The 51,849-nt window shown below is 63.6% G+C and carries 52 protein-coding genes, 1 tRNA gene and 2 riboswitches (1 of these 55 only partly in view); of the genes, 41 read left to right on the forward strand and 12 right to left on the reverse strand.

Features of this window, described 5'->3' with window-relative positions; all coding sequences use genetic code 11:
* From cobN to FJ964_RS27705, 4 genes are all read right to left on the reverse strand, one after another.
* Positions 1–1,952: the 5' portion of a cobaltochelatase subunit CobN gene (gene cobN, locus FJ964_RS27690; protein ID WP_140553616.1), read on the reverse strand. Its footprint begins 1,471 nt before the window's first position; 1,952 of the gene's 3,423 nt are visible here — the first part of the coding sequence; it begins with the start codon at positions 1,950–1,952; the stop codon falls past the left edge of the window.
* Between the two features lie 16 nt (positions 1,953–1,968).
* Positions 1,969–3,024: a cobalamin biosynthesis protein CobW gene (gene cobW / locus FJ964_RS27695; protein ID WP_140553618.1), complete on the reverse strand. Its 1,056-nt coding sequence runs from the start codon at positions 3,022–3,024 to the stop codon at positions 1,969–1,971.
* Between the two features lie 2 nt (positions 3,025–3,026).
* Positions 3,027–3,455, reverse strand: a complete 429-nt coding sequence (locus FJ964_RS27700) for a DUF1636 family protein (protein WP_140553619.1) — start codon at positions 3,453–3,455, stop codon at positions 3,027–3,029.
* 37 nt (positions 3,456–3,492) lie between these two features.
* Positions 3,493–3,697, reverse strand: a riboswitch (cobalamin riboswitch).
* Between the two features lie 29 nt (positions 3,698–3,726).
* Positions 3,727–4,926, reverse strand: coding sequence for a winged helix-turn-helix domain-containing protein (locus tag FJ964_RS27705; protein WP_140553621.1), 1,200 nt, complete (start codon positions 4,924–4,926; stop codon positions 3,727–3,729).
* 331 nt (positions 4,927–5,257) lie between these two features.
* Here FJ964_RS27705 and FJ964_RS27710 point away from each other — a divergent pair, with 331 nt between their 5' ends.
* The 23 genes from FJ964_RS27710 to FJ964_RS27820 all read left to right on the forward strand — a co-directional run bounded on the left by FJ964_RS27710 (position 5,258) and on the right by FJ964_RS27820 (position 28,930).
* The gene (locus FJ964_RS27710) at positions 5,258–5,623 is read left to right on the forward strand and encodes an NADH-quinone oxidoreductase subunit A (protein ID WP_140495575.1); all 366 of its coding nucleotides are present in this window, start codon (positions 5,258–5,260) and stop codon (positions 5,621–5,623) included.
* The gene (locus FJ964_RS27715) at positions 5,614–6,195 is read left to right on the forward strand and encodes an NADH-quinone oxidoreductase subunit B (RefSeq protein ID WP_140553622.1); all 582 of its coding nucleotides are present in this window, start codon (positions 5,614–5,616) and stop codon (positions 6,193–6,195) included. Before FJ964_RS27710 ends, FJ964_RS27715 begins: the two co-directional genes overlap by 10 nt.
* Before the next feature lie 4 nt (positions 6,196–6,199).
* Entirely contained in the window at positions 6,200–6,802 is a 603-nt protein-coding gene (locus FJ964_RS27720; protein ID WP_140495577.1) for an NADH-quinone oxidoreductase subunit C, read from the forward strand.
* Between the two features lie 33 nt (positions 6,803–6,835).
* Entirely contained in the window at positions 6,836–7,213 is a 378-nt protein-coding gene (locus FJ964_RS27725; protein ID WP_140553624.1) for a four helix bundle protein, read from the forward strand.
* A gap of 66 nt (positions 7,214–7,279) precedes the next feature.
* Positions 7,280–8,470, forward strand: a complete 1,191-nt coding sequence (locus FJ964_RS27730; RefSeq protein WP_140553626.1) for an NADH-quinone oxidoreductase subunit D — start codon at positions 7,280–7,282, stop codon at positions 8,468–8,470.
* A complete protein-coding gene (locus tag FJ964_RS27735) occupies positions 8,471–9,748 on the forward strand; it encodes an NADH-quinone oxidoreductase subunit E (RefSeq protein ID WP_140553627.1) in 1,278 nt (425 codons plus the stop codon).
* Positions 9,749–9,758: 10 nt separating this feature from the next.
* Positions 9,759–11,063 carry an NADH-quinone oxidoreductase subunit NuoF gene (nuoF, locus tag FJ964_RS27740; RefSeq protein ID WP_140521143.1) on the forward strand — a complete coding sequence of 435 codons (1,305 nt, stop codon included), beginning with the start codon at positions 9,759–9,761 and terminating at the stop codon, positions 11,061–11,063.
* Positions 11,064–11,139: 76 nt separating this feature from the next.
* Complete coding sequence (locus tag FJ964_RS27745; protein ID WP_140553629.1) at positions 11,140–11,835, forward strand: NADH-ubiquinone dehydrogenase; 696 nt, start codon at positions 11,140–11,142, stop codon at positions 11,833–11,835.
* 73 nt (positions 11,836–11,908) lie between these two features.
* On the forward strand, positions 11,909–13,990 hold the full coding sequence (gene nuoG, locus FJ964_RS27750; protein WP_140553631.1) for an NADH-quinone oxidoreductase subunit NuoG: 2,082 nt from the start codon (positions 11,909–11,911) through the stop codon (positions 13,988–13,990).
* Positions 13,991–13,992: 2 nt separating this feature from the next.
* On the forward strand, positions 13,993–15,036 hold the full coding sequence (gene nuoH, locus FJ964_RS27755; protein ID WP_140553632.1) for an NADH-quinone oxidoreductase subunit NuoH: 1,044 nt from the start codon (positions 13,993–13,995) through the stop codon (positions 15,034–15,036).
* Positions 15,036–15,527, forward strand: coding sequence for an NADH-quinone oxidoreductase subunit NuoI (gene nuoI, locus FJ964_RS27760; RefSeq protein WP_140553634.1), 492 nt, complete (start codon positions 15,036–15,038; stop codon positions 15,525–15,527). Before nuoH ends, nuoI begins: the two co-directional genes overlap by 1 nt.
* A 226-nt stretch (positions 15,528–15,753) precedes the next feature.
* The gene (locus tag FJ964_RS27765) at positions 15,754–16,374 is read left to right on the forward strand and encodes an NADH-quinone oxidoreductase subunit J (RefSeq protein ID WP_140495585.1); all 621 of its coding nucleotides are present in this window, start codon (positions 15,754–15,756) and stop codon (positions 16,372–16,374) included.
* A gap of 1 nt (position 16,375) precedes the next feature.
* The gene (gene nuoK / locus FJ964_RS27770; protein WP_019858930.1) at positions 16,376–16,684 is read left to right on the forward strand and encodes an NADH-quinone oxidoreductase subunit NuoK; all 309 of its coding nucleotides are present in this window, start codon (positions 16,376–16,378) and stop codon (positions 16,682–16,684) included.
* A 10-nt stretch (positions 16,685–16,694) separates the two neighbouring features.
* The gene (nuoL, locus tag FJ964_RS27775; RefSeq protein ID WP_140553635.1) at positions 16,695–18,668 is read left to right on the forward strand and encodes an NADH-quinone oxidoreductase subunit L; all 1,974 of its coding nucleotides are present in this window, start codon (positions 16,695–16,697) and stop codon (positions 18,666–18,668) included.
* Entirely contained in the window at positions 18,668–20,173 is a 1,506-nt protein-coding gene (locus tag FJ964_RS27780) for an NADH-quinone oxidoreductase subunit M (protein WP_140553637.1), read from the forward strand. Before nuoL ends, FJ964_RS27780 begins: the two co-directional genes overlap by 1 nt.
* An 18-nt stretch (positions 20,174–20,191) precedes the next feature.
* The gene (gene nuoN / locus FJ964_RS27785) at positions 20,192–21,628 is read left to right on the forward strand and encodes an NADH-quinone oxidoreductase subunit NuoN (RefSeq protein ID WP_140553638.1); all 1,437 of its coding nucleotides are present in this window, start codon (positions 20,192–20,194) and stop codon (positions 21,626–21,628) included.
* 4 nt (positions 21,629–21,632) lie between these two features.
* Positions 21,633–22,454 carry a biotin--[acetyl-CoA-carboxylase] ligase gene (locus FJ964_RS27790; protein ID WP_140553640.1) on the forward strand — a complete coding sequence of 274 codons (822 nt, stop codon included), beginning with the start codon at positions 21,633–21,635 and terminating at the stop codon, positions 22,452–22,454.
* Between the two features lie 94 nt (positions 22,455–22,548).
* Complete coding sequence (locus FJ964_RS27795; protein ID WP_140553642.1) at positions 22,549–24,219, forward strand: ribonuclease J; 1,671 nt, start codon at positions 22,549–22,551, stop codon at positions 24,217–24,219.
* A gap of 100 nt (positions 24,220–24,319) precedes the next feature.
* Entirely contained in the window at positions 24,320–24,724 is a 405-nt protein-coding gene (mce, locus tag FJ964_RS27800; protein WP_140553643.1) for a methylmalonyl-CoA epimerase, read from the forward strand.
* The gene (locus tag FJ964_RS27805; RefSeq protein WP_140495592.1) at positions 24,721–25,005 is read left to right on the forward strand and encodes a DUF1467 family protein; all 285 of its coding nucleotides are present in this window, start codon (positions 24,721–24,723) and stop codon (positions 25,003–25,005) included. Before mce ends, FJ964_RS27805 begins: the two co-directional genes overlap by 4 nt.
* Before the next feature lie 633 nt (positions 25,006–25,638).
* A complete protein-coding gene (gene proS, locus FJ964_RS27810) occupies positions 25,639–26,967 on the forward strand; it encodes a proline--tRNA ligase (protein WP_140553645.1) in 1,329 nt (442 codons plus the stop codon).
* Positions 26,964–28,250 carry a lipoprotein-releasing ABC transporter permease subunit gene (locus FJ964_RS27815; RefSeq protein WP_140553647.1) on the forward strand — a complete coding sequence of 429 codons (1,287 nt, stop codon included), beginning with the start codon at positions 26,964–26,966 and terminating at the stop codon, positions 28,248–28,250. Before proS ends, FJ964_RS27815 begins: the two co-directional genes overlap by 4 nt.
* The gene (locus tag FJ964_RS27820) at positions 28,247–28,930 is read left to right on the forward strand and encodes an ABC transporter ATP-binding protein (RefSeq protein WP_181172638.1); all 684 of its coding nucleotides are present in this window, start codon (positions 28,247–28,249) and stop codon (positions 28,928–28,930) included. The genes FJ964_RS27815 and FJ964_RS27820 overlap by 4 nt, the downstream gene beginning before the upstream one ends.
* Before the next feature lie 113 nt (positions 28,931–29,043).
* Here FJ964_RS27820 and FJ964_RS27825 read toward each other — a convergent pair whose 3' ends face one another.
* A complete protein-coding gene (locus FJ964_RS27825; protein ID WP_140553650.1) occupies positions 29,044–29,241 on the reverse strand; it encodes a hypothetical protein in 198 nt (65 codons plus the stop codon).
* A 420-nt stretch (positions 29,242–29,661) separates the two neighbouring features.
* Here FJ964_RS27825 and FJ964_RS27830 point away from each other — a divergent pair, with 420 nt between their 5' ends.
* A complete protein-coding gene (locus tag FJ964_RS27830; protein ID WP_140553652.1) occupies positions 29,662–30,909 on the forward strand; it encodes a site-2 protease family protein in 1,248 nt (415 codons plus the stop codon).
* Positions 30,910–30,925: 16 nt separating this feature from the next.
* Here the strand turns inward: FJ964_RS27830 and lipB are convergent, their stop codons facing one another.
* The gene (lipB, locus tag FJ964_RS27835) at positions 30,926–31,669 is read right to left on the reverse strand and encodes a lipoyl(octanoyl) transferase LipB (protein WP_140553653.1); all 744 of its coding nucleotides are present in this window, start codon (positions 31,667–31,669) and stop codon (positions 30,926–30,928) included.
* Between the two features lie 180 nt (positions 31,670–31,849).
* On the opposite strand from lipB, the gene FJ964_RS27840 reads away from it, so the two are divergent.
* The 3 genes from FJ964_RS27840 (at position 31,850) to FJ964_RS27850 (ending at position 34,060) form a co-directional block, all read left to right on the forward strand.
* A tRNA-Leu gene (locus FJ964_RS27840) sits at positions 31,850–31,934 on the forward strand.
* Positions 31,935–32,129: 195 nt separating this feature from the next.
* The gene (gene mgtE, locus FJ964_RS27845) at positions 32,130–33,548 is read left to right on the forward strand and encodes a magnesium transporter (protein ID WP_140553655.1); all 1,419 of its coding nucleotides are present in this window, start codon (positions 32,130–32,132) and stop codon (positions 33,546–33,548) included.
* Positions 33,549–33,673: 125 nt separating this feature from the next.
* Positions 33,674–34,060: a MerR family DNA-binding transcriptional regulator gene (locus FJ964_RS27850; RefSeq protein WP_006203215.1), complete on the forward strand. Its 387-nt coding sequence runs from the start codon at positions 33,674–33,676 to the stop codon at positions 34,058–34,060.
* 251 nt (positions 34,061–34,311) lie between these two features.
* Here the strand turns inward: FJ964_RS27850 and FJ964_RS27855 are convergent, their stop codons facing one another.
* Positions 34,312–34,788 (reverse strand): isoprenylcysteine carboxylmethyltransferase family protein, encoded by a 477-nt coding sequence (locus FJ964_RS27855; RefSeq protein WP_140553656.1) that lies wholly within the window; start codon positions 34,786–34,788, stop codon positions 34,312–34,314.
* A complete protein-coding gene (locus FJ964_RS27860; protein WP_140553658.1) occupies positions 34,785–35,789 on the reverse strand; it encodes a DUF1624 domain-containing protein in 1,005 nt (334 codons plus the stop codon). The genes FJ964_RS27855 and FJ964_RS27860 overlap by 4 nt, the downstream gene beginning before the upstream one ends.
* Positions 35,790–36,020: 231 nt before the next feature.
* On the opposite strand from FJ964_RS27860, the gene FJ964_RS27865 reads away from it, so the two are divergent.
* Positions 36,021–37,220: an MFS transporter gene (locus FJ964_RS27865; RefSeq protein WP_140553660.1), complete on the forward strand. Its 1,200-nt coding sequence runs from the start codon at positions 36,021–36,023 to the stop codon at positions 37,218–37,220.
* A gap of 3 nt (positions 37,221–37,223) precedes the next feature.
* Here FJ964_RS27865 and FJ964_RS27870 read toward each other — a convergent pair whose 3' ends face one another.
* Complete coding sequence (locus FJ964_RS27870; RefSeq protein ID WP_140553661.1) at positions 37,224–38,393, reverse strand: aromatic ring-hydroxylating dioxygenase subunit alpha; 1,170 nt, start codon at positions 38,391–38,393, stop codon at positions 37,224–37,226.
* 134 nt (positions 38,394–38,527) lie between these two features.
* Positions 38,528–38,726, forward strand: a riboswitch (cobalamin riboswitch).
* 35 nt (positions 38,727–38,761) lie between these two features.
* Between FJ964_RS27870 and FJ964_RS27875 the strand changes: the two genes are divergently transcribed.
* From FJ964_RS27875 to cobO, 4 genes are read left to right on the forward strand one after another with little or no spacing between them, the layout of a single operon-like run.
* Positions 38,762–38,941 (forward strand): CbtB domain-containing protein, encoded by a 180-nt coding sequence (locus FJ964_RS27875; RefSeq protein WP_027026005.1) that lies wholly within the window; start codon positions 38,762–38,764, stop codon positions 38,939–38,941.
* A gap of 15 nt (positions 38,942–38,956) precedes the next feature.
* Positions 38,957–39,760 (forward strand): CbtA family protein, encoded by an 804-nt coding sequence (locus FJ964_RS27880; protein WP_140553663.1) that lies wholly within the window; start codon positions 38,957–38,959, stop codon positions 39,758–39,760.
* Positions 39,753–40,268 carry a bifunctional adenosylcobinamide kinase/adenosylcobinamide-phosphate guanylyltransferase gene (gene cobU / locus FJ964_RS27885; RefSeq protein ID WP_140553665.1) on the forward strand — a complete coding sequence of 172 codons (516 nt, stop codon included), beginning with the start codon at positions 39,753–39,755 and terminating at the stop codon, positions 40,266–40,268. The genes FJ964_RS27880 and cobU overlap by 8 nt, the downstream gene beginning before the upstream one ends.
* A gap of 1 nt (position 40,269) precedes the next feature.
* Complete coding sequence (gene cobO, locus FJ964_RS27890; RefSeq protein WP_140553667.1) at positions 40,270–40,884, forward strand: cob(I)yrinic acid a,c-diamide adenosyltransferase; 615 nt, start codon at positions 40,270–40,272, stop codon at positions 40,882–40,884.
* On the opposite strand, the gene cbiB is transcribed toward cobO, so the two are convergent.
* Positions 40,881–41,852 carry an adenosylcobinamide-phosphate synthase CbiB gene (gene cbiB, locus FJ964_RS27895; protein ID WP_140553668.1) on the reverse strand — a complete coding sequence of 324 codons (972 nt, stop codon included), beginning with the start codon at positions 41,850–41,852 and terminating at the stop codon, positions 40,881–40,883. The two genes, cobO and cbiB, sit on opposite strands and share 4 nt — an antisense overlap.
* Between cbiB and cobD the strand changes: the two genes are divergently transcribed.
* Together cobD and FJ964_RS27905 are read left to right on the forward strand one after the other, a co-directional pair.
* Complete coding sequence (cobD, locus tag FJ964_RS27900) at positions 41,851–42,897, forward strand: threonine-phosphate decarboxylase CobD (protein WP_140553670.1); 1,047 nt, start codon at positions 41,851–41,853, stop codon at positions 42,895–42,897. The two genes, cbiB and cobD, sit on opposite strands and share 2 nt — an antisense overlap.
* Complete coding sequence (locus FJ964_RS27905; RefSeq protein ID WP_140553671.1) at positions 42,894–43,403, forward strand: tyrosine phosphatase family protein; 510 nt, start codon at positions 42,894–42,896, stop codon at positions 43,401–43,403. Before cobD ends, FJ964_RS27905 begins: the two co-directional genes overlap by 4 nt.
* Positions 43,404–43,407: 4 nt before the next feature.
* Here FJ964_RS27905 and FJ964_RS27910 read toward each other — a convergent pair whose 3' ends face one another.
* Both FJ964_RS27910 and FJ964_RS27915 read right to left on the reverse strand, forming a co-directional pair.
* On the reverse strand, positions 43,408–44,208 hold the full coding sequence (locus tag FJ964_RS27910) for a creatininase family protein (RefSeq protein ID WP_140553673.1): 801 nt from the start codon (positions 44,206–44,208) through the stop codon (positions 43,408–43,410).
* Between the two features lie 55 nt (positions 44,209–44,263).
* A complete protein-coding gene (locus tag FJ964_RS27915; RefSeq protein WP_140553675.1) occupies positions 44,264–44,647 on the reverse strand; it encodes a RidA family protein in 384 nt (127 codons plus the stop codon).
* A 269-nt stretch (positions 44,648–44,916) separates the two neighbouring features.
* Here FJ964_RS27915 and FJ964_RS27920 point away from each other — a divergent pair, with 269 nt between their 5' ends.
* The 7 genes from FJ964_RS27920 (at position 44,917) to FJ964_RS27955 (ending at position 51,759) form a co-directional block, all read left to right on the forward strand.
* Positions 44,917–45,921, forward strand: a complete 1,005-nt coding sequence (locus tag FJ964_RS27920) for an ABC transporter substrate-binding protein (RefSeq protein WP_140495611.1) — start codon at positions 44,917–44,919, stop codon at positions 45,919–45,921.
* Positions 45,922–45,932: 11 nt separating this feature from the next.
* Positions 45,933–46,754 carry an ABC transporter ATP-binding protein gene (locus tag FJ964_RS27925; protein ID WP_140553676.1) on the forward strand — a complete coding sequence of 274 codons (822 nt, stop codon included), beginning with the start codon at positions 45,933–45,935 and terminating at the stop codon, positions 46,752–46,754.
* A complete protein-coding gene (locus FJ964_RS27930; RefSeq protein ID WP_140516383.1) occupies positions 46,741–47,589 on the forward strand; it encodes an ABC transporter permease in 849 nt (282 codons plus the stop codon). Before FJ964_RS27925 ends, FJ964_RS27930 begins: the two co-directional genes overlap by 14 nt.
* A 91-nt stretch (positions 47,590–47,680) precedes the next feature.
* The gene (locus FJ964_RS27935) at positions 47,681–48,982 is read left to right on the forward strand and encodes a cytosine deaminase (protein WP_140553678.1); all 1,302 of its coding nucleotides are present in this window, start codon (positions 47,681–47,683) and stop codon (positions 48,980–48,982) included.
* Positions 48,982–50,385: an FAD-binding oxidoreductase gene (locus FJ964_RS27940; protein WP_140553690.1), complete on the forward strand. Its 1,404-nt coding sequence runs from the start codon at positions 48,982–48,984 to the stop codon at positions 50,383–50,385. Before FJ964_RS27935 ends, FJ964_RS27940 begins: the two co-directional genes overlap by 1 nt.
* A 205-nt stretch (positions 50,386–50,590) precedes the next feature.
* Positions 50,591–51,172, forward strand: coding sequence for an NAD(P)H-dependent oxidoreductase (locus FJ964_RS27950; RefSeq protein ID WP_140553682.1), 582 nt, complete (start codon positions 50,591–50,593; stop codon positions 51,170–51,172).
* Positions 51,172–51,759, forward strand: a complete 588-nt coding sequence (locus FJ964_RS27955) for an NAD(P)H-dependent oxidoreductase (protein WP_140553684.1) — start codon at positions 51,172–51,174, stop codon at positions 51,757–51,759. Before FJ964_RS27950 ends, FJ964_RS27955 begins: the two co-directional genes overlap by 1 nt.
* Positions 51,760–51,849 lie beyond the last annotated feature (90 nt).

Consider the following 51,849-nt stretch of genomic DNA (forward strand, 5'->3'; position numbering starts at 1 on the left):
CGGCGGCGGTCGAGCCCGTCGGCCTGGGCGTATTCATCGACCAGCCGTTCGAGCCTGTGCTGGTTCTCGTCCAATCCGGCACCGGTCAGCGGCGGCGGCAGATGGCCGAGCGTGACGGCGGCGATCCGCCGCTTCGCCTGCGCCGCCTCGCCGGGGTTGGAGACGATAAAGGGATAGATGACGGGCAGGGGACCGGTGACGATCTCGGGGAAGCAGCTTTGCGAAAGCGCAACCGTCTTGCCCGGCAGCCATTCCAGCGTGCCATGCGCGCCAACATGGATGAGCGCATGGACGCCGAGCGATTTGCGCAACCACAGGCCGAAGGCGAGCAACGCATGGCGCGGCGGCAGCGTCGGGTCGTGATAGTCGGCGCGGCGGTCGGCCGAGCGGCCGCGATCCGGGGCGAGGGCCACGGTGATGTTGCCGAAGGTTGCGGTGCGGAAGGGGAAGCGCTTTTTGCTTGATAGCGAAGGTTGGCGCGAGGGGGGCGCCTCGCGCAAACCTGTCTCGCCTTTCGGCTTGCCCCACGCCGCTTCAACTGCGGCAAGTACCGCAGCCGGTAGGTGTTTCGACAAGTCGAGATAGTCGTCCAGGCCTAGCCCGGCCTTGCTGCGCTCCAGCGCATCCAGCAACGCACGCGGCGATTGCGGAATCCCTTCAACCGCATAGCCCTGTCCCTTGAGGTCGTGCAGCATCGCCAGCACGCTGGACGGCACATCCAGTCCGACGGCATAGCCGGTGCGACCGGGAGCGCTTGGATAATCCGGAATCAGGATCGCCAATTTGCGCTCGGCGCGCGGCGTTTCCCGAAGCCTGATGAAGGCCGCGACCCGGTCCGCCACCTGTTCGACGCGATCGGCCTCCGGCCGGTTGGCAAAGGCGCGGTGGCCGAGCGCCAGGTCGGTCTCGCTTTCGCCCTTGAACGAAATGGCGCCGGCGAGGATGCGGCCGTCGAGTTCGGGCAGCACGACATGCATGGCAAGGTCGGCTGGCGCCAGCCCGCGCTGGTTCGTTTCCCAGACGTCGCGGCGGGTGGTGGCGACGATCACCTGGAAGACCGGCACGCCGGCGCGGTCGAACAGGGTTTCGACGCCGGGTTCGGCGCCGGAAGCGAAGGCGGTCGCCGTGACGATGGCGGCGGGCTTGAGCTGGGCAATCGCGGTCTCGACAAACGCCAGGGATTCCGGGTCCTTCAGGCTGGAGACGAAGATCGGCACCGGGAGCATGCCGCCCTGCCGCAAGGCTTCGAAAAGTGCGTCGATGGGCGCGACATCGGCGGCGAGCAGCATTGAGCGGTAGAAGAGGACGGGCACGACCTTTCCCTCCCCCTCGAGGGGAGGGTGATCCGCAGGGCCGGGTGGCGCCCGAACCCCTCCCTCGAGCGGGAGGGGGACGACGCCGCGACCCGGCTCGTAGTAACCCGCCTTCGGCACGTTGACGGGCTCGGCCACCGCCGCATCCGATCCCGCCAACCGCGCCAGCCTGCGCACCAGCGCGCTCATATTGGCCGGGCCGCCCTCGCGGAAATAATTGAGCAGCCCGTCCAGTTCCTCGCGCGGCAGCGTCGAGGCTTCGATCAGCCTGATATCCTCGTCATGGCTCTCGCCGGGCAGCAGCGCCAGCTTTATGCCGCGCTCGCGGGCAACCACGGCCAACTGGTCGCAGCCGTAGCGCCACCACTCGTAACCGCCGAGAATACGCACCAGGATGACTTTGGCGTGACGGGCGACGCTGTCGATCCAGAGGTCGACGGACATGGGGTGTCGCAGGTCGCGTAGCGCGGCCAGCCGCATCGTGGGCAGCCGATCGGCGTCGCCTTTCCAGGCCGCCGCCAGTCCGGCAAGGTCGCTGTCGGTGAAGGACAGCGCCACCATGTCCGCCGGCGTCTGCCGCAGATCGACCGGCTCGGCGAGATCGTCGAGCGAGGCGGATGTGGTGGCGAGGATGTGCATCGCGATCGGTGTTGCGTCAGCCGGCGAGGATATGCTCGATCGCCGGGCGGTTCAGCCCCTTGAGACCGATGACGACCAGGCGCGAGCGGCGGTCGTCGTCAGCCGTCCAGGCGCGGTCGTAGTAATGATTGACGCGCGGACCGACGGCCTGCAGCAAAAGCCGCATCGGCTTGCCGCCGACCTCGACGAAGCCTTTCACCCTCAGCACGTTTTCCTGTTCGGCGGCGGTCGCGACGCGCTTTGCCAGGTCGTCCGGGTTGGCGATCGAGGGGATGTCGACGATGAACGTGTCGAAGTCGTCATGCTCGTGGTCGAAGGCGCCGTCATGATGGGACTTGCGGTTCTCGATGTCGTCCTCGACGGCGAGGCCCAGCCCGAGCAGCACGGACGGGTCGACCTTGCCATGAGCCGTCGGCACGACCTTCACGGCGCGAGCGGAGTGTTCGCCAATGATGGCGTTGGCGCGAGCCGAACCTGCGGCATCCATCAGGTCGCTCTTCGACAGGATGATGAGGTCGGCGCAGGCGATCTGATCCTCGAACACCTCCTCGACCGGGTCGTCATGATCGAGGCTCTCATCCTCGGCGCGCTGCGCCCGCAGGGCGTCCATGTCGTTGGCGACGCGCCCCTCCGCCAATGCCGGACCGTCGACCACGGCGATCACACCGTCGACCGTCACGCGGCTCTTCACCGTCGGCCACTGGAAGGCCTGGACCAGCGGCTTCGGCAAAGCCAGGCCTGAGGTTTCGATCAGGATGTGGTCGACCTTCGGCGTCAGCGACAGGATCTGGTCGAGCGCCGGGACGAAATCGTCGGCGACGGTGCAGCAGATGCAGCCATTGGCCAGTTCGACGATGTTTTCCTCCGGGCAGGTGTCGATGCCGCAGCCCTTGAGGATCTCGCCGTCGATGCCGATGTCGCCGAATTCGTTGACGATGATGGCGATACGCTTGCCGCCGCCCGCGTTTTCCAGGAGGTGGCGGACCAGCGTGGTTTTGCCGGCACCCAGGAAGCCGGTGACGACGGTACAGGGGACGCGGGAGAGAGTGGCGGCGGAAACTGCGGCGGTCATGGTCAGTCCTTCAACAGGTCAAGGGGTGGAATGCGGGCCACGAGGCCGCGCTTGAGGGAATCGGGCCGGCCACGCCAGGGGATAAGGCCGTCGGTCGAAGTGGCGAAGAGTTTCGCGCCGGTGACGAGGTCGGCGCCGCTGGCGATGTTCAGGTCGCCGAAGACATAACTCCAGCAGCCGTCGCGAAGGATCGCCGCACTGAGGCGGCGCTTGCAGTTGCCGAGGCATTCGACGGTGCGGACGCGGATGTTTTCGGCCGAGGCGGCTTGGCGCGTGTCTTGAGCCAAAGCTTCGCCGGCGCGGGGATGGGCGTCGGAACCGGTCTCGTCGCGGCAGGAAGCGCAGACGATAACAGTGACGCCGGCCAGGGCGTCGCTTTCGCCAGACAAAATGTCCGCTGTTTCAGCCGGGAAACTGCTGTCGCGTTCCAAATCGGGCTCCTTGCCCGGAAAACCCGCCGGGCGATCGGATTCTTATGTCTCAGACGGCAGGTCTCCTGGCTCGCGGGTCATCGCCTTCGTGCCGCCTTCCCGGGACCGTCCCAGTGGTTTTCGGCCTTGGCTCGTCGCTTACAGTTGCGGGGACAGCCGCGGATTTGAAATCGAGATTTCGCACCGCATTCCCTCTTGGCTCCTCCCTTTGCCGAGAGGAGACCGTCTGGATGGGATTTAGGCTCTTGCAGGCGGCGGTGTCAACGCGCGTCTACGACACGGCAATGTCGGCGAGCGGCTGCCCAAGGTCGCCGGCGGGCGTAACCTCAATCCGTTCGAGGCCGAGCCAGCCCTGCATCTGCGCCAATTCCTGGAAGAGTTGCGCGGCGGTTTCAGGCGGCGCGCTGGGCTCGGCATAGGCCGCGTGGACGCGTAGCACGCCGGCCGGCCGGTCGGCCTTGAGGTCGACGCGCGCGACGATCCTGTCGCCGAGCAGGAAGGGCAGGACGTAATAGCCGTATTGCCGCTTTTCGGCAGGGGTGTAGATTTCTATGCGGTAGTGGAAATCGAACAGCCGCTCCGTGCGCGAGCGCTCGAAGACGACCGGATCGAACGGCGCCAGCAGGGCCCGGGCCTCGATCCTGCGGGGAATGCGGGCCTCCTTGTGGAGGTAAGCCGGTTTGTTCCAACCCTCGACACGCACCGGCACCAACTCGCCTGTTTCAACCAGTTCCTCCAGCCGGCCCTTCATGTCGGCCGGCGACAGGCGGAAATAGTCGCGCAGGTCGCTTGCTGTCGCGACGCCATGGGCGCGGGCGGAGATCCGCAGCAATTCCCGATGCGCGTCCTCCGCTGATGGCACCGGCAGATCGAGGATTGCCTGCGGCAGCACGCGCTCGGGCAGATCATAGAAGCGTTCGAAGCCACGGCGGTGTGCGGTGGTGATGCGTCCTGCCCAGAACAGCCATTCGAAGGCATGCTTGGCGTGGCTCCAGCCCCACCAGCCGCCGGATCCTTTCTGGCCTTCGAGCGCGGACGCAGCTATCGGACCGCGCTCCGCGACCTCGCGGTAGATCTCTTCTATATAGGCGGCGTGCTCGCGCCCCCATTTGGCCAGTCCCAGGTACATTTCATCGCCGCGCTCGGCGCGCTGCATGCGCCAACGCATCAACGGATAGGTCTCGACCGGCAGGAACGAGGCCTCGTGGGCCCAGTACTCGAACACCGTGCGCTTGCGCGTGACGGCGGCGTTGTCGAGCAAGGTGAACGGGTAGGGGCCAAGGCGCGAATAGAGCGGCATATAATGAGCGCGCACCACAGCGCTGACGGAATCGATCTGCAGCAGGCCGGTACGCGAGAGCACACGGGCGAAGTGGCGTCGGTCGGGCGTGCCGGCGGGGCGGGGATCAGTGAACCCTTGGGCGGCGAGCGCGATGCGCCGGGCCATGGCGAGCGAGATCTTTTCCTTCATTCGGATGCGACTCTGAGGCTTGTTGAACGTCGTTCGGACAGTGATTCCAGCGATGCTAGCAGGGTTTTGGCGGCAACTCTGTCAGGAGAGAAAAGTGGAGTGAAAAGAGAAGGAAATCAAACAGGAGCGGATCGGACCAGTTTCTTCCCTTATGCCGTCCAGGCCGGTGTTTTGAACAAGGTTTGACTTGCTTCGCCGGAAGCCCTGCGCTAACCCTCGCCGCGTTGCAGCAAAGGCCCCTTAAAACGGTTCAGCGGTTAAACTGTCACGCTTCCGCAATAGGGTCTGGTGCTGTAATCAAAATGGATTGGCGCCAACGGAAAGCCGCAGCATGAACGCACTTCTCAGTTCGTACCTGCCCATCGTCCTGTTTATTGCAGTGGCGGCGGCTGTCGGCGTTGCGCTTATCGTGGCGCCGTTCCTGGTGGCCTATCGCAATCCCGACCCGGAAAAGCTTTCCGCCTACGAATGCGGGTTCAACTCGTTCGATGACGCCCGCATGAAGTTCGACATCCGCTTCTACCTGGTGTCGATCCTGTTCATCATCTTCGACCTGGAAGTGGCCTTCCTGTTTCCGTGGGCGGTGTCTTTCTCGAAAATCGGCATGCTCGGTTTCTGGTCGATGATGGTGTTTTTGGCGGTGCTGACCATCGGCTTTGCCTATGAATGGAAAAAAGGAGCGCTCGAATGGGATTGAGCGACAGTTCCGGCACGCTCGTCGCGCCGAAGCCCAAGGGTCTGATCGATCCCAATACCGGCAGGCCGGTTGGGTCCGATGATCCGTTCTTCCTCGAGATCAACGACGAACTCGCCGACAAGGGCTTTCTCGTCACCTCGACCGAAGCGCTGATCACCTGGGCGCGCAGCGGCTCGCTGATGTTCATGACCTTCGGCCTCGCCTGCTGCGCCGTCGAGATGATCCACACCTCGATGCCGCGCTACGATTCGGAGCGGTTCGGTGTTGCTCCTCGCGCGTCTCCGCGCCAGTCCGACATCATGATCGTTGCCGGCACGCTGACCAACAAGATGGCTCCGGCGCTGCGCAAGGTCTACGACCAGATGCCGGAGCCGCGCTACGTCATCTCGATGGGCTCCTGCGCCAATGGCGGCGGCTATTACCACTATTCCTATTCGGTGGTGCGCGGCTGCGACCGCATCGTGCCGGTCGACATCTATGTGCCCGGCTGCCCGCCGAGCGCCGAAGCGCTGCTCTATGGCATTCTTCTGCTCCAGAAGAAGATCCGCCGCACCGGCACGATCGAACGGTAAATCCATGGCCGCATCCCTGAGCGAACTGTCGACCTATCTCGGCGAAAAACTGATTGGCCGCGTCAATGAAGCGGTGTTCGCCTATGGCGAACTCACCATCCATGTCGAACCGCGCGATCTGATCGAAGTGGTGACTTTCCTGCGTGACGATCCGCGCTGCCAGTTCATCTCGGTCATCGATGTCTGCGGCGCCGACTATCCGTCGCGGGCCAAGCGTTTCGACGTCGTCTATCACCTTTTGTCGCCGAAGCAGAACGTGCGTATCCGCATCAAGGTGCAGGCCGACGAGGAGACGATGGTGCCGTCGATCACCGGCGTCTATCCCGGCGCCGACTGGTTCGAGCGCGAGACCTACGATCTCTATGGAGTGCTGTTTTCGGGCCACCCCGATCTGCGGCGCATCCTCACCGATTACGGTTTCGACGGTCACCCGCTGCGCAAGGATTTCCCGCTGACCGGCTTCGTCGAGGTGCGCTACGACGACGAAGCCAAACGCGTCATCTACGAGCCGGTGGAACTGAAGCAGGAATTCCGCAATTTCGATTTTCTGTCCCCATGGGAAGGCACCGATTACGTGCTGCCAGGGGATGAGAAGGCGAAACAGTGACTAGGAAGTAGTCAGTAGTCAGTAGGAGAAGAATTGGAGCAACGGATCGAATCCTATCGGGACTTGAAAGTGTGGCAATCGGCGATGAAGCTTGCTGAAGACTGTTACCGGCACACCAAGGAATTTCCGAAGGAAGAGATCTACGGCATGACCTCTCAGATGCGCAGATCGGCGGTTTCGATCGCAGCAAATGTCGCAGAGGGATACGGTCGGGAAAACAGAGGGTCGTTCGTTCAATTTTTGCGCATGGCGCAAGGCTCGTTGAAGGAACTGGAAACACACATACTGTTGGCTTGCCGGGTCGGCTTGCTGCGAAAAGACAATGAGATTGAACTGCTGCTGCGATGCGAAGAGATTGGAAAAATGACGAGATCTCTTATCCGAACAGTGCAGGCCAAGCAGGCGGAATGAAGCAGGCATTGAGATTGATGATCACTACTCACTACTCACTACTGACTCTTCGCCAGAGGCGCCAGAATGGCTGAAACCTCCGTCCGCAATTTTAACATCAACTTCGGACCTCAACATCCTGCTGCGCATGGTGTTTTGAGGTTGGTTCTGGAGTTGGACGGCGAGGTCGTCGATCGCGTCGATCCGCATATCGGGCTCTTGCATCGCGGCACCGAAAAGCTGATCGAGCACAAAACCTATCTGCAGGCAGTGCCTTATCTCGACCGGCTCGATTATTGCGCGCCGATGAACCAGGAGCATGCCTTCGCACTGGCCGCCGAGCGCCTGCTCGGCATCGAGGTGCCGAAGCGCGGCCAGTTGATCCGCGTGCTCTACTGCGAGATCGGCCGCATCATGTCGCACATCCTCAACGTGACGACGCAGGCGCTCGACGTCGGCGCGCTGACGCCGCCTCTGTGGGGCTTCGTCGAGCGCGAAAAGCTGATGGTGTTCTACGAGCGCGCCTCGGGTTCGCGCATGCATGCCGCCTATTTCCGTCCGGGCGGCGTTCATCAGGACCTGCCGCAGAAGTTGCTCGAGGACATCGGCAAGTGGATCGACCCGTTCCTGAAGTCGATCGACGACCTCGATCAGCTGCTGACCGGCAATCGCATCTTCAAGCAGCGCAATGTCGATATCGGCACGGTTTCGCTGGCCGACGCCTGGGCCTGGGGCTTTTCCGGCGTCATGGTGCGCGGCTCGGGCGCTGCCTGGGACCTGCGCAGATCGCAGCCCTATGAATGCTATTCGGAGCTCGATTTCGATATTCCGATCGGCAAGAACGGCGACTGTTTCGACCGCTACCTCGTGCGCATGGAAGAGATGCGCCAGTCGGCGAAGATCATGCGCCAGTGCATCGATCTCTTGCTCGGCAAGGAAAGCACCGGGCCGGTATCGAACCTCGACGGCAAGGTCGTGCCGCCGAAGCGCCAGGCGATGAAGCGCTCGATGGAAGCGCTGATCCATCATTTCAAGCTCTACACCGAGGGCTACCGCGTGCCGGCCGGTGAGGTCTATGCGGCGGTCGAGGCGCCCAAGGGCGAGTTCGGCGTCTATCTGGTCTCCGACGGCACCAACAAGCCTTATCGCTGCAAGCTGCGCGCGCCCGGTTTCGCGCATCTCCAGGCCATGGATTTTCTATGCCGCGGTCACATGCTGGCCGACGTCACCGCCGTCCTCGGCTCCCTCGACATCGTGTTTGGTGAGGTCGATCGCTAAATGTCAGTCCGTCGTCTCGCAGAAGCCAGCGTCCAACCAGCATCCTTCGCCTTCAACCGGGCGAACGCGGCCGCGGCCAAGCAATGGATCAAGAAGTACCCGAAGGGCCGGGAACAGTCTGCGATCATTCCACTGCTGATGCTGGCGCAGGAGCAGGAAGGCTGGGTCACCAAGGCGGCGATCGAGACAATTTCGGACATGCTCGGCATGCCGCGCATCCGCGGGCTCGAGGTCGCGACCTTCTACACGCAGTACCAGCTGAATCCTGTCGGTACGCGGGCGCACATCCAGGTTTGCGGCACCACGCCCTGCATGCTGCGCGGCTCGGAAGCGCTGATGGACGTGTGCCGCTCCAAGATCCACCATGACCAGTTCCACACCAACGACAAGGGGACGCTGTCGTGGGAAGAGGTCGAATGCCTCGGCGCCTGCGTCAACGCGCCGATGGTCATGATCTTCAAGGACACGTTTGAAGACCTGACGCCGGAACGGTTGGCCGAAATCATAGATCTCTACGATGCGGGCAAGGGCGCCTCGGTGACGCCGGGGCCGCAGAACGGCCGCACCGGCTCGGAGCCGGCCACCGGCCTCACGACGCTGAAAAGCGAGAAGGCGATCCTCAAGTCGACCCGTGACAAGGACGCCATCGAGGCCGCCAAGGCCGCCAAGGCGGCACCCGACGCGATCATCGCGGCGCCGGTGCCAACGCCGGCCGCCACCCCTGTCGCGCCGTCCAATGCCAGCAAGCCGAAAACCGACGCGGCTGAAACCAGCCCGGCGCTGAAAACGCCGTCGCCGGCCAAGGTCGCGTCGGCAACGGAAAAAGCGGCGAGCGTCGCAGCCCCCCGCCACTCGGCGACGAACGCCAACAAGGCGGCGCCCGAGGTTGAGAAAGTTTCGAAGCCGCGCAGCGGCCCCCTGAACAAGGCTGAGCCGGCTTCCGCGTTCAAGTCGCCGGAAACCAAGATTCCTGCCAAAACGGCCAAGCCTTCGTTGGAAGACAAGAACCGGCCGGCCGGCATCGCCAGGCCGGCGCTGGTCGACGATCTCAAGCTGATCTCCGGCGTCGGCCCGAGGACCGAGGGCATCCTGCATTCGCTCGGCATCTTCTCCTTCGCCCAGGTTGCGTCTTGGAAGAAGGCCGAACGGGAGTGGGTGGACAGCTATCTCTCCTTCCGCGGCCGCATCGAGCGAGACGACTGGGTCAAGCAGGCCAAGGCGCTCGCCAAGGGCGGTGTCGCCGAATATATCCGCGTCTTCGGCAAGAAGCCGGTCTGAGGGACGAACAATGCTTCAGGACAAAGACCGCATCTTCACCAATATTTACGGCCTCTTCGACAAGTCGTTGGCCGGCGCAATGGCGCGAGGCGCCTGGGATAACACGCCCGGCATCGTCGCCAAGGGGCGCGAGTGGATCGTCAACGAGATGAAGGCGTCGGGCCTGCGCGGCCGCGGCGGCGCCGGTTTCCCGACCGGCCTGAAATGGTCGTTCATGCCCAAGCAGAGCGACGGCCGGCCGAGCTATCTCGTCATCAATGCCGACGAATCCGAGCCCGGTACCTGCAAGGACCGCGACATTCTGCGCAACGATCCGCACACGCTGGTCGAAGGCGCCTTGCTCGCCGGCTTCGCCATGGGCGCGGTCGCGGCCTACATCTATGTGCGCGGCGAGTTCATCCGCGAGCGCGAGGCGCTGCAGCGTGCCATCGACGAGGCCTATGAGGCCAAGCTGATCGGCAAAGGCAACACTTCAGGCTACGATTTCGACGTCTATATGCATCATGGCGCCGGGGCTTATATCTGCGGCGAGGAGACGGCGCTGCTCGAAAGCCTCGAGGGAAAGAAGGGCCAGCCCAGGCTGAAGCCCCCATTTCCGGCCAATGTCGGCCTCTATGGCTGCCCGACCACGGTCAACAACGTCGAATCGATCGCGGTGGCGCCGACGATCCTGCGCCGTGGTGCGGCCTGGTTCTCGTCCTTCGGCCGGCCCAACAATGTCGGCACCAAGCTGTTCTGCGTCTCGGGCCACGTCAACAATCCGTGCACCGTCGAAGAGGCGATGTCGATCCCCTTCCGCGAGCTGATCGAGACGCATTGCGGCGGCATCCGTGGCGGCTGGGACAATCTCCTCGCCGTCATTCCTGGCGGCGCCTCGGTGCCGCTGGTGCCGGCCGAGCAGATCATCGATACGCCGATGGATTTCGACGCGCTGCGCGACCTCAAATCCGGCCTCGGCACGGCGGCCGTCATCGTCATGGACAAGTCGACCGATGTCGTGAAAGCCATCGCGCGGCTGTCCTACTTCTACAAGCATGAGAGCTGCGGCCAATGCACGCCGTGCCGTGAAGGCACCGGCTGGATGTGGCGGGTGATGGAGCGGCTGGTGCGCGGCGAGGCGCAGAAGCGCGAGATCGACATGCTGCTCGACGTGACCAAGCAGGTCGAAGGCCACACGATCTGCGCGCTGGGCGACGCGGCCGCTTGGCCGATCCAGGGCCTGATGCGGCACTTCCGCGGCGAGGTGGAGCGGCGCATCGACGAGTTTTCGCGCAACGCGCACCGGGCCGAGCCGGTGCTGGTGGCGGCGGAATAGAGAAGCATTGAATGGGCGAAAGCCCGGAGCGAGAAGAACGGGGCGGGGCGAACGAAGAAACGACCAGGAGAATTCTATGGCGCCGTATTCGACACCCCACCCGTTGATGCCCAATTTGGACCAGATCGAGAAGATGAACCAGGACCTGACCAGGATGATGCCGAAGGAGATGGCCGGCGCCGTCAACCTTCTGGCGCACCCTGTCGCGGGGGCGGCGGCGATGTCGGCTCTGGGACTTGGGCTCGCCAACCACGCGTTCGGCGTCTGGTTGGGTGCGCTGTCGGGCGCAGCCGAGGCGTCGCAACGCCTCATGCAGCCGCTCATCGAGGATTTCGAGGCGCGCGTCGAACAATTCGAGGATGCGAGCCTTTCGTCCACCAGAGCGCGGGCGACGGCCAAGACCCTGATCGCCGAGGCGCAGTCCTTCGCGCAGGAAGTCACCGACATTGCCGCCAGGGAGGCCGCCACCATTGTGCCGGCAGCACAGGCCGGGCGGTCAGCAGACGAGCTTCCGGATGTGCTGCTGCCGGAGGATTTCAGGCAGCCCAAGGCTGTGGACAGGCCGGCGAAGCCTTCGGATCTCAAGAAGATATCGGGCATCGGCCCGAAGCTGGAGACGGTGCTCAACGGGCTCGGCATCTGGACGTTCCGCCAGATCGCAGACTGGTCGCCCGAAGAGATCGCCTGGGTCGACGACTACCTGTCGTTCAACGGCCGCATCGTGCGTGACGACTGGATTGCCCAAGCGGCTGTGCTGGCCGCGAAGAAGTGAATGAAATGCCGGGCGCCGCGTCTTTCGCGCCCGGAAAATGAGATTGCGGGAAATCCGCAGAGGTTTGAGGCGAATGGCAAAGCTCAAGGTCGACGGGAAAGAGATCACTGTACCCGACCATTACACGCTGCTTCAGGCGGCAGAGGACGCGGGCGCGGAAGTGCCGCGCTTCTGCTTCCACGAGCGGTTGTCGATCGCCGGCAATTGCCGCATGTGCCTGATTGAGGTGAAGGGCGGGCCGCCCAAGCCGCAAGCATCCTGCGCCATGGGCGTGCGCGACCTGCGCCCCGGTCCGAACGGCGAAGCGCCGGAAATCTTCACCAACACCCCGATGGTCAAGAAGGCCAGGGAAGGCGTGATGGAATTCCTGCTGATCAACCATCCGCTGGATTGCCCGATCTGCGACCAGGGCGGCGAATGCGACCTGCAGGACCAGGCGATGGCCTTCGGCGTCGATTCCTCGCGCTATCACGAGAACAAGCGCGCGGTCGAAGACAAGTATATCGGCCCGCTGGTCAAGACGGTGATGAACCGCTGCATCCACTGCACGCGCTGCGTTCGCTTCACCACCGAGGTTGCCGGCATTTCCGAACTCGGCCTGATCGGCCGCGGCGAGGATGCCGAGATCACCACCTATCTCGAGCAGGCGATGACCTCGGAGCTGCAGGGCAACGTCATCGACCTATGCCCCGTCGGCGCGCTGACCTCCAAGCCTTTCGCCTTCCAGGCACGGCCGTGGGAGCTGACCAAGACCGAATCCATCGACGTCATGGATGCGGTCGGCTCGGCGATCCGCGTCGACAGCCGCGGCCGCGAGGTGATGCGCATCCTGCCGCGCGTCAACGAGGCGGTGAACGAGGAATGGATCTCCGACAAAACCCGTTTCATCTGGGACGGCCTGCGCACGCAGCGCCTCGACCGGCCTTATGTGCGCAAGGACGGCAAGCTGGCCCCGGCGAGCTGGGCCGAGGCCTTCGCGGCAATCAAGGACGCCGTGTCGAAGACTACGCCCGAGAAGATCGGCGCCATAGCGGGCGATCTTGCCGCGGTCGAGGAAATCTACGCGCTGAAGCTCCTGATGGCCGCACTCGGTTCGAAGAACATGGATTGCCGCCAGGACGGCGCCGCGCTCGACCCGTCGCTTGGCCGGGCAAGCTACATTTTCAACCCCACCATCGAAGGCATCGAACAGGCGGACGCGGTGCTGATCATCGGCGCCAATCCACGCTTCGAAGCCTCGGTGCTCAACGCCCGCATCCGCAAACGCTGGCGGGTCAGCAATCTGCCGGTCGGCGTCATCGGCGATGTCGGGGATACACGCTATGACTATGAACTGCTGGGTGCAGGACCGGAATCGCTCAAGGATCTGGCCGACGGCAATGGCAAGTTCTTCCAGGTGCTGAAGAAAGCCGCGCATCCGCTCATCATCGTCGGCCAGGGCGCGCTGGCGCGCCCTGATGGCGCGGCCGTGCTCGGCCAGGCAGCGAAGCTCGCCATGGCCGTGAACGCCGCGCGCGCGGACTGGAACGGCTTTGCCGTGCTGCACAATGCGGCTGGACGCGTCGGCGGCCTCGACCTTGGCTTCGTGCCGCGCGAGGGCGGCAGGAACGTCGCCGGCATGCTGGGCGAGACGGACGTGCTGTTCCTGCTCGGCGCCGACGAGATCGACATGGCAAAGACCGGCGGCGCTTTCGTCGTCTATGTCGGCACCCATGGCGACGCCGGCGCGCACCGCGCCAACGTCATCCTGCCGGGCGCCGCCTATACCGAGAAATCGGGCACTTACGTCAACACGGAAGGGCGCGTGCAGCAGACCAACCGCGCCGGCTTCGCGCCAGGCGACGCGCGCGAGGATTGGGCCATCGTCAGGGCATTGTCGGATGTACTGGGCAAGAAGTTGCCGTTCGATTCGCTGCCGCAGCTACGCGCTAAACTCTACGGCGAATACCCGCATCTTGCCCGCATCGACCAGGTTGCTACGGGCAATGCCGAGGATATCGCCAATGTGGCGAAGCTCGGCGGACGGCTAAACAAGGGCACGTTCACGTCGCCGGTCCAGGACTTCTACCTGACCAACCCGATCGCGCGGGCCTCTGCCGTGATGGCGGAATGCTCTGCGCTGGCCAAGAGCGGCTTCAAGCAGGCGGCGGAATAAGCATGGACACCTTCTTCTCCTTTTACGTGCTGCCGGCGCTGATCATCGTGTTGAAGTCGGTCGTGCTGATCGTCGTGCTTCTGATCGCCGTCGCCTATCTGCTCTATGCCGACCGCAAGATCTGGGCGGCGGTGCAACTTCGCCGCGGTCCGAACGTCGTCGGCCCCTGGGGCACGCTGCAGGCCTTTGCCGATCTGTTGAAGTTCGTCTTCAAGGAGCCGGTGATCCCGTCCGGCGCCAACAAGGGCGTGTTCCTTTTGGCGCCCCTGGTATCGGCGGTTCTGGCGATCTCGGCCTGGGCGGTCATTCCGGTCAGCCAGGGCTGGGCCGTCGCCAACGTCAATGTCGGTATCCTCTATGTCTTCGCCATCTCCTCGCTCGAGGTCTATGGCGTGATCATGGGCGGCTGGGCGTCCAATTCGAAATATCCGTTCCTCGGGGCGCTGCGTTCGGCCGCGCAGATGGTATCCTACGAGGTCTCGATCGGCTTCGTCATCGTCACCGTGCTGCTTTGCGTCGGCTCGCTCAACCTGTCCGACATCGTGCTGTCGCAGCAGGATGGGCTCGGCACCAAGCTCGGCCTGCCCAACACCTTCCTCGACTGGCACTGGTTGTCGCTGTTGCCGATGTTCGTCATCTTCTTCATCTCGGCCTTGGCCGAGACGAATCGCCCGCCTTTCGACCTCGTCGAAGCCGAATCGGAACTCGTCGCCGGCCACATGGTCGAATATTCGTCGACGCCGTTCCTGCTGTTCTTCCTCGGCGAATATGTCGCCGTCGTGCTGATGTGCGCGCTGGCCACCATCCTGTTCCTCGGAGGCTGGCTGCCGCCGTTCGACTTCGCGCCCTTCACCTGGGTGCCGGGGGTGATCTGGTTCGTGCTCAAGATCTGCCTGATGTTCTTCATGTTCTCCATGGTGAAGGCATTCGTGCCGCGTTACCGCTACGACCAACTGATGCGGCTTGGCTGGAAGGTGTTCCTGCCGATCTCGCTGTTCATGGTGGTGCTGACCGCCGCCTTCCTCAAGATCACGGGGTTTGCGTGATGTCCGCTCTGTCCCAGGCCGCCAAATCGCTGCTGCTGAAGGATTTCGTCGGCGCCTTCTTCTTGTCGATGCGCCAGTTCTTCGCGCCGAAGGAGACGATCAACTATCCGCACGAGAAAGGACCGGTGAGCCCGCGCTTCCGCGGCGAGCATGCACTGCGCCGTTATCCCAATGGCGAGGAACGCTGCATCGCCTGCAAATTGTGCGAGGCGATCTGCCCGGCGCAGGCCATCACCATCGAGGCCGGCCCGCGCCGCAATGACGGCACGCGCCGCACGGTGCGCTACGACATCGACATGGTGAAATGCATCTATTGCGGTTTTTGCCAGGAAGCCTGCCCGGTCGACGCCATCGTCGAGGGGCCGAATTTCGAATTCGCGACCGAAACGCGCGAGGAACTCTACTACGACAAGGACAGGCTGCTGGCGAATGGCGACCGGTGGGAGCGCGAACTGGCGCGCAACATCTCGCTGGACGCACCGTACCGCTGATATCGCATGGACAGGGGCGAGGGCCCTTGTCCGGGGATGACCCGAAGCATTTCAGGCAAAGTCATCCCTCAGGACTTCAGAGTTGCCCATGTTTCTTTGCGCCGGGTCTTTCAACCCGGTTGGAACATGGGCTAGGACAACGCGGCTTCGCACCGGAGGCGGAACGAAGCCACAGACAACAAACAGGACGAACGTCCTGTTTGGACAGGAACCCGGGGGAACCCCAATGCTGAGTGGACTAGAGGCGGCCTTTTTCTACCTCTTCGCCTTTGTCGCCGTGGCGTCGGCGTTCATGGTGATTTCGTCGCGCAACCCCGTGCATTCGGTGCTGTTCCTGATCCTGACCTTCTTCAACGCCGCTGGCCTGTTCATGCTGACAGGCGCCGAGTTCCTGGCGATGATCCTGCTCGTCGTCTATGTCGGCGCTGTCATGGTGCTGTTCCTGTTCGTCGTCATGATGCTCGACGTCGATTTCGCCGAGATGAAGGAAGGCGCCCTGCAATATGCGCCGATCGGCGCGCTGGTCGGACTGATCCTGGCGGCGGAACTGATCGTGGTGCTCGGCGGCTATACATTCGCGCCGCAGCTCGCCTCGACGGTATCGAAGCCGATTCCCGATCTCGCGGCGCGCTCGAATACGGCAGCGCTCGGCGACATCCTCTATACGGACTACCTCTACTACTTCCAGATCTCGGGCCTCGTGCTGCTGGTGGCCATGATCGGCGCCATCGTTTTGACGCTGCGTCACAAGGAAGGGGTCAAGCGGCAGTCGATCGCGGCCCAGGTCGCCCGCACTGCGGCGACGGGCATGGAAATCCGCAAGGTCAAGTCGGGCGAAGGAGTCTGAGATGGTCGTCGGCATCGCACATTATCTGACCGTATCGGCGATCCTGTTCACGCTCGGCGTGTTCGGCATCTTCCTGAACCGCAAGAACGTCATCGTCATCCTGATGTCGGTCGAGTTGATCCTGCTTGCGGTCAACATCAATTTCGTCGCCTTTTCGGCGGCTCTCGGCGACCTGGTCGGCCAGGTGTTCGCGCTGTTCGTGCTGACGGTCGCGGCGGCGGAGGCCGCCATCGGACTTGCCATTCTCGTCGTCTTCTTCCGCAACCGCGGCTCGATCGCGGTCGAAGACGTGAACATGATGAAGGGTTGACGGAACCACCATGTACCAGGCCATCGTCTTCCTTCCGCTGCTCGGCTTCCTGATCGTCGGCCTGTTCGGCACGTCGCTCGGCGCCAAGGCGTCCGAATACATCACCTCCGGCTTCCTGGTGATCGCGGCCGCGCTGTCGTGGGTTGCTTTCTTCACCGTCGGTTTCGGGCATGGCGAGGTGTTCACCGTGCCGGTGCTGCGCTGGATCCAGTCCGGCGGCCTGGAGGCGTCCTGGGCGCTCAGGATCGATACGCTGACGGTGGTCATGCTGGTGGTGGTCAACACCGTGTCGGCGCTGGTCCATATCTACTCGATCGGCTACATGCACCACGATCCGAACCGGCCGCGTTTCTTCGCCTATCTGTCGCTGTTCACCTTTGCCATGCTGATGCTGGTGACTGCCGACAACCTCGTGCAGATGTTCTTCGGTTGGGAAGGGGTGGGCCTGGCGTCCTACCTGCTGATCGGTTTCTGGTACAAGAAGCCCTCGGCCAACGCCGCGGCCATCAAGGCCTTCGTCGTCAACCGCGTCGGCGATTTCGGCTTCGCGCTCGGCATCTTCGGCGTGTTCGTGCTGTTCGGCTCGGTTAATCTCGGCACCATCTTCGCCAATGCGGCGACGTTCATCCCGGCTGAAGGCGCCCCGCAGGGCGCTCCGGTGCTGACCTTCCTCGGCCATGCGCTGGACAAGCAGGCGGCGATGACGATCGTCTGCCTGCTGCTGTTCATGGGCGCCATGGGCAAGTCGGCGCAGGTGCCGCTGCACACCTGGCTGCCGGATGCCATGGAAGGCCCGACGCCGGTCTCGGCGCTCATCCATGCCGCCACCATGGTGACGGCCGGCGTGTTCATGCTGGCGCGGCTGTCGCCGCTGTTCGAGCTGTCGCATTCGGCGCTGACGGTGGTGACCTTCATCGGCGCCTTCACCGCCTTCTTCGCGGCGACCGTCGGCCTCGTCCAGAACGACATCAAGCGCGTCATCGCCTATTCGACCTGCTCGCAACTTGGCTACATGTTCGTGGCGCTCGGCGTCGGCGCCTATGGCGCGGCGATCTTCCACCTGTTCACGCATGCCTTCTTCAAGGCGCTGCTGTTCCTCGGCTCGGGGTCGGTCATCCACGCGGTTTCCGACGAGCAGGACATGCGCAAGATGGGTGGCCTGAGGACGCTGATCCCGACCACTTATTGGATGATGGTAATCGGCACGCTGGCGCTGACCGGCGTCGGCATTCCGGTCACCGTCATCGGTACCGCCGGGTTCTTCTCCAAGGACGCCATCATCGAGACGGCCTTTGCCGGGCATAATTCCGTGGCGGGTCTCGCCTTCGTGCTTTTGGTGATCGCCGCCGGCTTCACCTCCTTCTATTCCTGGCGGCTGATCTTCATGACCTTCCACGGCAGGCCGCGCGCGAGCCATGAGGTGATGCACCATGTCCATGAATCGCCGCCGGTGATGCTGGTGCCGCTGTTCGTCCTGGCTGCGGGCGCGCTGTTTGCCGGCATCATCTTCCACGGTGCCTTCATCGGCGAGGGCTATGCCGAATTCTGGAAGGCGTCGCTGTTCACGCTGCCGGACAATCACATCCTGCACGACATCCACGAACTGCCGCTATGGGTCGAGCTGTCGCCGTTCATCGCCATGCTGATCGGCCTGGCGTTGGCGTGGAAGTTCTACATCCGGTCGCCGGAGGTGCCGGTCAACCTGGCCGCCCAGCATCGCGGGCTCTATGCCTTCCTGCTCAACAAATGGTATTTCGACGAGCTCTATGACTTCCTGTTCGTGCGGCCGGCCAAACGCCTCGGTTCCTTCCTGTGGAAGACCGGCGACGGCACCGTCATCGACGGTCTCGGGCCTGACGGCATCTCGGCACGCGTCGTCGATGTCACCAACCGCGTCGTCAAGCTGCAGACCGGCTATCTCTATCACTATGCCTTCGCCATGCTGATCGGCGTTGCCGCATTCGTCACCTGGATGATGCTCTGATGACCGCCTGGCCAATTCTGTCACTGGTCACCTTCCTGCCGCTGGTTGGTGTGCTGCTCATCCTGTTCATCAACGACGACAGCGAAAACGCACGCCGCAACATCCGCGCCATCGCGCTGCTGGCGACGACGTTCACCTTCATCGTCTCGCTGTTCATCTGGACCGGCTTCGACAACTCGCAAGCCGGCTTCCAGTTCGTCGAGAAGGTCGCCTGGCTCGATTCCGGCATCTCCTACCATATGGGCGTGGACGGCATTTCGATGCTGTTCGTCATCCTGACGACATTCCTGATGCCGCTCTGCATCCTGGCGTCGTGGGAAGCGATCGAGAAGCGCGTCAAGGCCTATATGATCGCCTTCCTGCTGCTCGAGACGCTGATGATCGGCGTGTTCTGCGCGCTCGACATCGTGCTGTTCTACGTCTTTTTCGAAGCCGGCCTGATCCCGATGTTCATCATCATCGGCGTCTGGGGCGGCAAGCGGCGCGTCTATGCCTCCTTCAAGTTCTTCCTCTACACGCTCGCCGGCTCGGTGCTGATGCTGCTCGCCATCATGGCGATGTTCTACCAGTCCGGCACGACCGATATCCCGACGCTGTTGACGCACAATTTCCCCGCCAACATGCAGACATGGCTGTGGCTCGCCTTCTTCGCCTCCTTCGCCGTGAAGATGCCGATGTGGCCGGTGCACACCTGGCTGCCGGATGCGCATGTCGAGGCGCCGACAGCCGGTTCGGTGATCCTGGCCGCCATTCTGCTGAAGATGGGCGGATACGGCTTCCTGCGGTTCTCCTTGCCGATGTTCCCGCTGGCATCCGAGATGTTCGCGCCGCTGGTCTTCGCGCTTTCGGTCGTCGCCATCATCTACACCTCCCTGGTGGCGCTGATGCAGGAGGACATGAAGAAGCTGATCGCCTATTCGTCGGTCGCCCATATGGGCTTCGTGACCATGGGCATCTTCGCCATGAACCAGGAAGGGGTGCAGGGCGCGATCTTCCAGATGCTCAGCCACGGCCTGGTCTCGGGCGCGCTGTTCCTGTGCGTGGGCGTCATCTATGACCGCATGCACACGCGTGAGATCGCCGCCTATGGCGGCCTGGTCAACAACATGCCGAAATACGCCACCGTGTTCCTGATCTTCACCATGGCCAATGTCGGCCTGCCGGGCACGTCAGGCTTCGTCGGCGAGTTCCTGACTATGCTGGGCGTGTTCCGGGTCAACACCTGGGTGGCGTTCTTCGCCGCCACAGGCGTCATCCTGTCGGCGGCCTACGCGCTTTGGCTCTACCGCCGGGTGATCTTCGGCGCGCTGACCAAAGACAGCCTCAAGGGCCTGCTCGACCTGTCGACACGCGAGAAGGCGATCATCTATCCGCTGGTCGTGCTGGTCATCTTCTTCGGCGTCTATCCCGCTCCCGTCTTCGACGCGACGGCCCAGTCGGTCAAGTCGCTCGTCACCAATGTCACCGCATCCATCGGCGCCGCGCAGACCGCGGCGGCGAACTGACCAGGGGTTTTGCGAACCATGACGCCGGACCTTCTCTCCAGCCTGTCGCTCTCGACGCCCGAGCTGATCCTTGCCATCGGCGCGCTCGCGCTGCTGATGGTCGGGGCCTACTCGCGCGCCAACACCGCCAACACCGTGACCGGCCTTGCCGTCGCCGTGCTGGTGATATCGGGCGCCTGGCTGATCTTCTCCACCGGGCAGGGCAGCGCCTATGGCAATGCCTTCATCCAGGATTCCTTCGCCCGCTTCATGAAGCTGCTGGCGCTGGTGGGCTCGGCGGTGACGTTGATCATGTCGATGCGCTTTGCCAAGGCGGAGCGGTTCGACAAGTTCGAATATCCGGTGCTGATCCTTCTGTGCACGCTCGGCATGATGCTGATGATCTCGGCCAACGGCATGATCGGGCTCTATCTCGGCCTCGAGCTGCAGTCGCTGGCGATCTATGTCTTGTGCGCGATCAACCGCGAGAATCTGCGCTCGACCGAGGCGGGCCTGAAGTACTTCGTCCTCGGCGCGCTGTCGTCGGGCATGCTGCTCTACGGTATCAGCCTGGTGTATGGCTATACCGGCAACACCGGCTTCCAGGAGATCGCGACGGCGCTGGGCGGCGGTGAGCGCCAGCTTGGCCTCGTCTTCGGCCTGGTCTTCGTGCTGGCCGGCCTCGCCTTCAAGATCTCGGCGGTGCCGTTCCACATGTGGACGCCCGACGTCTATGAGGGCGCGCCGACACCGGTGACGGCCTTCCTGGCGGCGGCACCCAAGATGGCGGCTATGGCGCTGATCGTGCGCGTCACCATGGGCGCGTTCAAGCCGATCGCTTCCGACTGGCAGCAGATCATCGTCTTCATCTCGATCGCTTCGATGGCGCTCGGCTCTTTCGCGGCGATCGGCCAGACCAACATCAAGCGCCTGATGGCCTATTCCTCGATCGGCCATATGGGCTACGCGCTGGTTGGCCTTGCCGCCAACAGCCAGGCCGGCGTGCGCGGCGTCGCAATCTACATGCTGATCTATCTGGTGATGACGCTCGGCACCTTCGCCTTCATCCTCGCCATGCGGCGCAAGGAAGGCAATGTCGAGCAGATCAGCGACCTGGCAGGCCTGTCCTCGACCAACCCGATCATGGCGACGATCCTGACCATCCTGATGTTCTCGCTGGCCGGCATCCCGCCGCTCGCCGGCTTCTGGGGGAAGTGGTACGTCTTTCTCGCCGCCATCAATGCCAACCTCTACGCGCTGGCGATCATCGGCGTGCTGGCCTCGGTAGTGGGCGCCTATTATTACCTGCGCATCATCAAGATCATGTGGTTCGACGAACCGGTCGGCGGCTTCGTGCCGATGGCCAGTGAATTGCGCCTCGTACTCGGTGTCTCCGGCGCTTTCGTGCTGTTTTATGTGCTGATCGGCGGGCCGATCGGCACCTATGCCGAAGCCGCCGCCAAGACATTTTTCTGACGGGATGGCATTTCGGCTGGCTCCAACCTCGGCGTCGGAAGGGTTCCGGCTGGAGGCGCATGACAGTGTCGGCTCCACCAATGCGCTGGCGCTGGATCATGCCCGGGCGGGCGACCCCGGTAGATTGTGGGTCGTTTCCAAGAAACAGGAAAGCGGGCGCGGGCGGCGCGGCCGCGTCTGGGCGACACCCGAGGGCAATCTGGCGGCGACGCTGCTCGTCCTCACCGGAGGCGAGCTTCGACTCGCCGCGACGCTTGGTTTCGTCGCCGGCCTGGCGCTGGCCGATGCGCTCGACGCCGTGGTGCCGAAGGGCCGGATCGCCATCGGCCTCGACGGCGGCAGCGAAGGCAAGAACCGTTTCGAGCTGAAATGGCCGAACGACGTGCTCGCCTCCGGCGCCAAGCTCGCCGGTATCTTGCTGGAATCGGCCATGCTGGACGGCGGCCGTTTCGCGGTGGCGGTCGGCATCGGCGTCAATGTTGTGGCATACCCTGAGGATTTGCCGTATCCCGCGACGTCGCTTCACGCATTGGGTGCGGCATGCGATGCCGAAACGCTGTTCCTGGCGCTGTCGGATGCCTGGAGCGAGAATGCCCGCCTGTGGGACGACGGGCGCGGACTTGCCGCCGTCAGGCGGCGCTGGCTGGCACGCGCGGCAGGGCTTGGCGGCGAGGTTGCTGTCAGAATTGACGGTAATGTGGTGCGCGGGGTGTTCGAGACCATTGACGAGGACTGCCGTTTCGTGATCCGCGACGATGAGGGCTCGGTTTTGACGATCGCCGCCGGCGATGTGCATTTCGGCGCGGTCGCATCCGCCCGGGCATAGTTTTGTTTTTGCGCAATTCCAGACGGAAAACCGTTACAGACTTTTCCCGGAATTGCTTCAATGGCTTGGCCTGAGGGCCAGGAAGGAAAAAATCATGGCGAAAGCGGAAAACGCCGAACTCGTCTTCGTGCCGCTGGGCGGCGTCGGCGAGATCGGTATGAACTTCGCTCTCTACGGCTATGGTCCGCCGAGCGCGCGCGAGTGGATCGTCATCGATGTCGGCGTCACCTTTCCCGACGCGGCGCATCCGGGCGTCGACCTGATCCTGCCCGACACGCGCTTCATCGAGGAGAACATCGCCAACCTGCGCGGCATCGTGATCACCCACGCGCATGAGGACCACTATGGCGCGCTGCTCGATATCTGGCCGAGGCTCAAGGCGCCGGTGTGGATGACGCCGTTCAGCGCCGGGCTGCTGGAAGCCAAGCGCCAGGGCGAGCAGGGCGCGCCGAAGATCCCGTTGACCATCTACCGCGCGGGCGAAAAATTCACCGTCGGTCCGTTCGAGTTCGAGGCGATCCCGGTCGCGCATTCGATACCCGAGCCGATGTCGCTGGCCATCACCTCGCCGGCGGGCACCGTCATCCACACCGGCGACTGGAAGATCGACCCGGCGCCGACGATCGGACCCAAGACCGACGAAGCGCGGTTCCGCGCCTATGGCGACAAGGGCGTGCTGGCGCTGGTCTGCGATTCGACCAATGCTATGCGCGAAGGCGAATCGCCATCGGAAGTCGCGGTCGGCGAGGGGCTGAAAGGGGTTATACAGGCCGCCAAGGGCCGCGTCGCCGTTACCACCTTCTCCTCCAATGTCGGCCGGATCGTTTCCATCGCCAAGGCGGCGCGGGATGCTGGCCGTCAGTGCCTGGTGCTCGGCCGCTCGCTGAAGCGCGTCATCGATGTCGCCGGCGAACTCGGTTACATGGACGGTCTGCCGGAGTTCATCGCCGAGGAGGATTTCGGCTTCATTCCGCGCGAAAACCTGGTCGTCATCTGCACCGGCAGCCAGGGCGAGCCGCTGGCAGCCCTTGCCAAGCTGTCGCGCGACGAGATGAAGTCGGTGTCGCTGACGGCCGGCGACACGGTGGTGTTTTCCTCGCGCACCATTCCCGGCAACGAGAAGGCGATCCTCGAAATCAAGAACCGCCTGGTCGATCTCGGCATCAAGATCATCGAGGACGGCGATGCGCTGGTGCATGTCTCCGGCCACCCGCGGCGCAGTGAATTGCGCAAGATGTATGAATGGGTACGGCCGCAGATCGGCGTCCCCGTGCATGGCGAGGCCGCGCATCTGGTGGCGCAGGGCTCGCTGATGTCGACGTCGGGCATCGGCCAGGTGGCGCAGGTGCGCGACGGCGACATGCTGCGGCTCGCTCCCGGCCCTGCCACGATCATCGACCAGGTGCCGTTCGGCCGCATCTACAAGGACGGCAGGTTGATCGGCACCGACCAGGCGATGGGCATTCGCGACCGTCGCAAACTGTCCTTTGCCGGCCATGTCGCGGTCAATGTGGTGCTGGACGAGAAGTACGAGCTCGCCGGCGATCCCGATCTGGTCGCAATCGGCGTTGCAGAGGCCGATGCCAGGGGCGAGACGCTGGAGGACCTGATGATCGATGCGGCAATCGGCGCGGTGGACTCAATCCCCCGTCAGCGCCGAAAAGACCTCGACCTGGTGCAGGAGGCGGTACGCCGTGCCGTACGCGGCGCCGCCAACGAAGCCTGGGGCAAGAAACCGCTGGTGACTGTATTCGTCACGCGGTGACGAATGGGGGAATAAGGCAGTAGGGGAGTAGGGAGAATGAGCCGTTGCTTTTCTTCTGTCTTGTTCCCTACTGCCTTACTCCCCTAAAGCGGAGCGCTCTATGCTTGGACGCCTGAATCATGTCGCGCTCGCGGTGCCGGATCTGGCCGCGGCTGTCGCTTCCTATCGCGACAGGCTCGGAGCCGAGGTCAGCGAACCGCAGGCGCTGCCGGGGCATGGCGTCACCGTGGTGTTCGTCAATGTCGGCAACACCAAGATCGAGTTGCTGGAGCCGCTCGGCGAGGGTTCGCCGATCGCGGCTTTCCTCGAGAAGAACCCGTCGGGCGGCATGCACCATCTTTGCTACGAGGTCGACGACATCCTTGCCGCGCGCGACCGGCTCCAGGCGGCCGGCGCCCGGGTGCTGGGCGACGGCAAGCCGAAGACAGGCGCGCATGGCAAGCCTGTGCTGTTCCTGCATCCGAAGGATTTCTTCGGCACGCTGATCGAACTGGAGCAATCATGAGCTGGGTTTCGTTCACCGCACTGTTCTTCGCGACCTGGTGGGTGGTGCTGTTTGCCGTTCTGCCGTTCAGCGTCAGGACGCAGGATGACGATCGTGACGTGACGCTGGGCACGGTGCCGAGCGCGCCGCGCGGACCGCATATGCTGCGTGCGGTGATCCGCACCACCGTCGCCACGGCGGTGCTCATGGGCATTTTCTACGGCCTGACGCACGGGCTGGGATACAGCCTCAACGACATCCCGCACATCGTGCCGGAATTCGGCCAGGCCACGGCAAAATAGCAGCATTCAAACCGGGCTTTTGCGCTTCGGGCGAGGTCGCGCCGCCATTCGGCGCCGGCGCATGCGTTCAGGCTTCAAAAGTCATGACGCGGGGGTAAGGTGGTTTGGCAACGCATTGCGCTAAGCAGATGATTGCACAAAAAAAATGCAAGGCACAAGGCCTTGCAATTTAAACGCGTCCGATCTGTTTCCGGTTTCCGGCGGCAGCGAGTAACCGCGCCTAGATCGCATCCTCCCAAGACTTTGACCGCGTAGGAGAACAGATTTTTCTCTGCTCTCTCGGTTATCGGGGCACATTAGCCCAACGGAAATGAAAATGTCACGAAGAATTTTGCCTTGAAACGGGCATTCTCGTGCTGCACTGCACAATAGTGTGGCAGCCTTTGCTTGGGAAACCATCAGCAGGGTGTTTCATGCAACCGTGGCTCCTTCGATCGTCCAGCATTCGCGGCGCGCGCGAGGGGTGCTCAAAACCTTTTCCTTCCGCGCGCCACGCCGTTCGTAAGCTGAATTTCCGATTTCCGGGTCGATGCGTCCGGGTTCCCATTGCGCCATGAAATGGCTATGAAGCCGGGGCAAGCAAGCCTGCGTCGCACCGATTCTGGCGCGGCCTCCTCATTCACGGACCAGTCCATGCGTTTGTCGCGCTATTTCCTGCCCATCCTCAAAGAGAATCCGCGCGAGGCGGAGATCGTCTCGCATCGGCTGATGCTGCGCGCCGGCATGATCCGCCAGCAGGGGCAGGGCAGTTTTTCCTGGCTGCCGCTGGGCAAGCGGGTCCTGGACAAGGTCTGCCAGATCATCCGCGAGGAGCAGAACCGCGCCGGCGCGCTGGAAATCCTGATGCCGACCATCCAGTCGGCCGATCTGTGGCGCGAAAGCGGCCGCTATAACGACTATGGCAAGGAGATGCTGCGCATCAAGGACCGCCAGGACCGCGACATGCTCTATGGGCCGACCAACGAGGAAATGGTCACCGAGATCTTCCGCGCCTATGTTAAGTCCTACAAGGATCTGCCGCTCAACCTCTACCATATCCAGTGGAAGTTCCGCGACGAGGTGCGGCCGCGCTTCGGCGTCATGCGCAGCCGGGAATTCCTGATGAAGGATGCCTACTCCTTCGACCTCGACTTCGAAGGCGCGAGAGCCGCTTACAACAGGATGTTCGTGTCCTATCTCCGGACCTTCACCCGCATGGGGCTACAGGCGATCCCGATGCGGGCCGACACCGGCCCGATCGGCGGCGATCTCAGCCATGAATTCATCATCCTGGCCGATACCGGCGAGAGCCAGGTGTTCTGCCATCGCGATTATCTGTCGCTCGGCGTGCCCGGAGCCGACACCGATTTCTCCAACGACGCCGAGATATCAGGCATCGTCAAGACCTGGACGACGCCTTACGCGGCCACCGACGAAATGCATGACGAAGCGGCCTGGGCTGAGGTTCCCGACAGCGACAAGGTTTCGGCGCGCGGCATCGAGGTCGGCCATATCTTCCATTTCGGCGAGAAATACTCCAAGCCGATGGGTGCCAAGGTGACCGGGCCCGACGGCAAGGATCATTTCGCCTCCGGCGGCTCCTACGGCATCGGCCCGTCGCGGCTGGTGGCGGCGATCATCGAGGCCAGCCATGACGAGAACGGCATCATCTGGCCGGAAGCGGTGGCGCCGTTCGATATCGGCCTGATCAACATGAAGGTGGGCGACGCCGACTGCGACCGCGTCTGCGATGAGCTCAACGCAGCTTTCACCGCCGCCGGCAAGGATGTGCTCTATGACGACACCGACCAGCGGCCGGGCGGCAAGTTCGCCACCGCCGACCTGATCGGCCTGCCCTGGCAGGTGATCGTCGGACCGCGCGGCGTGGCCGCCGGCGAGGTCGAGATCAAGAACCGCAAGACCGGCGAGCGCGTGACGCTGCCGATCGCCGATGCGAAAAAACGCTTCGGTGCCGCCGCATGAGCGAGGCGGCGGCAGCGAGACCGGCAGGCGCCGGACCGTTTTCCATCTTCGAACGCACGGTGGCGTGGCGCTATCTGCGCTCGCGACGCAAGGAGACGGTGATCTCGGTCATCGCCTCGATCTCCTTCCTCGGCATCATGCTGGGCGTGGCGACGCTGATCGTGGTGATGGCCGTCATGAACGGGTTCAGAGCCGAGCTGCTCACCCGCATTCTCGGCGTCAACGGCCATCTGATCGTGCAGCCGCTGGATTCGCCGCTTGAGGACTATGCGCAGGTCGCCGGCCGCATCAACGGCGTGGCCGGCGTGAAATACGCCATTCCGCTGATCGACGGCCAGGTGCTGGCGCAAGGCAATATCGGCGGCGGCTCGGGCGCGCTGGTACGCGGCATCAGGGGCGAAGACCTTGAAAAGATCGCCATCGTCGCCAGCAATATCAAGCAAGGCTCGATCGCTGATTTCGACACGGGCGAGGGGGTCGCCATCGGCAAGCGCATGGCGGAGAATCTCGGCCTGGCGCTCGGCGATACGATCACGCTGATCTCGCCGGACGGCGACGTGACGCCGCTCGGCACGACGCCGCGCATGAAGGGCTACAAGATCGCGGCAATCTTCGAAGTCGGCATGTCGGAATATGACGCCTCCATCGTCTACATGCCTTTTTCGGAGGCGCAGCTCTATTTCAACATGGATGGGCGAGCCCAGACGATCGAGATCTATGTCGACAATCCCGATGACGTCGACGCGCTGAAACCGAAGGTGGAAGAGGCGGCGCAGCGACCCATCGACCTCGTCGACTGGCGGCAGCGCAACGAGACCTTCTTTTCCGCCCTGCAGGTGGAGCGCAACGTCATGTTCATGATCCTGACCCTGATCGTTCTGGTGGCGGCGCTCAACATCATCTCCGGGCTGGTCATGCTGGTGAAGGACAAGGGGCACGACATCGCCATCCTGCGCACCATGGGCGCCTCGCGCGGCGCCATCCTGCGCATCTTCCTCATGACGGGCGCGGCGATCGGCGTCACCGGCACCATCGCCGGCGTGCTGCTCGGCGTGGTCATCTGCCTCAACATCGAATCGATCCGCGAGTTCTTCTCCTGGATGACCGGCAAGGTGCTGTTCAATCCGGAGCTCTATTTCCTCAGCCAGTTGCCGGCGAAAATGGATCCGCGCGAGACGACCTATGTCGTCATCATGGCGCTCGGCCTGTCCTTCCTGGCGACGTTGTTTCCAGCATGGCGGGCGGCCCGCCTCGATCCGGTCGAAGCGCTGAGGTACGAGTGATGGCGCAGGCCATTATCGAGTTGAAGAGCGTCGAGCGGCACTATGTCCAGGGGCCGCGCAAGCTCACCATCCTGAACGGCGCGGACTTCTCGCTGAAGCGCGGCGAGATGGTGGCGCTGGTGGCGCCGTCCGGCACCGGCAAATCGACGCTGCTGCATACGGCAGGGCTCCTGGAACGGCCCGATGCCGGCGACGTGATTCTCTCCGGCCGGGCCTGCGGCCGGCTATCGGACGACGAGCGCACCTCGATCCGCCGCAACGATGTCGGCTTCGTCTACCAGTTCCACCACCTGCTGCCGGAGTTTTCGGCGCTGGAAAACATCATGATGCCGCAGCTCATCAAAGGGTTGCCGCGCAAGGAGGCGGCCGAGCGCGCGGCGCAGCTACTCGACTACATGCAGATCGGCAAGCGCGCATCGCACCGGCCGTCCGAACTGTCGGGCGGCGAGCAGCAGCGCGTGGCAATCGCACGCGCGGTCGCCAATGCGCCGCTGGTGCTGCTGGCGGACGAGCCCACCGGCAATCTCGACCCGGTGACCGCTTCCTATGTGTTCGAGGCGCTGGAGGCATTGGTGCGACAATCGGGCCTCGCGGCGCTGATTGCCACCCATAATCACCAGCTGGCAGAGCGCATGGACCGGCGCGTCACCCTGGCAGAGGGCAAGGTGGTGCCGCTCTAAGGGCACCTCGATGTCCGCTGCGAGATTGGGTCCAACCTTAACAACGTCCAGCGAGATTTCCGCGAGTTTGGTTTACCGTCAGGGATGCTGATCTCTCCGGGAGTCCCTCAGGATCAGAACCGCCAATGAGCCTTCAGTGCGATCAGGGTGGATGAGATCGCGATCATCCCCAGGATGAGCAGCCAGGTTACAAAGTTGCGCGAGAGGCGCCACCGGCGGCCTTGTCTCATGCGCTTTCGCCAGCGATCAGCTTGATTGGCGCCTTCGTGTTGCCCCACGTCCATCACTCGGTAGCCGTACAGCTTACCCACTATTGTCTCGACTAGGATTGAGTGCAAGCAGGCGCTCATCCCATACGCCAAGGGACGACAGCGTCGCCGACATCTTCCTGACCTGTTGATGGTCCCGCGCCATCAACCTTTTCTTAACCGTGCCGGTTTGATCGCTCGAAAATTCCGGCTGCGGACGATTCTGCTCGTTGACCTTGAAACAAAATTAGAACAAATTGCGAACATATCAACAACAGGAGAGAGTTATGACCGATCTGGTTCAGGATGTCGTCTCGCTGGTTTGCATGAGCACCTTCCTCATTTCCATGGCGATCTGGATCGGAGCCATGTGAGGTGACGGTGTCTGCCGTCGCCGTTACGGCGGACGAAAGTCCGCTTTGCCGTTAAGCCTTTCTTGCCGCCATGGCGCTAGGGTATCGCTCCTGAAAGCAGGAGCGCCGCGTGTCGCCCATCGTCACCGCCTTCCTCGTGGCCAGCAATCTCGGGCTGATTTTTCTCCTGATGAGCGTGCCGCTTGGTTTGCGCACCATCAGGCTCAGCCGCACGGTCGCGGCCGACCGGCAGCGCCTGTGGCAGGCGCTGTGGCCGCTCGGGAGCAATGCCGGCTGGTCCGGCGAAATCCTCTCGGCGGAGATGCTGGCTGAGGGACTGGTCCGCACCAGGATGTCCTGGGAGGGCCGGGACGGCCAGCCGATCGAACGCAAGGCCCTGCTCGAGAATGTCGTGCACGGCAGGTGCTTTTCGATGCGCGTCATCGAGGACGCGGCGCTCGACCCGTCTTTCTGGGCGCATTATCGGGAAACCGCGCAGTTGGTCTCGATTGGCGGGGCCACCCGGGTGACGCTCACCCAGACCGACCGTTACCGCGGCATGGCATTCCTGGTGTTCCGCTATTTCGCCATGCGCCGCGAACTCGCCAAGCTGGATGGCTGGGCCAGGACAGGGCGGTATCGCAAGGGCGGCTGGTTCGAACATCCGCTGAGCCAGCTCGGCTTCGCCGCTCTCTCGGCATTCATCCTGTGGCCGTTCTTCGGGCTTCACCGCGGCGGGCTGGCGCTGGCCGCGATCCTGACTTCCGTTGTCGCCCTGCACGAGCTCGGCCACATGGCGGCATTCCGCCTGATGGGCCATCGCAGGGCGCGCATGATCTTCATCCCGCTCCTCGGCGGCGTCGCCATTGGCGGCCGGCCCTATGACAGCCGTTTCGAAGTGGCGTTCGTGGCGCTGATGGGCGCCGGGTTCTCTGCTTTCCTGGTGCCGTTGGCGATGATGGGCAGTACGTTTGCAAGCGCGGAAGGGCACTGGCTTACCGCGACATTGCTGGCGACACTGGCGGGCTGTGCTGCCCTGTTCAACATCGCCAATCTGGTGCCGGTGTGGAAATTCGATGGCGGCCAGGTGCTGCGCCAGATCTGCCCGGGGCCGGTCGCACTGGCGCTGGCCTCCTTCTTCCTGCTCTCGGCTTTCCTGGCGCTTGGCTGGCAGGCCGGCTTTTCCATTGGCTTTCTGCTCGCGGCCGGCGCGGTCTTTGCAATCCTCAGCCTTCTGACAGCGGGCAGCGGGGTGAAGCCGCGCCACGAACTGAAGCCGATCCGGACAGCCGACCGTTTCGTCATCGCCGGGGCGCTGCTGGCGGTGTTCGTCATCCACGGCTATGGAGTGCTCTGGGCGTCGGCACGGCTGATCTGAGCTGTCCGGGAAGCGTTCAGCCGGCCTCGCGGACTGTTACCAACGGCAAGGCCGTAGCCGGGCCGAAGACATCCTCGAACGCTGATTTCAGCGCCAGATCGAGATCGGCCATCGTCACCGGCAGCCCGAGATCGACGAGGCTGGTGACGCCGTGGTCCTGCACGCCGCACGGCACGATACCGCTGAAATGGCCGAGGTCCGGCTCGACATTGATGGCGATGCCGTGAAAACTCACCCAGCGCCTGAGCCGAATACCGATGGCGGCGATCTTGTCTTCGGCGGCAGAGCCGTCCGGCAGGGCAGGGCGATCGGGCCGCACCACCCAGACGCCGACGCGATCCTCACGGCGCTCGCCATTGACGTTGAAGGCGGCGAGCGTGCCGATGATCCATTGTTCGAGGGCGGCGACGAAGGCGCGCACATCCTCGCGGCGGCGTTTCAGGTCGAGCATGACGTAGGCGACGCGCTGGCCCGGCCCATGATAGGTGTATTCGCCGCCGCGGCCGGCCGAAAACACCGGGAACCGGTTGGCGTCGATCAGGTCCTCGCTGCGCGCACTGGTGCCGGCGGTATAGAGGGGCGGATGCTCGACCAGCCAGACCATCTCGCCGGCGGCTCCGCTGCGGATCGCTTCGGCGCGAGCCTCCATGAAGGCGAGCGCCTCAGGGTAGGCGGTGAGGCCGGGCTCGATCGCCCATTCGACGGGCGCCGAACCGGGCAAAGGCAGGAACGACGTGGCGATCTGGCTGCGTTCTGGCATGGGGTGTCTCTTGTTGTACTCCATATGGCGATATCGGGCCGAAACGTCCAGTTCGCGGTGCATTTTGGCGCTTTGATCCGTTATGGCAATTCCCAGCGATTAAATGCTCGGGGCGCACTTGTTTCGCCGGAAACGATTTGCTACACGCCGCGAGCCGGTCGGTTCCGGCTCCTACCACGTGCGGTCGTGGCGGAATTGGTAGACGCGCAGCGTTGAGGTCGCTGTGGGGCAACCCGTGGAAGTTCGAGTCTTCTCGACCGCACCATTCTCTCTTTCCAGAATCTCATTTGAAGCGGCACCTCCAGCCCTACGGGCACCGCGCATTTCGTTTGATATTCCCGCGCGTTACGCCAGTTTCTTTTTGAGCGTCGGATTTTCCCGAAACCGGTTTCCACTTTCGGGTCCGATGTTCTAGACCTGAGACGCACCTTTTCCAGGATTGCAATGGCGGGAGGCGCTGGTGGAAGGCCAGGACGAACGGACGACCGGCGCTGGGATCGCTGACGAACACCACGCCGACATCTACGGTGAGGACGGCGCTGTCCTTTCGTCCTTTCTCGCCCAGATCGGCGCGGCGATCGCCGACCGCGATACGCTCACGCTCAAGCGTGAGGTCGACGACCTGCACCAGTCGGAAATGGGCGACCTGATCGAGGCGCTGCATCCCGACCAGCGGCGCGCCCTTGTCGAGCTTTTGGGGGCCGACTTCGATTTTTCCGCGCTGACCGAGGTCGACGAGGCGATCCGCATGGACATCGTCGACAATCTGCCCAACGCGCAGATTGCCCAGGCGGTGCAGGAACTCGATTCCGACGACGCTGTCTACATCCTCGAGGACCTCGAACCGGAGGACCAGGACGAGATCCTGTCGCAGCTGCCGTTTACCGAGCGCATCAGGCTGCGCCGCTCGCTCGACTACCCCGAGGAGACCGCCGGGCGGCGCATGCAGACGGAGTTCGTCGCGGTGCCGCCGTTCTGGACGGTCGGCCAGACCATCGACTACATGCGCGAGGACAAGAACCTTCCCGACCGCTTCAGCCAGATCTTCGTCATCGACCCGAGCTTCAAGCTGCTTGGCGCCATAGACCTCGACCAGATCCTGCGCACCAAGCGCTCGGTCAAGGTCGAGGAGGTCATGCATGAGACGCGGCATGCCATTCCGGCCACGATGGACCAGGAAGAGGCCGCGCGGGAGTTCGAGCAATATGACCTTCTGTCGGCCGCCGTCGTCGACGAGAACGAGCGGCTGGTCGGCGTGCTGACCATCGACGACGTCGTCGACGTTATCCAGCAGGAAGCCGAGGAAGATCTCCTGCGCATGGGCGGCGTCGGCGACGAAGAGCTTTCCGACAGCATCTTTTCGACCTCGCGTTCGCGTGTTCCATGGCTGCTTGTCAATCTCCTGACCGCCTTCCTCGCGGCATCGGTGATCGGCCTGTTCGACCACACGATCGAGCGCATCGTGGCGCTTGCCGTGCTGATGCCGATCGTGGCCGGCATGGGCGGCAATGCCGGCTCGCAGACCATGACCGTTACCGTGCGGGCGCTGGCGACAAGGGATCTCGACATCTACAATGCCGGTCGCATTATCCGTCGCGAGATGGGCGTCGGTTTCATCAACGGCATCGTTTTCGCCATACTGATCGGCATCGTCGCCGCCGTCTGGTTCCGCGATGCCAATCTCGGAGGCATCATCGCCGCGGCCATGATCATCAACATGTTCGTTGCGGCTCTTGCCGGCATCCTGATCCCGCTGCTGCTCGACCGCTTCAAGGTCGATCCTGCGGTCGCTTCGGCGGTCTTCGTCACCACGGTCACCGATGTCGTTGGTTTCTTCGCCTTTCTCGGCCTTGCCACGTGGTGGTTCGGAGTCCGTTGATTCGGCTCAATTGACTTTTACGTAAATGCCGTGCGAGGCTCGGCGACAGGCAGACTGCGGCCGATTCCGGCAGGTCTGGGGCGGACGGAGAGCAGCAATCGCCAATCTCCGGCTATGGGGTGAGAATGCGGGAATATTATTCGATCACCGAGCTGACGCGCGAATTCGACGTGTCGACGCGGACGTTGCGCTTCTACGAGGACGAGGGGCTGGTGCAGCCGGTGCGGCGGGGCCGCACGCGGCTGTTTCGTCCATCCGACCGACACCTGATCCGGCAGATCATGCGCGGAAAACGGCTCGGCTTCTCGATCAACGAGATCCGCGAAATCATCCAGATGTACAAGGAGCCGCCCGGCGAGGTCGGCCAGCTGAAGCTGATGATCAAGCGCATCGAGGAAAAGCGCGAGGATCTGAGGCAAAAGCGTCGCGACCTCGAGGAGACATTGGCCGAACTCGATCAGGCCGAGGAATCCTGCGTCGAGCGGCTGGTCGAGCTGGGCGTGAACACGTAGCGGCCTTCCCGGGCACTTCTCTCCGTATAATGACCGGAGAAGGGGGCTGGCCGTAACCTCGGCCTCCTTCCTGCAACATTGGCGATTGGCGAAACCGCCGATGACAGCGCTCCTCTCCCCGTCACTATACGGGAGAGGATGCCGGTCGGCAGGTGAGGGACGGCGCCGACGTCGACAATTTGTTGATCTCCGCCACAAATCGGAAACTGTCCATCTTCCCGATATGGCTCTGGCAGCCGGTATTCAGATGCTCAAATCCAGCGCCGCACTCGTTTGGCATAGTCGCGGTATTTCTTGCCGAACTTTGCCGCCAGCATCTTTTCTTCCTTTTCCACCGCGACCTTCTGCGTGACGAAGGCGGCGATGAAGGCGAACGGCAGGAACCAGACGATCCCGGAGATGAAGGCAACGCCGATCAACAGCAGCGTGTTGGCGAGGTACATCGGGTTGCGGCTGACGCCGAATGGACCCGAGGTGACGAGATGGTCCGGCACGGCGTTGGGGTTGAGCGTGGTCTTGGCCCGCGTCATGGTGCGGATGGCGGTGAACCACAGTGCGGCGACGCCGAACAGCGCCACCCAGCCGGCCGCGTAGAGGAGGTCGCCCAGAAGGTCGCCGATCCAGGGCAGGGGAAAGAGCAGGCCGAGCGCGATGCTGATGCCGATGGCGGCGATGTAGATCAGCGGCGGCCATGGTATCAGCCCAGGTTTGGGCGGGGTCTCGGTCATTCGACACCTTCCTCCGTCATCTTGCTGTCGGTCTGGGCCGTGCAGGTGCCGGCGAGATCCGCCAGATGCGCTCTCCATTCGGCGGTCTGGTCGTCCTTGTAGAGCCGATCAAGCGTGGCCTCGTCCTCCAGCGTGTCCAGCATGCACCCACAATAGCTCGAACAGAACTTGCTGTCGCGCTGCTGTTCGCACGAGATCTGGCAGGTCTTTAGAAAGTTCACCTGCGGGGTTTCGACCTTGGCCGGCATTACTTGCGAGAACAACCAGACACTGCCGATCAGCAGCGGCTGATGGATCAGGTAGAAGGCCAGGCTATGCCGGCCGATGAAGACCAGCGGGTAGGACCAGCGCCCGGGCGCCACATCCGCCAGGCGCGCCAAGGCGCCGAAGCCGGAGGCGAGCTTGGTCGCTCCGAGGCCCACAAGCACCGCACCGAACCACGGGAACAACGGGACATAGTCGTTGGAATGTGGGTTGACCGCGGAAAGGCCGACCCACCACAGCAAGGGGTGATCGAACGATTCCAGCCGAAAATAGAAGGGAATGGCGATGACCGCCGCGGCGATCAGCAGTGTGAGCAGCGCCGGCAGACGCAGGAATGCCAGCCCAAGCAGGCTCGCCAGCGCGATCTGGTGCAGGATGCCAAAGAAGATCCACCCGTCCGGCGTGGCGATACGGGTGGCGACCGAAATGGCGATCGCCGCCCCGGCGACCATGGCAAAGCGTCTCCAGAAGCCGTTCCAGCGGATCTCTTTGCCATGGGCGAGATACAGGCTGACGCCGACCAGGAACAGGAAGGTCGAGGCGATGCAGCGAGCATAGAACTTCCACCAGCCGAAGGCGGTCAGGCCGGGATCGGTGTAGCCGAAGAATTCCAGGTCCCAGGTGAAATGGTAGCTCGCCATGGCGATCAGCGCGATGCCGCGCAGCATGTCGATGGCGACGATGCGCTTGGTCTTCGGCAACTCCGCGGCGGGCATGGTCGGCGTCTGGATGCTCATGGTCTCGCGATCTGATTCAGCCCCGCACGAGGACTATCACGGTTACGCCGGACAAAAGAAGGCCGTGAGCTTCGATACGGACGGTCAGCCGGCGCTGCGTCAGGCACCTCTTTAGGCCAGCACGGGAAAGCCTTTGACCGGCTTCGTTTTAACCGGGGCACGTCGGTTTCCTGTTACCGGCCACGAAATGATGGCCGCAGATTTGGCCGGTGATTCTGCTTTGGGGAAGCAATGTCCACGCATGTGCGCCATCCGATCTGGCTACCGGCCCTCAAGGCCGCGGATGCCCGCACCTTCGCCTCGCTCTACGCGGTCGAATCCTTCGCTCGCGCCACGGTGTCGAGCGTCATCCCGATCCAGGCCTACGAGATCCTCCACAACGAGCAGATCGTCTCGATCCTCTACACCATCGTGGCGATGCTCGGCCTGTCGGTGACCTTGTTCATGCCGATGCTGATCCAGCGCTTCGCCCGGCGTTGGGTCTACACGGCGGGCGCCTGCCTGCTGGCGATCGGCTCGTTGTTCTTCGTTACGCATACGCTCGCCGGGCAATTGGCCGGCATGCTATGCCGTGTCATGGGCGCCAGCGCGCTGTCGATCACGCTCAACCTTTACATCATGGACCACATCCGCAAGACCGATTTCATGCAGGCCGAATCGCTGCGCATGGCGTGGTCGATGTTTGCCTGGACGGGTGGGCCGACGCTCGGCATCTTTCTCTACACGCGCTTCGGCATCTATGCCGCGCATGGCGCGGTCGCCGTATTCGCCTTGGCCCTGCTGGCACTGTTCTGGACCTACCGGCTCGGCGACAATCCCTCGATCCGGCCGGGCAAGACGCGCCCGGTCAATCCGCTCGCCAATATCGGCCGCTTCGTCGCGCAGCCGAGGCTGAGGCTGGCCTGGCTGATTGCCTTCGGCCGCTCCTGCTTCTGGACGACCTTCTTCGTCTACGGACCGCTGTTCATGGTCATCACCGGTGAGGGCGAACTGGCCGGCGGCATTCTGGTTTCGGCGGGCAACGCGCTTTTGTTCATGGCGATTTTCTGGGGCAAGGCGGGCAAGCGCTTCGGTGGCCGCAGGACCATGACATTTGCCTATTTCGCCATGTCGGCGATGCTGCTGGCGGCGGGTGCCGTCGGCGAAAGCGCGCCGCTCATCACCGGCGCCTTCCTGCTGTGCGGCGCCTTCTTCACCATTGCGCTCGACGCGCTGGGCTCGACCGCCTTCATGCGCTCGGTGCGCTCTTACGAGCGCGCGCAGATGGCTGCGGTCTACCGCACCTATCTCGATTTTTCCGAACTGACGCCGCCGCTGGTCTATTCGGTGGTGCTGGCCTTTTTCGGCCTCGGCTCGGTTTTCGTCACGCTCGGCCTGCTTGCGGCGGTCTGCGGCTATGTCAACTGGCGTTATCTGCCGAAGTCGCTGTGAAGCTTACGGCACAAGCGCAGCGTGCCGTTCGCGTACCCAGTCGTGGAAGCGGTGAAGGTCGTATTCCTCCGGCATCAGCACGCCGGCCTTGTGGCGCATAGAGCGCAGCCCTTTCTGGTTGACCTCGCAGATCGCGGCATCCTCCTCCAGCACCTGGGTGCCGAAACCGACGATATTGTCGATGTCGGTGGCGGCGAGCGCGTCGGGCGCGAACAGCCATTCGGCGGTCAACTCGGTCTGTTCGGGGCCAAGCGGCACCAGCCGAACGGACCTTACATAGTCGACGTGGCCGACGATGAACATCGAGGGCAGGCTGGTGGCATAGGTCTGGCCGGCGGCGCGCTCGGCCGGTGTCAGGCCCGAAAAGACCGGCCCATGAGCCTGACCGTCACGCGACCATGTTTCGGCACCCGCCCGCAGCCCGCCGGAAAACTCCGGCGCGTCATTGTCAGCGTGGCGGACCCATTCGGGATCGTCGTGCCGGCCCATCAGGCCGCGGCCATAGATCGGCACCAGTCGCGACAGGTCCTTGTGGACGCCCGGGCAGTGCAGGCATTCGTTGAAGTTTTCCCAGAATATCTTCCAGTTGCAGTTCATTACCTTGCGCAGCACATGGCCTGATGCCAGCGATTCCAGCGGCCAGTTGCCGAGATCGCCGGAGGCCGGGTCGAAGGATGAGTGCGCCGAGCCGGCGGCATCTTCCGCGAGATTGACGAAGACGAAGCCGCGCCAGACCGACAGCGCGACGCGATAGAGCGGATGGTCCGCCTTGTCGAAACCGTCGGGCAGCATTTTCGACGGCACGCGTACGAGATCGCCGCGCAGCGAATAGGACCATGCGTGATAGGGGCAGGTGATCAGCCGCGCCTTCAACCGGCCAGCACTTTCCTGGCAAAGCTGCGAGCCGCGATGCCGGCAGGTGTTGTGGAAGGCGCGCAGTTCGCCGGTGTCGTCGCGCAGCACGACGATCTCCTGAGTGCCGACACGGAAGGTGCGGAAAGCCAGCGGTTGGGCGAGATCAGCTTCACGGCAGACGAGCAGCCAGTTCCTGTACCAGATGGCGTCGAGGTCGCGCTGGTAGGCAGCTGCATCCCAATAGGCCGAGGACGGCAATGTCGGCTCGGCCCGGGTGAGGCCGTTATAGGGGGCGTGCTGGCTCTGGACGGGCTGCATGGCTGGCCTCCTGTGAGGATGGCAGCCGACACCCGGCCACGGAAATTGTCAATTGCAGCGGAGCAGGCGGCCGGACGGCGCTAAAGCGCTTGTCGTCGTCGGAATTTGGTTTGCCGGATGCTGCGATTTTCCCTATAGTCACACTCGTCGTCGGTTCCGATTGGAGCCAAGAGGGAATGCGGTGCGGGCAGATTTTCTGCCCAATGCCGTGGCTGCCCCCGCAACTGTGTGCGGTAGTCCTCTCCATATGCCACTGAAGATTTTTTCTTCGGGAAGGTGGGGAAGGGCGCTGATCCGCGAGCCAGGAGACCTGCCGGCGACAGGAAACTGACTTCGATGCCCTCGGGTGGAGGGCGAAAGGACAAGACATGAATACCGCTTCCGTCTCGCTCGGCGCCTCCGTTTCCTCGCAGTCCCGCTTGATGCAGCTCGCTCTCGCTGGATTCCTGGGCCTTTTCGTGATGGGCTTCGTCGGCTTCTCGCATATCGATGCGGTCCACAATGCCGCGCACGACTATCGTCATTCGATGGCGTTTCCCTGCCACTGATAGGGATCTGACATCATGAACCTGTTTCGCAACGTCGTGTTCATCGCGGCGATCGCAGGGCTCGTGGCCGGCGTCGTTCTCGCCTGCATGCAGGCCTATGCCACCGTGCCGCTGATCCTGAAGGCGGAAGTCTACGAACAGGCCGGCGGCGGCCATCACCACGACCATGCCGCGCCGGCTGCAACGGACACCAACGCCATGAGCTCCGCCGCCCCGGCGGGAAATGCCATGAGCACGGCCGCGCCCGCGCCTGCGGAAGCAGCCGCTCCGGCGGCGGAAGACGAAGGCTGGGCGCCGGCCGACGGTTTCGAACGTTTCGCTTTCAGCGTGCTTGCCAATATCGTCACCGGCATCGGCTTCGCGCTGATCCTGGTCGCGGTCTCCGAATTCGCCGGCGGCATCGGCAACTGGCGCCAGGGCGTGTTCTGGGGCCTGGCTGGCTTTGCCGTGTTCACGCTGGCGCCGGGCCTTGGCCTGCCGCCGGAACTGCCGGCCATGCCCGCGGCCGACCTCACCCAACGCCAGATCTGGTGGTGGGCAACGGTGGCGGCAACGGCGACCGGCCTTGGCCTGATCGCCTTCCGCAAGTCGCTGCCGCTGGCGATCCTCGCCGTGGCCTTGATGGTGGCGCCGCATATTGTCGGCGCGCCGCAGCCCGACAGCTACGAGACGGCGATCCCGGAGGGGCTGCATCACCAGTTCGTGGTGGCGGTGACGGTGACCAATCTGGTGTTCTGGGTGGTGCTCGGCGCCGTCGTCGGCGTGGTGCGCGGACGCTTCACCGGCACCGCGACCAGCCTGCGCGACAGCTTTGCGTGATCGCGGTAAGCTGACCTTCATTATCGGCGGTGCGCGCTCCGGCAAAAGCGCGCATGCCGAAACGCTCATGACGGCGCTGCCCTCGCCATGGGCCTATATCGCCACCGCGCAAGCTTATGATGAGGAGATGCGCGAACGCATCGCGCTGCACCGCTCGCGGCGCGGCGAAGGCTGGACGACCATCGACGCGCCGGTCGATCTCGCCGGCGCGCTGGAGGCGTTGCCTGATAATCAGCCGGTTCTGGTCGACTGCCTGACGCTGTGGCTGACCAACCATATGCTGGCCGAACATGACCTCGAGCTGGAATGCCGGCGGCTGGCGGACGTGCTGTCGCGGGCGCGCGGGCCATGGTTCGTGGTCTCAAACGAGGTCGGCCAAGGCATCGTGCCGGACAATGCACTGGCGCGCCGCTTTCGCGATGCCGCAGGCCGGCTCAACCAGCAGGTCGCCGCAGTCGCCGATACTGTGCTGCTGATGGTGGCGGGGCTGCCGCTCAAGGTGAAATGAGATGACCGATATCGACGAAAAGAACGAAGAGCGCCACCGCGCCAAGATGGCCAAGCGCAAGGCGGTGCAGGATGCCGAGGTGGCGGCCAAGACGATCGAGAAGGGGCTGCTGATCGTCAATACCGGCCCGGGCAAAGGCAAGACGACAGCCGCCTTTGGTCTTGCGCTCAGAATGCTCGGCTATGGCAAGCGGGTCGGCGTCGTACAGTTCATCAAGGGCAAGTGGCACACCGGCGAGAAGGACGCCTTCGCCGCCTTTGGCGACCGCGTCGTCTGGCACGCGATGGGTGAGGGTTTCACCTGGGAGACGCAGGATTTGAAGCGCGACATCGCCGCGGCCGAAGCCGCATGGAGCAAGGTGCTTGAGCTGATGGCCGATCCGTCGATCAGCCTGCTGGTGCTGGATGAGCTGAATATCGCGCTGCGCTACGATTATCTCGATCTCGACAGAGTGGTTGCGGCGCTGAAGGCGCGTCGCGAAGGCCTGCATGTCGTCGTCACCGGTCGCAACGCCAAGCCGGCGCTGGTCGAAGCCGCCGATCTCGTTACCGAGATGGGCGTGACCAAGCATCATTTCTCGGCGGGTGTGAAGGCGCAGCAAGGGATAGAGTTCTAGAACGCCAGAATCGCGAGCAGCGAAACCAACCCGAACAGCGCGATCAGCAGGTAGTCGGCGACGCGGTAGAGTTTCAGCGCCCGCCTTATGTCGATGCTGTCGGCTTCGCGCCGGCCGCCTTCGCCCATGAACGCGTCGTCGACCGTTACGCCGCCATAGCTTCGCGGCCCGGCGAGCGCCAGGCCGAGTGCGCCGGCCATCGCCGATTCCGGCCACCCGGCATTGGGCGAGCGATGCTTTTTCGCATCGCGCTGCACCGCAGCCCACGCGTTGCGGGGATCGGCTCCCTTGACCAGGAAAGCCGCCAACGCGATCAGCAGCGCCGTCAGCCGCGAGGCAGGCAGGTTGATCCAGTCGTCGAAACGTGCCGCTGCCCTGCCGAACGCTTCGTGGCGGGGCGTGCGGTGGCCGATCATCGAATCGGCGGTGTTCGCGGCCTTGTAGGCGGCGCCGCCGGCAAGGCCGCCGACGCCCGTCCAGAAAGCGGGGGCAACGATGCCGTCGGAAAAATTCTCGGCCAGGCTCTCGATCGCGGCGCGGCAGACGCCGGCCCTGTCGAGGGTTTCGGGATCGCGGCCGACGATGCGCGAAACGGCGGCGCGGCCCATGTCGAGGCCGCCCGAGTCGAGCGCGTCGGCGACGGCCTCGACATGCTCATAAAGGCTCCGCTGTGACAGGAACGATGTCGCCAGAAGGGCAGTGATGAACAGTCCCAGGGGAACGAACCAGAGCAGGATCTGCACGCATAGGCCAATTAGCGCCGGCACCAGCACGATGACCAGAAGCGCCTGGACACCACGTTGGCGACGCAGTGCGTCGGGATCAGTGGCGCGGTTGAGCCTGCGATCGAGAAAGGATATCAGCCTGCCGAACCACGTCACGGGATGGCCGATGGCGCGAAACAGCCAGTCGGGGTAGCCCAGCGCGGATTCGATGGCCAATGACAGGAAAGCGATCAGGACTGACATGAAGCTTCTTGAAGGAGCGGTGGACCATGGTGGAAGTCTCGGCCGGGCAAGGGCGCTTTTCCCCAACGCCCCCCAGCCTTTCGTCGACCTCTCGACCGGAATCAATCCGCACTCCTACCCGCTTTTCGAGCTGCCCGCCACCTCGCTGTCGCGATTGCCGGAAGCGGGGCGGGCGCGTGAGCTGACGGCGATCGCGGCCGGCACCTACGGCGCGCCGGCGCCTGCCAACGTCGTGACTGCGCCCGGCACGCAGATCCTGCTGCCGCGCGTGGCTTCGCTGGTCGCACCGGGCAGGGCGCTCGTTCTAGGACCGACCTATGCCGAACATGCCCGCGCGGCGGCGATCGCGGGGCACGAGGTGACCGAAGTCGGGGATTTCGCTGATCTGGCGGACGCCGACCTTGCCATCGTGGTCAATCCGAACAATCCGGATGGGCGCATCGTCGAGCGCGACCGGCTGCTGGCGCTGGCCGCCGGTTTGCATGCCAGGGGCGGGCTGCTGGTCGTCGACGAGGCGTTCATGGATGTCGGCCCGCGCCAACACAGCCTTGCCGGCGATGTCGGCCAGGGCGGGCTCGTCGTGCTGCGCTCGTTCGGCAAGTTTTTCGGGCTGGCCGGCCTGCGGCTTGGGTTTGCGCTTGCCGATGCGCCGACGGCCCAACGGCTTGAAATGCAATTCGGACCTTGGGCTGTCGCCGGCCCGGCGCTGGAATATGGCATTCGCGCACTTGCCGATATCGGCTGGCAGGACGAAATGCGCGCGTCGCTGGCGGAGGCATCGGCTCGACTCGACGCACTGTTCGGTCGTTTCGGCGTGCCTGTCGCGGGCGGCACCACATTGTTCCGCTATTTCAGCCTGCCGGAGGCCGCCGGCTTGTTTGCAGCGCTTGGCGAACGCGGCATCCTGCTTCGCCATTTCACCGACCGCCCGCACGTCCTGCGGGCCGGCTTGCCGGGAAACGACGAGGAGTGGCAGCGGCTCGAATCCGCCCTTGCCGAATGGGCGATGCGGCGCGAGGATCGAGCAAAAGGTATCAAACCATGATCCATGTCTGCTCGCTGGCAAAGGTAGAGGAAACGGTGGCGAGGACCGGCGCCGAGCGGCTGCTGTCGCTGTTGGCAGCGGGTACCGATGTGCTCCGCCCGGCCTCGATCATGAGGGAAAATCATCTGCACCTGGTCATGCACGACATCGCGGTGGCGCAGGATGGCATGACCATGCCGGGCGAGGAGCATGTGCGAAATTTGCTTGATTTCGCGCGCCGCTGGGACCGGGCAAGACCGATGGTGGTGCATTGCTATGCCGGCATCAGCCGCTCGACAGCCTCCGCCTATATCATCGCCGCCGCGCTGGCCCCGAAACGCAACGAGGCCGAACTGGCCCGGACGTTGCGGATGCTGTCGCCATCGGCGACGCCCAATCCGCGGCTGATCGCGGTGGCCGATGCCTTGCTCGCACGCGGCGGCCGCATGATCGCGGCGATCGAAGCGATCGGGCGCGGCGCCGACGCTTTCGAGGGCACGCCCTTCGAACTGAAGATCGATATTTAGGCGGCTACTTCAGCCAGTCTGCCAGCTTCGCCTTACGAACATCCCGCAGCAGGCCGATGAAGCCGTCGGCCTGATATTCCGCGGTCAGCCGGCCTTTTTCAGGGGTCGCGATGCTGGCGTCGCCGACCACGCCGTTCGGATTCAAGTCGCTGGCGATCCACGCGAAGGCATGGGTGCCGGTGTGGCGCAGCAGCGAGAATTCCTTCTCGGCCTTCGCGACATTGGACACGAAATTGTCGGCCTTGCTCACGTCGACCAGATCCGGCCGGAAATGCAGCATCAGCGACGTCTCGACGTCGCCGCCATGGATGCCGTGGCGGTCTTCGAGTTCGGTGTACATGCCGGCCGGGCGGCCAAAGCGCTGCCAGCTGGTCTTGACCGCCAGCATCCTTTCGCGCACCCGCAATTCGCGCGTGACGATGCCCATGATCTCCTCATTGCCGCCATGCGAATTGACGACGACCAGCTTGCGCACGCCGGCCCGCGCGATCGAAACGCCAAGCTCGGTCCAGGCCTCCACCAGCGTCGTCGCCGGCAGCGTGAGGGTGCCCGGCGCATGCAGATGCTCGTTCGATTTGCCCACCGCCTGGACCGGAAGGATGCGGATGTCGAGATCGTCGGGCAGGCGGGCGATGACCGTGTCGAGCATGCCGTTCATGATCGAAGTATCGGTCGAGACAGGCAGATGCGGTCCATGCTGCTCGATCGCCGCCACCGGCAGCACGGCGATCGTCGCCTCAGGATTGATCGAGGCATATTCGGTTGTCCGGTAGTCGCCCCACCACACGCGTTTTTTCGCAGTCATGTCGTGCCTCTTCAATTGTCCGGGCAGACCTAGCGCGGGATGGACTGCCTGTCGATCACCCCGCCGCCAGCACTTCCACCTCGACTTTGAATTCCGGCCGGGCAAACCCCGATACGATCATCAGCGTCGAGGCCGGTGCGGGATCGGAGAACAGGCTGTTGCGGACATCCATGTAGGATTGGAGATGACCGCGATCGGTCACGAAGGCGTTGATGCGCACAATATCCTTCAGCCCCAATCCGGCCTCGGCCAAAATGGCGATTATGTTGGCGAAGCAAAGCTCGGCCTGGGCGCCGGCGTCTTCCGGAACGAAATCGTCGAAACGGATGCCGAGTTGGCCCGAGCACAGAATCAGACGCTTTCCAGCCGGCACCTCGACGCCGTGGCTGTAGCGCGCAAAGGGCGGCTTGATCGACTTTGGCTTCAGAAATTTGAACATGGCAATCTCCTGTCTCCTGGCAGCCTAGGACCGGATGCCTCGTACCATCAAGATGGCGGTGCATGCCGCCGGTGCGATTGTGGACAGGCGTTTAAAAAATAGGCACGATGCCTCCGGTGCAGCACGACCTTTCCGGCGTTCGCAGATGGCTGTGGTGCAGGCGGGCGGGTCCCGGCGCGAGACGCCGGTGGCATGTGTCTTGCTTCTTGAATCTCTGGTGTCGAGCCGGGCGCGTGGCGCGCCGGAGCAAACAAAGGGTGGTGGTGTCGATGTACGGAAAACTGAAGATGTCGGTAGCGGCGGTGGCCGTGCTTGCGGCGAGCACGCTTGGTGCCGCGGCAAATGAAAAAGTCACCTTCGGCACCAACTGGCTGGCAGAGCCGGAACATGGCGGCTATTACCAGGCCGTGGCCGACGGCACCTATGCCGCCTGCGGCCTCGACGTCACCATCATGCAGGGCGGCCCGCAGGTCAGCGGCCGGCCGATGCTCCTGGCCGGCAAGATCGATTTCTACATGGGCGGCAACCTGCTGTCGGCCTTCGACGCCGTCCAGCAAGGCATTCCGATGCGCGTGGTGGCGGCCGATTTCCAGAAGGATCCGCAGGTCATCATGTCCCATCCCGGCGAGGGGCTGGACAAATGGGAGGACCTGAAGAACGCCGAGCAATACATTCTGGGCGACGAGGGCGCGCAGACCTTCTTCCAGTGGATGATCATCGAACTCGGCTTCGACGCGGCCAAGCGCGTGCCCTACACCTACAACACGGCTCCCTTCCTCGCCAACAAGAAGTCGATCCAGCAAGGCTATGTCACCTCCGAGCCGTTCGCGGTCAAAAAGGAAGGCGGCTTCGTGCCCAACCAGTTCCTGCTCGCCGACTATGGCTGGGACACCTATTCTACGACGATCGAGGTGATGCAGGACACGATCGACAAGAAGCCGGAGGTGGTCCAGTGCTTCGTCGATGGCTCGGCCAAGGGCTGGTACAAATATCTCTACGGCGACAACAAGGCCGCCAACGACATGATCAAGAAAGACAATCCTGACATGACGGATGAGCAGATCGCTTTCTCGATCGAGCAGATGAAGAAGTTTGGCCTGGCCGATTCCGGCGACACCGAGAAGCTCGGCATCGGCGCCATGAACGAGGCGCGGATCAAGAGTTTTTACGACAAGATGGTCAAGGCCAAGGTCACGCCCGCCGGCATCGACATCACGAAAGCCTACACGCTGGCCTTCGTCAACAAGGGCGTCGGACTCGAGCTGAAGAAATAGGCCGTTCCGGCATGATGCAAGAAAAGGTGGCGCAAGCGCCGGTGAAGGCTTCGGCCTCCTTGCTGGCACTGCGCGGCGTCGGCAAGGTCTTTTCCAATGGCGTGACGGCGCTCGCCGACGTCGACCTGACGATCCGGGAAGGGGATTTCCTCAGCCTTCTCGGGCCGTCCGGCTGCGGCAAATCGACGGCGCTACGGCTGATCGCCGGCCTGTCAACGCCGACCTCCGGCATGCTCGACTGGCGTACGGGCGGTTCGCTCGACCGCTCCAACATCGGCTTCGTATTCCAGGAGCCGACATTGCTGCCCTGGGCCAGCGTCTTCGATAATGTCTGGCTGCCGCTTAGACTGAAAGGTGTCAGCCGCGCCAAGGCGGCACCAGTGGTGACCGAGATGCTGGCAAGGGTTCATCTCACCGGCTTCGAGAACGCCGTGCCGCGCGAACTGTCGGGTGGCATGAAGATGCGTGTCTCGATCGCGCGGGCCCTGGTGACCAAGCCGCGCGTGCTTTTGATGGATGAGCCGTTCGCGGCGCTCGACGAAATCACCCGCTTCAAGCTCAACAACGATCTCCTGGAGCTATGGCAGGACGAGCGCTTCACCGTCGTCTTCGTCACGCATAGCGTCTTCGAAAGCGTTTTTTTGTCCAACAGGGTTGTCGTGATGGCGGCGCGACCAGGCAGGGTGTTCGACGAGCTTGCCATCGATGCGGCCTATCCTCGCGACGAGGCCTTTCGCACCTCCCCCGATTATGCGGCGCTGTGCCGGCAGACGTCCGACGTACTGGTCAAGGCCATCAATTCAATTGCAGGTTCGCATCATGACGACCCTTGACGGTGCGTTGAAACTCGACCCCGAGGAAGCACGCCGAGCGCGCCAGGAACGGCTCGAGCGGATCGGCCGCTGGGTTCTGCCGCTGGCGATCATGATCCTGGCGATCTGGCTGTGGGACCGCATCTGCGTGTGGAACGAAATTCCGCAATACATACTGCCGCGTCCCGGCGTGGTGCTGGCGACGCTCTACAACGACGCCGGCCTGCTGTTCTCCGCACTGCTGGTCACCTTGCGCATCACCTTCCTCAGCCTGCTCCTTGCCGTCATCGGCGGCGTCGGGCTGGCAGTGCTGTTCGCACAATCGAAATGGGTGGAGATGTCGTTCTTTCCATTCGCCATCGTGCTGCAAGTGACGCCGATCGTGGCCATCTTCCCGCTGATCAACATCTATGTCGACAACCAGACGACCAAGCTTCTGCTCTGCGCCTGGATCGTCGCCTTCTTTCCGATCCTCTCCAACACCACCCTCGGCCTCAACTCCGTCGACCGCAATCTGCGCGACCTGTTCAAGCTCAACGGCGCGACGCGTTGGCAGCAATTGCGCTATCTCAGGCTGCCGGCGGCGATGCCGTATTTCCTCGGCGGGCTGAAGATCGCCGGCGGCCTGTCGCTGATCGGCGCCGTGGTGGCCGAGTTCGTGGCCGGCGCTACCGGCCAGTCGTCAGGGCTCGCCTCGCGCATCATCGAGGCCGGCTACCGGCTCAACGCGCCCAGGCTGTTCGCGGCGCTGTTCCTGATCTCTCTGACCGGCATCCTGATCTTCCTCGTGCTGTCGCTGATTTCGCATCTCATTTTGCGGCGCTGGCACGAGAGCGCACTGAAGCAGGAGCGGTAGGGGTGTGTGACGTGATTGAGATGCTGGCGCGAGGCGCCCCCCTCTGTCCTGCCGGACATATCCCCCTCAAGTGGGGAGAGGGGGGCAACGCTTGATACCAACCTTCGGCTCTTACCATCTCGCCAATGTTCGCCTGCATCGCTCACTGACGCCAGGATTTGTCGCGCCCTTCGACGGTGACGGCTTTGCGCTCGCCGATATCTCGGTCGCCGACGGCAAGATCACAGGCATCGCCGCGCATGCCGGATCGAAGGCGCCGCCCGGTGCCGTCGACCTTGCCGGCCGTATCGTGATGCCGTGCTTCGTCGACTGCCACACGCATATCGACAAGGGCCATATCTGGCCGCGAAAACCCAATCCCGACGGCACTTTCATGGGCGCGCTGAATGCCGCAGGTGCGGACCGCGCTGCCCGCTGGAGCGCCGAGGACGTCGAGCGGCGTATGGATTTCTCGCTGCGCTGCGCCTACGCGCACGGCACCAGGGCACTGCGCACGCATCTGGACAGTGTCCCGCCGCAGGAGGAAATTACCTGGCCGGTGTTCGAGACGATGCGCGAGAGGTGGCGCGGCCGCATCGAGTTGCAGGGCGCCTGCCTGATCGGCGTCGAGGGCGTGCGCGACAAGAATTGGTTCGACATGCTGGCCAAAAGGGTGGCCGCCGCCAAGGGCGTGCTTGGCGTCGTCACCTACATGGTGCCGGACCTGGAAGAATTGCTCGACCAAGTCTTCGCCCAAGCCATCAAGCATGGCCTCGATCTCGATTTCCATGCCGACGAGACCGACGACGTCGCGGCCATCTCGCTGAAGAAAATCGCCGAGGCGTCGCTGTGGAACGGCTTCGAAGGCAAGATCCTCGTCGGTCACTGCTGTTCGCTGGCGCGCCAGCCCGACCTCGAGGTGCTGGACACGCTGGACAAGGTGGCGAAGGCCGGGCTGGCAGTGGTGTCGCTGCCAATGTGCAATCTCTATCTGCAGGACCGGCGGAGCGATCAAACCACGCCGCGCTGGCGCGGGGTGACGCTGCTGCACGAGATGAAGGCGAGGGGCATTCCGGTCGCGGTCGCTTCCGACAACACGCGCGACCCCTTCTATGCCTATGGCGACCTCGATATGCTGGAGGTCTACCGCATGGCGACGCGCATCCTGCATTTGGATCACCCGGTCGCCGATTGGCCGCAGGCCGTCACGGCGACGCCGGCTGATGTGATGCGGCTCGATGGTTTCGGCATGCTTGCCGCCGACGGCGATGCCGATTTCATTGTCTTCAAGGGCCGCAGCTGGACCGAATTGCTGTCGCGGCCCGAATCGGATCGCATCGTGGTGCGCGCCGGGCGCGCGATAGACCGGCAACTGCCCGACTATGCCGAACTCGACGAACTGATGGTGGAATGATGGATATCGCCGCGCTGAAACGCGACCTCGAAGGGATAAAACTCGACGACAATCCGGCCATCGTCCAGCAGAAGAGCCGCGACTTCTATTGGTACAGCCCGGTGCTGAAGCAGCAGCTCGATCACGTCACCGGCGACATGGTCGTGACACCGAAGACCGAGGCCGAGCTGATCCGCGTGCTCGCCGCCTGTCACCGGCGCGGCGTCCCGGTGACGCCGCGCGGCAGCGGCACAGGCAATTACGGCCAGGCGATGCCGCTCTCGGGCGGCGTCGTGCTCAACCTCGCCGAGATGAACGAGATCAAGTCGATCGCGCCGGGGCGCGTGGTGACGGGGCCGGGCGCGGTGCTGGCCGACATCGACAAGGCAACGCGGGCGCATTCCGGGCAGGAATTGCGGCTCTCACCCTCCACCTACAACACCGCCTCGATCGGGGGCTTCATCGCCGGCGGTTCGGGCGGCGTCGGTTCGATCAATTTCGGCGGCTTGCGCGATTTCGGCAATGTGCTGCGCCTGCGCGTGGTGACCATGGAGGCCGAGCCGAGAGCGCTGGAACTCACCGGCGAGGACCTGCACAAGGTGACGCACGCCTACGGCACAAACGGCATCATCACGGAAGTCGAGATGCCGCTGACCGCTGCCTATGAGTGGGTCGATGTCATCGTCGGCTTCGAGAAGTTCATGGACGCTGCGCGCTACGGCAATGCGCTGGCCTGCCAGGACGGCATCCTGACCAAGCTGATAACGCCGATCGCGGCACCCGTGCCGCAGCTCTATTTCAAACGGCACCAGAAATTCCTGAAGGATGGGCAGAGCATCTGCGTCGTCATGGTGGCGCGGCATGGGCTGGACGCCTTCCTCGCTTTCACTCGCCGGGCTGGAGGCGAGGTGATCTTCAATGCCGCCATGGCGACGGCGGAGGAGCAGAAGGGTCTGCCGCCGGCCTATGAGCTGGCCTGGAATCACACCACGCTCAGGGCGCTGCGGGTCGACCCCGACATCACCTATCTTCAATCGCTCTATCCCTTTCCCAACCAGCTGGCGCTGGTCGAGAAAATGGACGCGATGTTTCCCGGCGAAGTGTTCTCGCATCTGGAATTCGTGCGGCTGGACGGCAACATCACCTGCTTCGGCCTGCCGCTGGTGAAGTTCACCACCGAGGCACGGCTCGACGAGATCATCCGCCTGCATGAGGAGAATGGCTGCCCGATCTTCAACCCGCATCGTTACACGCTGGAAGAGGGCGGCATGAAGCAGACCGATGCGGTGCAACTCGCCTTCAAGCGCGAGACCGATCCGCAAGGCCTGCTCAATCCCGGCAAGATGATCGCCTGGGAAAACCCGGATTATGACTACCGTTCGGGACGGACTTTTCTGTTCAAGGGGCTGCAGAGGGTGGGATGAGGAGAGGTTCGCGCCTGAACGCCCCCCTCTGGCCTGCCGGCCATCTCCCCCTCAAGGGGGGAGATTATTCGCGCCACCGCTTTCGCCTGTCTCCAACGTTGGAAGCACAGGCGCGGCGCAAGGGCTGCCAATCTCCCCCCTTGAGGGGGAGATGCCCGGCAGGGCGGAGGGGGGCGCCTCGCGCTGACCTTCGGGATGTCTTCCCGTGAACATCCTCGTCCTCCACGCCCATCCGGTCGAGACCAGCTTCAATGCCGGCCTGCACCGGACGATCGTCGAGCGACTGACGGCTGCCGGCCATGCGATTGACGACTGCGATCTCTATGCCGAGGATTTCGACCCGCGGCTCTCTCGCCAAGAACGGCTGGACTATCACAATCCGCGCGGCTCCGCCGACCCTGCGGCGCCGTATGTCGACCGCCTGCTGCGCGCCGATGCGCTGGTGCTTTCCTATCCGGTCTGGAATTACGGCTTTCCGGCAATCCTGAAAGGGTTCTTCGACCGCGTCTTCCTGCCCGGCGTGTCGTTCAAGCTGATCGACGGCAAGGCGCAGCCGTCGCTGCATAACATCAGGAAGATCGCGGCGGTCACCACCTATGGCGGCAGCCGGTTCCGCGCCATGCTGATGGGGGACCCGCCGCGCAAACTGATCAAACGCGTGCTGCGTGCCACAGCCAAGCCGGGTGCTTCCGTTTCCTATCTGGCGCATTATTCGATGAACATTTCGACCGACGAGACGCGCAAGGCGTTCTTGGCCAGGGTCGCGGCCAACATGGACAGGTTCTGATGCGAGCGCTGGTGGTCTATTGCCATCCGGTTCCGGAGAGTTTTTGCGCCGCTATCCGCGACACCGCTGTGGAGGTGCTGACGCGAAGGGGCTGGGAGGTGCGGCTGCTCGATCTCTACGCCGAGAAGTTCGATCCGGTGATGAGCTGCGAGGAACGGCGTTTCTACAACGACCAGGCGCCGCAGGACCCTGCGCTGAAGCCGCATTTCGAGCTGCTCAACTGGGCCGAGGCGATCCTGTTCGTCTATCCGACCTGGTGGTACGGGCTGCCGGCGATGCTGAAGGGCTGGCTCGACCGGGTGTGGGCGACGGACGTCGCCTTCAAGCTTCCGGCCGGCAAGGGGCGGATCAAATCGCTGATGCGGCATGTGACCAAGGTTGGCGTCATCACCACCTGCGGCGCGCCGACCTGGTGGAGCGTCGTCGTCGGCCAGCCCGGGCGCAAGACCTTGCTGCGCGGCATGCGGGCGCTCTGCGCCACGCGCTGCCGGACCTTCTTCCTGGCGCATTATTTGATGGATGCCTCGACGCCGAAGACGAGGGCGGCGTTTCTGGCGAAAGTGCGGACAAAGCTGGAAAGGTTTTGAGGGGGCGAACTTTCCTTCTCCCCTTGTGGGCCTGTTGCAAAATTGGCTGGTTGTGATTCCCTGTTTTTGAAACGGGGATTGTGCGATGAC

Source organism: Mesorhizobium sp. B2-3-2 (assembly GCF_006442295.1).
Taxonomy (GTDB): Bacteria; Pseudomonadota; Alphaproteobacteria; order Rhizobiales; family Rhizobiaceae; genus Mesorhizobium.

Coding starts and splice junctions, on each gene's coding strand:
- FJ964_RS27855 (WP_140553656.1), bottom strand. CDS start 34,788: ATGACCGAGACCCCGCCCAAACCTGGGCTGATACCATGGCCGCCGCTG.
- FJ964_RS27705 (WP_140553621.1), bottom strand. CDS start 4,926: ATGAAGGAAAAGATCTCGCTCGCCATGGCCCGGCGCATCGCGCTCGCC.
- cbiB (WP_140553668.1), bottom strand. CDS start 41,852: ATGTCAGTCCTGATCGCTTTCCTGTCATTGGCCATCGAATCCGCGCTG.
- FJ964_RS27730 (WP_140553626.1), top strand. CDS start 7,280: ATGGCTGAAACCTCCGTCCGCAATTTTAACATCAACTTCGGACCTCAA.
- FJ964_RS27815 (WP_140553647.1), top strand. CDS start 26,964: ATGAGCGAGGCGGCGGCAGCGAGACCGGCAGGCGCCGGACCGTTTTCC.
- FJ964_RS27765 (WP_140495585.1), top strand. CDS start 15,754: ATGCTGAGTGGACTAGAGGCGGCCTTTTTCTACCTCTTCGCCTTTGTC.
- mce (WP_140553643.1), top strand. CDS start 24,320: ATGCTTGGACGCCTGAATCATGTCGCGCTCGCGGTGCCGGATCTGGCC.
- nuoF (WP_140521143.1), top strand. CDS start 9,759: ATGCTTCAGGACAAAGACCGCATCTTCACCAATATTTACGGCCTCTTC.
- FJ964_RS27805 (WP_140495592.1), top strand. CDS start 24,721: ATGAGCTGGGTTTCGTTCACCGCACTGTTCTTCGCGACCTGGTGGGTG.
- FJ964_RS27940 (WP_140553690.1), top strand. CDS start 48,982: ATGGATATCGCCGCGCTGAAACGCGACCTCGAAGGGATAAAACTCGAC.
- nuoG (WP_140553631.1), top strand. CDS start 11,909: ATGGCAAAGCTCAAGGTCGACGGGAAAGAGATCACTGTACCCGACCAT.
- FJ964_RS27905 (WP_140553671.1), top strand. CDS start 42,894: ATGATCCATGTCTGCTCGCTGGCAAAGGTAGAGGAAACGGTGGCGAGG.
- FJ964_RS27850 (WP_006203215.1), top strand. CDS start 33,674: ATGCGGGAATATTATTCGATCACCGAGCTGACGCGCGAATTCGACGTG.
- FJ964_RS27745 (WP_140553629.1), top strand. CDS start 11,140: ATGGCGCCGTATTCGACACCCCACCCGTTGATGCCCAATTTGGACCAG.
- nuoL (WP_140553635.1), top strand. CDS start 16,695: ATGTACCAGGCCATCGTCTTCCTTCCGCTGCTCGGCTTCCTGATCGTC.
- nuoN (WP_140553638.1), top strand. CDS start 20,192: ATGACGCCGGACCTTCTCTCCAGCCTGTCGCTCTCGACGCCCGAGCTG.
- FJ964_RS27910 (WP_140553673.1), bottom strand. CDS start 44,208: ATGACTGCGAAAAAACGCGTGTGGTGGGGCGACTACCGGACAACCGAA.
- FJ964_RS27790 (WP_140553640.1), top strand. CDS start 21,633: ATGGCATTTCGGCTGGCTCCAACCTCGGCGTCGGAAGGGTTCCGGCTG.
- FJ964_RS27925 (WP_140553676.1), top strand. CDS start 45,933: ATGATGCAAGAAAAGGTGGCGCAAGCGCCGGTGAAGGCTTCGGCCTCC.
- cobD (WP_140553670.1), top strand. CDS start 41,851: ATGAAGCTTCTTGAAGGAGCGGTGGACCATGGTGGAAGTCTCGGCCGG.
- FJ964_RS27715 (WP_140553622.1), top strand. CDS start 5,614: ATGGGATTGAGCGACAGTTCCGGCACGCTCGTCGCGCCGAAGCCCAAG.
- FJ964_RS27920 (WP_140495611.1), top strand. CDS start 44,917: ATGTACGGAAAACTGAAGATGTCGGTAGCGGCGGTGGCCGTGCTTGCG.
- FJ964_RS27720 (WP_140495577.1), top strand. CDS start 6,200: ATGGCCGCATCCCTGAGCGAACTGTCGACCTATCTCGGCGAAAAACTG.
- FJ964_RS27710 (WP_140495575.1), top strand. CDS start 5,258: ATGAACGCACTTCTCAGTTCGTACCTGCCCATCGTCCTGTTTATTGCA.
- FJ964_RS27780 (WP_140553637.1), top strand. CDS start 18,668: ATGACCGCCTGGCCAATTCTGTCACTGGTCACCTTCCTGCCGCTGGTT.
- nuoI (WP_140553634.1), top strand. CDS start 15,036: ATGTCCGCTCTGTCCCAGGCCGCCAAATCGCTGCTGCTGAAGGATTTC.
- proS (WP_140553645.1), top strand. CDS start 25,639: ATGCGTTTGTCGCGCTATTTCCTGCCCATCCTCAAAGAGAATCCGCGC.
- FJ964_RS27860 (WP_140553658.1), bottom strand. CDS start 35,789: ATGAGCATCCAGACGCCGACCATGCCCGCCGCGGAGTTGCCGAAGACC.
- nuoH (WP_140553632.1), top strand. CDS start 13,993: ATGGACACCTTCTTCTCCTTTTACGTGCTGCCGGCGCTGATCATCGTG.
- FJ964_RS27915 (WP_140553675.1), bottom strand. CDS start 44,647: ATGTTCAAATTTCTGAAGCCAAAGTCGATCAAGCCGCCCTTTGCGCGC.
- FJ964_RS27955 (WP_140553684.1), top strand. CDS start 51,172: ATGCGAGCGCTGGTGGTCTATTGCCATCCGGTTCCGGAGAGTTTTTGC.
- FJ964_RS27795 (WP_140553642.1), top strand. CDS start 22,549: ATGGCGAAAGCGGAAAACGCCGAACTCGTCTTCGTGCCGCTGGGCGGC.
- FJ964_RS27735 (WP_140553627.1), top strand. CDS start 8,471: ATGTCAGTCCGTCGTCTCGCAGAAGCCAGCGTCCAACCAGCATCCTTC.
- cobO (WP_140553667.1), top strand. CDS start 40,270: ATGACCGATATCGACGAAAAGAACGAAGAGCGCCACCGCGCCAAGATG.
- FJ964_RS27865 (WP_140553660.1), top strand. CDS start 36,021: ATGTCCACGCATGTGCGCCATCCGATCTGGCTACCGGCCCTCAAGGCC.
- FJ964_RS27870 (WP_140553661.1), bottom strand. CDS start 38,393: ATGCAGCCCGTCCAGAGCCAGCACGCCCCCTATAACGGCCTCACCCGG.
- FJ964_RS27875 (WP_027026005.1), top strand. CDS start 38,762: ATGAATACCGCTTCCGTCTCGCTCGGCGCCTCCGTTTCCTCGCAGTCC.
- FJ964_RS27880 (WP_140553663.1), top strand. CDS start 38,957: ATGAACCTGTTTCGCAACGTCGTGTTCATCGCGGCGATCGCAGGGCTC.
- cobW (WP_140553618.1), bottom strand. CDS start 3,024: ATGACCGCCGCAGTTTCCGCCGCCACTCTCTCCCGCGTCCCCTGTACC.
- lipB (WP_140553653.1), bottom strand. CDS start 31,669: ATGCCAGAACGCAGCCAGATCGCCACGTCGTTCCTGCCTTTGCCCGGT.
- FJ964_RS27930 (WP_140516383.1), top strand. CDS start 46,741: ATGACGACCCTTGACGGTGCGTTGAAACTCGACCCCGAGGAAGCACGC.
- nuoK (WP_019858930.1), top strand. CDS start 16,376: ATGGTCGTCGGCATCGCACATTATCTGACCGTATCGGCGATCCTGTTC.